The sequence below is a fragment of the Streptomyces sp. 2P-4 genome (genome assembly GCF_030167965.1).
Lineage (GTDB): Bacteria > Actinomycetota > Actinomycetes > Streptomycetales > Streptomycetaceae > Streptomyces > Streptomyces globosus_A.
The window spans coordinates 2,417,206-2,472,679 of record NZ_CP095011.1 but is presented as its reverse complement, the minus strand read 5'-3'; the positions used below and the strand labels follow the sequence as shown (position 1 = coordinate 2,472,679).

General features: G+C 73.2%; 53 protein-coding genes and 2 pseudogenes (2 of these 55 running past the window's edge). 28 read left to right on the top strand and 27 right to left on the bottom strand.

Translation table 11 applies throughout. The annotated features are described in order from the left end of the window. Positions 1–443, top strand: partial view of a Uma2 family endonuclease gene (locus MUK52_RS10305; protein WP_284575699.1) — the 3' portion only. It extends 142 nt beyond the left edge of the window; 443 of the gene's 585 nt are visible here — the last part of the coding sequence; its start codon lies off the left edge, out of view; its stop codon occupies positions 441–443. A 60-nt stretch (positions 444–503) separates the two neighbouring features. Here the strand turns inward: MUK52_RS10305 and MUK52_RS10300 are convergent, their stop codons facing one another. From MUK52_RS10300 to MUK52_RS10290, 3 genes are all read right to left on the bottom strand, one after another. Beyond that, positions 504–704 (bottom strand): YbdD/YjiX family protein, encoded by a 201-nt coding sequence (locus MUK52_RS10300; protein ID WP_114054094.1) that lies wholly within the window; start codon positions 702–704, stop codon positions 504–506. Next, positions 701–2,854: a carbon starvation CstA family protein gene (locus MUK52_RS10295; protein WP_114054095.1), complete on the bottom strand. Its 2,154-nt coding sequence runs from the start codon at positions 2,852–2,854 to the stop codon at positions 701–703. Before MUK52_RS10295 ends, MUK52_RS10300 begins: the two co-directional genes overlap by 4 nt. A 191-nt stretch (positions 2,855–3,045) precedes the next feature. Beyond that, the gene (locus tag MUK52_RS10290; RefSeq protein ID WP_114054096.1) at positions 3,046–3,810 is read right to left on the bottom strand and encodes a GntR family transcriptional regulator; all 765 of its coding nucleotides are present in this window, start codon (positions 3,808–3,810) and stop codon (positions 3,046–3,048) included. Between the two features lie 292 nt (positions 3,811–4,102). Here MUK52_RS10290 and MUK52_RS10285 point away from each other — a divergent pair, with 292 nt between their 5' ends. The 4 genes from MUK52_RS10285 to MUK52_RS10270 all read left to right on the top strand — a co-directional run bounded on the left by MUK52_RS10285 (position 4,103) and on the right by MUK52_RS10270 (position 9,033). Further along, the gene (locus MUK52_RS10285; protein WP_114054097.1) at positions 4,103–5,386 is read left to right on the top strand and encodes an extracellular solute-binding protein; all 1,284 of its coding nucleotides are present in this window, start codon (positions 4,103–4,105) and stop codon (positions 5,384–5,386) included. 211 nt (positions 5,387–5,597) lie between these two features. Next, the gene (locus MUK52_RS10280) at positions 5,598–6,626 is read left to right on the top strand and encodes a carbohydrate ABC transporter permease (protein WP_114054098.1); all 1,029 of its coding nucleotides are present in this window, start codon (positions 5,598–5,600) and stop codon (positions 6,624–6,626) included. A 68-nt stretch (positions 6,627–6,694) separates the two neighbouring features. Continuing rightward, positions 6,695–7,513, top strand: coding sequence for a carbohydrate ABC transporter permease (locus MUK52_RS10275; RefSeq protein WP_246042777.1), 819 nt, complete (start codon positions 6,695–6,697; stop codon positions 7,511–7,513). A gap of 5 nt (positions 7,514–7,518) precedes the next feature. Further along, positions 7,519–9,033, top strand: a complete 1,515-nt coding sequence (locus MUK52_RS10270) for a glycoside hydrolase family 3 protein (RefSeq protein WP_284575698.1) — start codon at positions 7,519–7,521, stop codon at positions 9,031–9,033. A 150-nt stretch (positions 9,034–9,183) separates the two neighbouring features. Here MUK52_RS10270 and nagB read toward each other — a convergent pair whose 3' ends face one another. Further along, positions 9,184–9,969 carry a glucosamine-6-phosphate deaminase gene (gene nagB, locus MUK52_RS10265; protein WP_114054100.1) on the bottom strand — a complete coding sequence of 262 codons (786 nt, stop codon included), beginning with the start codon at positions 9,967–9,969 and terminating at the stop codon, positions 9,184–9,186. Positions 9,970–10,585: 616 nt separating this feature from the next. Here nagB and MUK52_RS10260 point away from each other — a divergent pair. Further along, the gene (locus MUK52_RS10260; protein ID WP_114058464.1) at positions 10,586–12,055 is read left to right on the top strand and encodes a sensor histidine kinase; all 1,470 of its coding nucleotides are present in this window, start codon (positions 10,586–10,588) and stop codon (positions 12,053–12,055) included. 203 nt (positions 12,056–12,258) lie between these two features. Here the strand turns inward: MUK52_RS10260 and MUK52_RS10255 are convergent, their stop codons facing one another. Both MUK52_RS10255 and MUK52_RS10250 read right to left on the bottom strand, forming a co-directional pair. Next, positions 12,259–12,516 (bottom strand): WhiB family transcriptional regulator, encoded by a 258-nt coding sequence (locus MUK52_RS10255; protein WP_003953983.1) that lies wholly within the window; start codon positions 12,514–12,516, stop codon positions 12,259–12,261. A 322-nt stretch (positions 12,517–12,838) separates the two neighbouring features. Then, positions 12,839–13,804, bottom strand: a complete 966-nt coding sequence (locus MUK52_RS10250; RefSeq protein WP_114054101.1) for a diacylglycerol/lipid kinase family protein — start codon at positions 13,802–13,804, stop codon at positions 12,839–12,841. A gap of 84 nt (positions 13,805–13,888) precedes the next feature. Between MUK52_RS10250 and MUK52_RS10245 the strand changes: the two genes are divergently transcribed. Continuing rightward, positions 13,889–14,320: a hypothetical protein gene (locus tag MUK52_RS10245; protein WP_114054102.1), complete on the top strand. Its 432-nt coding sequence runs from the start codon at positions 13,889–13,891 to the stop codon at positions 14,318–14,320. A gap of 41 nt (positions 14,321–14,361) precedes the next feature. Here MUK52_RS10245 and MUK52_RS10240 read toward each other — a convergent pair whose 3' ends face one another. From MUK52_RS10240 to MUK52_RS10230, 3 genes are all read right to left on the bottom strand, one after another. Further along, positions 14,362–15,450, bottom strand: coding sequence for an RNA polymerase sigma factor SigF (locus MUK52_RS10240; RefSeq protein WP_284575689.1), 1,089 nt, complete (start codon positions 15,448–15,450; stop codon positions 14,362–14,364). Continuing rightward, positions 15,447–15,860, bottom strand: coding sequence for an ATP-binding protein (locus MUK52_RS10235; protein ID WP_114054104.1), 414 nt, complete (start codon positions 15,858–15,860; stop codon positions 15,447–15,449). The genes MUK52_RS10240 and MUK52_RS10235 overlap by 4 nt, the downstream gene beginning before the upstream one ends. Positions 15,861–16,065: 205 nt before the next feature. Next, the gene (locus MUK52_RS10230; RefSeq protein ID WP_284575688.1) at positions 16,066–16,326 is read right to left on the bottom strand and encodes a UBP-type zinc finger domain-containing protein; all 261 of its coding nucleotides are present in this window, start codon (positions 16,324–16,326) and stop codon (positions 16,066–16,068) included. Between the two features lie 78 nt (positions 16,327–16,404). On the opposite strand from MUK52_RS10230, the gene MUK52_RS10225 reads away from it, so the two are divergent. Continuing rightward, the gene (locus MUK52_RS10225) at positions 16,405–17,985 is read left to right on the top strand and encodes a Na+/H+ antiporter (RefSeq protein ID WP_284575687.1); all 1,581 of its coding nucleotides are present in this window, start codon (positions 16,405–16,407) and stop codon (positions 17,983–17,985) included. Positions 17,986–18,024: 39 nt separating this feature from the next. On the opposite strand, the gene MUK52_RS10220 is transcribed toward MUK52_RS10225, so the two are convergent. The 4 genes from MUK52_RS10220 to MUK52_RS10205 form a co-directional block, all read right to left on the bottom strand. Continuing rightward, positions 18,025–18,933, bottom strand: coding sequence for a 1-aminocyclopropane-1-carboxylate deaminase/D-cysteine desulfhydrase (locus MUK52_RS10220; protein WP_284575686.1), 909 nt, complete (start codon positions 18,931–18,933; stop codon positions 18,025–18,027). Between the two features lie 78 nt (positions 18,934–19,011). Next, positions 19,012–19,602 (bottom strand): peptidoglycan recognition protein family protein, encoded by a 591-nt coding sequence (locus MUK52_RS10215; RefSeq protein ID WP_114054115.1) that lies wholly within the window; start codon positions 19,600–19,602, stop codon positions 19,012–19,014. A 169-nt stretch (positions 19,603–19,771) separates the two neighbouring features. Beyond that, the gene (locus tag MUK52_RS10210) at positions 19,772–20,968 is read right to left on the bottom strand and encodes a globin domain-containing protein (RefSeq protein WP_284575685.1); all 1,197 of its coding nucleotides are present in this window, start codon (positions 20,966–20,968) and stop codon (positions 19,772–19,774) included. 114 nt (positions 20,969–21,082) lie between these two features. Beyond that, on the bottom strand, positions 21,083–21,562 hold the full coding sequence (locus MUK52_RS10205; RefSeq protein ID WP_114054117.1) for an RrF2 family transcriptional regulator: 480 nt from the start codon (positions 21,560–21,562) through the stop codon (positions 21,083–21,085). Positions 21,563–21,749: 187 nt separating this feature from the next. Here MUK52_RS10205 and MUK52_RS10200 point away from each other — a divergent pair, with 187 nt between their 5' ends. The 3 genes from MUK52_RS10200 to MUK52_RS10190 all read left to right on the top strand — a co-directional run bounded on the left by MUK52_RS10200 (position 21,750) and on the right by MUK52_RS10190 (position 24,996). Then, on the top strand, positions 21,750–23,156 hold the full coding sequence (locus tag MUK52_RS10200; RefSeq protein WP_114054118.1) for a family 2B encapsulin nanocompartment shell protein: 1,407 nt from the start codon (positions 21,750–21,752) through the stop codon (positions 23,154–23,156). 36 nt (positions 23,157–23,192) lie between these two features. Continuing rightward, positions 23,193–24,257 carry a family 2 encapsulin nanocompartment cargo protein polyprenyl transferase gene (locus MUK52_RS10195; protein ID WP_114054119.1) on the top strand — a complete coding sequence of 355 codons (1,065 nt, stop codon included), beginning with the start codon at positions 23,193–23,195 and terminating at the stop codon, positions 24,255–24,257. 118 nt (positions 24,258–24,375) lie between these two features. Continuing rightward, a complete protein-coding gene (locus MUK52_RS10190; protein WP_114054120.1) occupies positions 24,376–24,996 on the top strand; it encodes a GNAT family N-acetyltransferase in 621 nt (206 codons plus the stop codon). Between the two features lie 106 nt (positions 24,997–25,102). Here the strand turns inward: MUK52_RS10190 and snpA are convergent, their stop codons facing one another. Next, positions 25,103–25,768: a snapalysin gene (snpA, locus tag MUK52_RS10185; RefSeq protein WP_114054121.1), complete on the bottom strand. Its 666-nt coding sequence runs from the start codon at positions 25,766–25,768 to the stop codon at positions 25,103–25,105. A 207-nt stretch (positions 25,769–25,975) separates the two neighbouring features. Between snpA and MUK52_RS10180 the strand changes: the two genes are divergently transcribed. From MUK52_RS10180 to MUK52_RS10170, 3 genes are all read left to right on the top strand, one after another. Continuing rightward, positions 25,976–26,911, top strand: a complete 936-nt coding sequence (locus MUK52_RS10180; protein ID WP_114054122.1) for a LysR family transcriptional regulator — start codon at positions 25,976–25,978, stop codon at positions 26,909–26,911. A 214-nt stretch (positions 26,912–27,125) separates the two neighbouring features. Then, positions 27,126–28,028, top strand: coding sequence for a DUF4097 family beta strand repeat-containing protein (locus tag MUK52_RS10175; RefSeq protein ID WP_114054123.1), 903 nt, complete (start codon positions 27,126–27,128; stop codon positions 28,026–28,028). 1 nt (position 28,029) lies between these two features. Further along, the gene (locus MUK52_RS10170) at positions 28,030–28,980 is read left to right on the top strand and encodes a PadR family transcriptional regulator (protein ID WP_284575684.1); all 951 of its coding nucleotides are present in this window, start codon (positions 28,030–28,032) and stop codon (positions 28,978–28,980) included. Between the two features lie 233 nt (positions 28,981–29,213). Here the strand turns inward: MUK52_RS10170 and MUK52_RS10165 are convergent, their stop codons facing one another. Both MUK52_RS10165 and MUK52_RS10160 read right to left on the bottom strand, forming a co-directional pair. After that, the gene (locus MUK52_RS10165) at positions 29,214–30,176 is read right to left on the bottom strand and encodes a zinc-binding dehydrogenase (RefSeq protein WP_114054125.1); all 963 of its coding nucleotides are present in this window, start codon (positions 30,174–30,176) and stop codon (positions 29,214–29,216) included. A 510-nt stretch (positions 30,177–30,686) separates the two neighbouring features. Beyond that, positions 30,687–31,889, bottom strand: a complete 1,203-nt coding sequence (locus MUK52_RS10160; RefSeq protein WP_114054126.1) for an NAD(P)-dependent malic enzyme — start codon at positions 31,887–31,889, stop codon at positions 30,687–30,689. A gap of 529 nt (positions 31,890–32,418) precedes the next feature. Here MUK52_RS10160 and MUK52_RS10155 point away from each other — a divergent pair. Genes MUK52_RS10155 through MUK52_RS10145 form a run of 3 tightly spaced genes read left to right on the top strand, consistent with a single transcriptional unit; the run spans position 32,419 to position 35,149 of the window. Next, positions 32,419–33,381: an ABC transporter substrate-binding protein gene (locus MUK52_RS10155; RefSeq protein ID WP_114054127.1), complete on the top strand. Its 963-nt coding sequence runs from the start codon at positions 32,419–32,421 to the stop codon at positions 33,379–33,381. Between the two features lie 59 nt (positions 33,382–33,440). Beyond that, entirely contained in the window at positions 33,441–34,382 is a 942-nt protein-coding gene (locus MUK52_RS10150; RefSeq protein WP_114054128.1) for an amino acid ABC transporter permease, read from the top strand. Further along, entirely contained in the window at positions 34,382–35,149 is a 768-nt protein-coding gene (locus tag MUK52_RS10145; RefSeq protein ID WP_284575683.1) for an amino acid ABC transporter ATP-binding protein, read from the top strand. Before MUK52_RS10150 ends, MUK52_RS10145 begins: the two co-directional genes overlap by 1 nt. Before the next feature lie 116 nt (positions 35,150–35,265). Here the strand turns inward: MUK52_RS10145 and MUK52_RS10140 are convergent, their stop codons facing one another. Then, on the bottom strand, positions 35,266–36,027 hold the full coding sequence (locus tag MUK52_RS10140; protein WP_284575682.1) for a methyltransferase domain-containing protein: 762 nt from the start codon (positions 36,025–36,027) through the stop codon (positions 35,266–35,268). Positions 36,028–36,128: 101 nt separating this feature from the next. Between MUK52_RS10140 and MUK52_RS10135 the strand changes: the two genes are divergently transcribed. After that, positions 36,129–36,758, top strand: a complete 630-nt coding sequence (locus tag MUK52_RS10135; RefSeq protein ID WP_114054131.1) for a CGNR zinc finger domain-containing protein — start codon at positions 36,129–36,131, stop codon at positions 36,756–36,758. On the opposite strand, the gene sodX is transcribed toward MUK52_RS10135, so the two are convergent. Continuing rightward, a complete protein-coding gene (gene sodX, locus MUK52_RS10130) occupies positions 36,662–37,075 on the bottom strand; it encodes a nickel-type superoxide dismutase maturation protease (protein ID WP_114054132.1) in 414 nt (137 codons plus the stop codon). The genes MUK52_RS10135 and sodX overlap by 97 nt on opposite strands. A gap of 182 nt (positions 37,076–37,257) precedes the next feature. Here sodX and sodN point away from each other — a divergent pair, with 182 nt between their 5' ends. Next, complete coding sequence (gene sodN / locus MUK52_RS10125) at positions 37,258–37,653, top strand: superoxide dismutase, Ni (RefSeq protein ID WP_114054133.1); 396 nt, start codon at positions 37,258–37,260, stop codon at positions 37,651–37,653. Positions 37,654–37,660: 7 nt separating this feature from the next. On the opposite strand, the pseudogene MUK52_RS33155 reads toward sodN, so the two are convergent. The 5 genes and pseudogenes from MUK52_RS33155 to MUK52_RS10105 all read right to left on the bottom strand — a co-directional run. Then, a pseudogene (locus MUK52_RS33155) lies at positions 37,661–37,864 on the bottom strand (tyrosine-type recombinase/integrase); the annotation flags it as partial. 179 nt (positions 37,865–38,043) lie between these two features. Then, the gene (locus tag MUK52_RS10120; RefSeq protein ID WP_114054134.1) at positions 38,044–38,589 is read right to left on the bottom strand and encodes an HAD domain-containing protein; all 546 of its coding nucleotides are present in this window, start codon (positions 38,587–38,589) and stop codon (positions 38,044–38,046) included. Between the two features lie 30 nt (positions 38,590–38,619). Then, positions 38,620–39,312, bottom strand: coding sequence for a class I SAM-dependent methyltransferase (locus MUK52_RS10115; protein ID WP_114054135.1), 693 nt, complete (start codon positions 39,310–39,312; stop codon positions 38,620–38,622). Between the two features lies 1 nt (position 39,313). Beyond that, positions 39,314–40,225: a phosphotransferase family protein gene (locus tag MUK52_RS10110; RefSeq protein WP_284575681.1), complete on the bottom strand. Its 912-nt coding sequence runs from the start codon at positions 40,223–40,225 to the stop codon at positions 39,314–39,316. Between the two features lie 76 nt (positions 40,226–40,301). Continuing rightward, a complete protein-coding gene (locus MUK52_RS10105) occupies positions 40,302–41,051 on the bottom strand; it encodes a hypothetical protein (protein ID WP_284575680.1) in 750 nt (249 codons plus the stop codon). 223 nt (positions 41,052–41,274) lie between these two features. On the opposite strand from MUK52_RS10105, the gene MUK52_RS10100 reads away from it, so the two are divergent. The 3 genes and pseudogenes from MUK52_RS10100 to MUK52_RS10090 form a co-directional block, all read left to right on the top strand. Further along, positions 41,275–42,630, top strand: a complete 1,356-nt coding sequence (locus tag MUK52_RS10100) for an NsdA family TPR-like regulatory protein (protein WP_284575678.1) — start codon at positions 41,275–41,277, stop codon at positions 42,628–42,630. 33 nt (positions 42,631–42,663) lie between these two features. Then, a complete protein-coding gene (locus MUK52_RS10095; RefSeq protein ID WP_284575677.1) occupies positions 42,664–43,161 on the top strand; it encodes an NUDIX domain-containing protein in 498 nt (165 codons plus the stop codon). 461 nt (positions 43,162–43,622) lie between these two features. Next, a pseudogene (locus tag MUK52_RS10090) lies at positions 43,623–43,814 on the top strand (superoxide dismutase [Ni]); the annotation flags it as partial. Positions 43,815–43,868: 54 nt separating this feature from the next. Here MUK52_RS10090 and MUK52_RS10085 read toward each other — a convergent pair. From MUK52_RS10085 to MUK52_RS10075, 3 genes are read right to left on the bottom strand one after another with little or no spacing between them, the layout of a single operon-like run. Further along, on the bottom strand, positions 43,869–44,723 hold the full coding sequence (locus MUK52_RS10085) for a helix-turn-helix domain-containing protein (protein ID WP_114054140.1): 855 nt from the start codon (positions 44,721–44,723) through the stop codon (positions 43,869–43,871). A 4-nt stretch (positions 44,724–44,727) separates the two neighbouring features. Further along, positions 44,728–45,255, bottom strand: coding sequence for a DUF6879 family protein (locus tag MUK52_RS10080; protein ID WP_114054141.1), 528 nt, complete (start codon positions 45,253–45,255; stop codon positions 44,728–44,730). A gap of 43 nt (positions 45,256–45,298) precedes the next feature. Beyond that, positions 45,299–46,519: a helix-turn-helix domain-containing protein gene (locus tag MUK52_RS10075; protein ID WP_284575675.1), complete on the bottom strand. Its 1,221-nt coding sequence runs from the start codon at positions 46,517–46,519 to the stop codon at positions 45,299–45,301. Between the two features lie 160 nt (positions 46,520–46,679). Here MUK52_RS10075 and MUK52_RS10070 point away from each other — a divergent pair, with 160 nt between their 5' ends. After that, a complete protein-coding gene (locus MUK52_RS10070; RefSeq protein WP_162793116.1) occupies positions 46,680–46,895 on the top strand; it encodes a hypothetical protein in 216 nt (71 codons plus the stop codon). 335 nt (positions 46,896–47,230) lie between these two features. On the opposite strand, the gene MUK52_RS10065 is transcribed toward MUK52_RS10070, so the two are convergent. Then, positions 47,231–47,416 carry a DUF6104 family protein gene (locus MUK52_RS10065; protein WP_010061466.1) on the bottom strand — a complete coding sequence of 62 codons (186 nt, stop codon included), beginning with the start codon at positions 47,414–47,416 and terminating at the stop codon, positions 47,231–47,233. A 132-nt stretch (positions 47,417–47,548) separates the two neighbouring features. Here MUK52_RS10065 and MUK52_RS10060 point away from each other — a divergent pair, with 132 nt between their 5' ends. The 5 genes from MUK52_RS10060 to MUK52_RS10040 all read left to right on the top strand — a co-directional run. After that, on the top strand, positions 47,549–49,636 hold the full coding sequence (locus tag MUK52_RS10060; protein ID WP_114054144.1) for a VMAP-C domain-containing protein: 2,088 nt from the start codon (positions 47,549–47,551) through the stop codon (positions 49,634–49,636). A 19-nt stretch (positions 49,637–49,655) separates the two neighbouring features. After that, positions 49,656–50,666, top strand: coding sequence for an AAA family ATPase (locus MUK52_RS10055; RefSeq protein ID WP_114054145.1), 1,011 nt, complete (start codon positions 49,656–49,658; stop codon positions 50,664–50,666). A 4-nt stretch (positions 50,667–50,670) separates the two neighbouring features. Then, a complete protein-coding gene (locus MUK52_RS10050; protein ID WP_114054146.1) occupies positions 50,671–53,859 on the top strand; it encodes an SAV_2336 N-terminal domain-related protein in 3,189 nt (1,062 codons plus the stop codon). A gap of 107 nt (positions 53,860–53,966) precedes the next feature. Beyond that, a complete protein-coding gene (fxsA, locus tag MUK52_RS10045) occupies positions 53,967–54,356 on the top strand; it encodes an FxSxx-COOH cyclophane-containing RiPP peptide (RefSeq protein ID WP_284575660.1) in 390 nt (129 codons plus the stop codon). A gap of 146 nt (positions 54,357–54,502) precedes the next feature. After that, positions 54,503–55,474: the 5' portion of an FxsB family cyclophane-forming radical SAM/SPASM peptide maturase gene (locus tag MUK52_RS10040; protein ID WP_502963552.1), read on the top strand. 354 nt of this gene lie beyond the right edge of the window; the window shows 972 of its 1,326 coding nt (coding positions 1–972); it begins with the start codon at positions 54,503–54,505; its stop codon lies beyond the right edge, outside the window.

Sequence of the window (55,474 nt, the reverse complement as noted above, 5' to 3'; positions counted from 1 at the left end):
ACGACCGGATCGTCGTGTGGCTCGCCCGCATCTGCATGCAGCACCGGCCCGAGCAGTGGCTGCACGTCGAACGCGGACTGAAGGTCGACCAGTACCGGTCGGGTCGCGCGCGCCCCGACGCCTCGATGGCGCCGGATGGCGCTTTCGAGGGTCAGGGGGAGTGGGCCGATCCGGCCCCGGTCCTGATGGTCGTCGAAGTCACTTCGTACGATTCCGACACGGACGGGCGCGACCGCAAGGAGAAGCCCCGCGCGTACGCAGAGACGGGCATCCCCGTCTTCGTCCTGATCGACCGGGACAACTGCCTGGTGAGGGTCCACAGCGAGCCCGACGGGCAGTTGTACGAGACCGTGCGCACCGTCCCCTTCGGCAAGGACGTCGAGCTGCCCGACCCGGTCGGTTTCTCCTTCTCGACCGAGCCGCTCAAGGACTGGGTGCGCTGAGGCCACGCACAACGGAGGTGCCCGCCGGATGACCGGCGGGCACCTCGGTCACGGCAGCCCTCAGCAGCAGCGGAAGCCGCCCCGGGGGTCCCCCTCACGCGCGTCGGTGCGGGCGCGTTCGAAGGCGCGGCGGGTCATGACCTCGGCGTCCGGATCGTGGGAGCGGGCGTGCGCGACGTACCGGTCGTACGCCGCCTCGCCGGAGAACTCCCGTACGTAGTACCGCGCCTTCGCCAGGGCGCCGCGGACGCCGCCGCTCATGCCACCGGCTCCTTCACGCGGCCGCCGCCGGATTCCAGGCCGGCCGCGGCGAGTTCGGCCCGCTCCTCGCGCGTCGCGATGAGCCCGGCCGGTGCGATGATCTTCGACTCGGTCCACGGGACCTCCGAGAGCGTGGCCGACGCGGGGTCGCGGACGGCCTTGACGCAGGTCCGCAGCGCGTCCAGGAGCACGATCAGGATCAGCAGCGCGAACAGCGCCGACAGCACCCCGTCCACGGTGGCGTTGGTGACGATGGTGTGCATCTCGTCCATGTTCTTGGCGGGCTTCAGGACCTGCCCTGCCTCGATGCCCTCCTGGTACTTCTCGCGCTGGGCGAAGAAGCCGACCTTCACGTCGTCCGAGAAGATCTTCTGGTAGCTCGCGGTGAGGGTGACGGCCACGTCCCAGGCGAGCGGCACGCCGGTCACCCACGCCCACTTGAGCCGGCCGGACTTCACCAGCAGCGTCGTGCAGACGGCCAGGGCCACCGCGGCGAGCAGCTGGTTCGCGATGCCGAACAGCGGGAAGAGCTGGTTGATGCCGCCCAGCGGGTCCTTCACGCCGACCCACAGGAAGTACCCCCAGGCGCCGACGACGAGCGCACTGGCCAGCCACACGCCCGGCTTCCAGCTGACGTCCTTGAAGGACTTGTGCACGTTGCCGAGGGTGTCCTGGAGCATGAACCGGCCGACGCGGGTGCCGGCATCGAGCGTGGTCAGGATGAACAGCGCCTCGAACATGATGGCGAAGTGGTACCAGAACGCCTTCATGCCGACGCCGCCGACGACAGCCGAGAAGATCTCCGACATCCCGAGTGCGAACGTGGGCGCGCCGCCGGTGCGGGAGAGCAGGCTGCTCTCCTCGACGTCCTTCGCGGCCTGGGCGAGGTACTCGGGCGAGACGGCGAAGCCGAAGTCGGCGACGGCCTGGGAGGCGCTCTGGACGGTGGTGCCGACGACGCCGGCGGGGGAGTTGACCGCGAAGAACAGCCCGGGCTCGATGATCGTCGCGCAGATCATCGCCATGACGGCCACGAAGGACTCGGTCAGCATCGAGCCGTAGCCGATGACCCGGACCTGGGTCTCCTTCTGGATCATCTTCGGGGTGGTGCCGGAGGAGACCAGGGCGTGGAAGCCGGACAGGGCGCCGCAGGCGATCGTGATGAAGACGAACGGGAACATGGACCCCGCGAAGACGGGGCCGTCGCCGCGGGAGGCGAACTCCGTGACGGACGGCATCCGCAGGGTCGGCATGGCGATGACGACGCCCAGGGCGAGCATCGCGATCGTGCCGATCTTCATGAAGGTGGAGAGGTAGTCGCGGGGCGCGAGCAGCATCCACACCGGCAGGACGGAGGCGACGAAGCCGTACGCGACCATCCAGATGATCAGCGTCTCCTTCTCCAGGGTGAAGGTCGACGCCAGCGAGGACTCGGCGACCCAGCCGCCCGCGACGATCGCGAGCAGCAGCAGGGCGACGCCGATGACGGAGACCTCGGTGACCCGCCCGGGCCGCAGCACGCGCAGGTAGAAGCCCATGAAGAGGGCGATCGGGATGGTCATGCCGATGGAGAAGACGCCCCAGGGGGAGTGCGCGAGGGCGTTGACGATGACGAGCGCGAGCACCGCCAGCAGGATGATCATGATGGCGAACACGGCGACCAGGGCGGCGGCGCCGCCGACGGGGCCGATCTCGTCCCGGGCCATCTGCCCGAGCGAGCGCCCGTCGCGCCGGGTGGAGAAGAACAGCGTCACCATGTCCTGGACGGCGCCCGCGAAGATGACGCCGGCGACGATCCAGATGGTGCCGGGCAGGTATCCCATCTGCGCGGCGAGGACGGGGCCGACCAGCGGGCCGGCGCCGGCGACGGCGGCGAAGTGGTGGCCGAAGAGCACCCGGCGGTCGGTGGGGTGGAAGTCGACACCGTTGTCGAGGCGTTCGGCGGGGGTGGCCCGCGTCTTGTCGACCTTCAGCACGCGGTGCGCGATGAACCGCGCGTAGAAGCGGTAGCCGATCGCGTACGAGCCGAGCGCCGCGGCGAGCAGCCAGGCGGCGGAGACCTCCTCGCCGCGGGAGAGGGCGAGCACGGCCCAGCCGGCGGCCCCGGCGAGGGCCACGAGCACCCATACCGCGATCGACTTCGGGGTCATGCGGCCCGATGCGGAAGGCGAGCCCGGGCTCGCGCCCGGACCCGCCTCGGTGCGTGGTGTACCTGTTGCTTCCGGTTCCGGCATGATCCTCGTCCCCTCGTTGATCATCTGCGTGAGTGCAGGGAATCTACGGGGGCCGCCCGGTGTGCGTAAGCCCCCGTCCGCACAGCGGAACGAGAGTCAACTACGGATCAGACGGCGGGGCGCCGGAGTCGGGCGACGAACTTGTAACGATCTCCGCGGTAGACCGAGCGCACCCACTCCACGGGCTCGCCGTCGGCGTCCAGGGAGTGCCGGGAGAGCATCAGCATGGGCAGGCCGACGTCGGTGCCGAGCAGTCCGGCCTCGCGCGGGGTGGCCAGGGAGGTCTCGATGGTCTCCTCGGCCTCGGCGAGCCGGACCCCGTACACCTCGGCGAGGGCGGTGTAGAGGGAGCTGTACTTGGCCAGCGACCGGCGCAGGGCGGGGAAGCGCTTGGCGGACAGGTGGGTCGTCTCGATGGCCATGGGCTCGCCGCTGGCCAGGCGCAGCCGCTCGATGCGCAGCACGCGCCCGCCCGTGGTGATCTTCAGCAGGCCGGCGAGGGTGTCGTCGGCGGTGACGTAGCCGATGTCGAGGAGCTGGGAGGTGGGCTCCAGGCCCTGGGCGCGCATGTCCTCCGTGTAGGAGGAGAGTTGCAGGGGCTGGGAGACCTTGGGCTTGGCGACGAAGGTGCCCTTGCCCTGGATGCGCTCCAGCCGGCCCTCGACGACGAGTTCCTGGAGGGCCTGGCGGACGGTGGTCCGGGAGGTGTCGAACTCGGCGGCGAGCGTGCGCTCCGGGGGGACGGGCGTGCCGGGGGGCAGCGTTTCCGTCATGTCGAGCAAGTGCCTCTTGAGTCGGTAGTACTTGGGCACGCGCGCGGTGCGAGTGGCCGCCCCGCCCTCCGGCTCGGTGGTCGCCCCTTCGGTGGCCATCGCCGCCCGCCTTCCCGACTCCAGTTTCACTGCCGTCACCGGCTCCTCCGATATGTGCGGTCACATCGTGACACGGGTGGGAGGGCGGGCCTCCTCCCTCCCCCAGGTGTCGGTCCGGTAACGGGACCGGGCCCCCGATCATTAGACCCTTGACACCCCTAAAGGTCTAGGCCAAGCTCCGGTTACTGGTCTACACCAATATGGATCAGATCCCGGCCCAACGGGCAGTAATAGGTGCATGTCACCGCGGCGGGCAAGGGAAGTTGCAGGCAGCATCCCTGAGGAGGGTGGCGTGAAGCGCAAGCTCATCGCGGCGGTCGGTGTCGCGGGCATGATGGCCGGTGTCGCCGCGTGTGGCAACGGTGGCGACGACAAGGGCACGGCCGACGCGGGCGGCGCCAAGGAGATCACCGTCTGGGTGATGGACGGCTCCGCACCCAAGGCCTGGATCGACGAGGTCAACAAGGAGTTCTCGGCCAAGCACCCCGGTGTCACGGTCAAGGTCGAGGTCCAGGCGTGGAAGGGCATCCAGGAGAAGGTGACGACCGCCCTCTCCGAGAGCACCCCGCCGGACGTGCTGGAGCTCGGCAACACCCAGACCGCGGGCTACGCCGTCACCGGCGGCCTCGCGGACCTCACCAAGGACAAGGGCGGCCTCGGCGCCGACGCCTGGCCGAAGAGCATGCTGGAGTCCGCCGAGTACGAGGGCAAGCTGTACTCGGCCCCGTGGTACGCCGCCAACCGCGTCGTCGTCTACGACAAGAAGGCCTTCGAGAAGGCGGGCGTCACCCCGCCGAAGACCCGCGACGAGTGGATCGCCGGCCTGGACAAGCTGAAGGCCGCGGACCCGAACACGCAGCCCATCTACCTGCCCGGCCAGAGCTGGTACGTCCTGGCCGGCCTGATCTGGGACGAGGGCGGCGAGCTCGCCGTCAAGGACGGCGGCAAGTGGAAGGGCGGGCTCGGCACCCCGCAGGCCGCCTCCGCGATGGAGTTCTACAAGAAGCTGCAGTCCTACTCCACCGCCCCCAAGGACAAGGACGAGGCCACCCCGCAGCAGTCCACCGACGTCGTCCCCAAGGGCGGGGTCGCTTCTTGGATCGGCCTCGGCTGGGAGGCCGGCGGTGCCGAGAAGGCGCTGAAGGACGCGGGCAAGGAGGCCGACTTCGGCTACTTCCCGATCCCCGGCAAGACCGCCGACAAGCCCGGCACCGTCTTCCTGGGCGGCTCGAACCTCGCCGTCGCCGAGCGCTCCAAGAACAAGGAGCTCGCCAAGGAGTGGCTGGCCCTGGCCACCGGCAAGGACCAGATGACCAAGTACGCCGCCGAGGTCAAGGGCTCGCTGCTGCCGAACCAGGCCGCCGCCAACTTCACCCCGGCCCCGGGCTCCTTCGCCGAGGCCATGGGCAAGGCCGGCGTCAACGGCCGCATCACCCCGGTCACCCCGGGCTGGGCCAACGTCGAGACCGAGCCGAACCCGCTCAAGGAGTTCATGACGAAGGTCCTGAAGGGCGAGGACCCGGCCAAGGCGGGCGCCGAGGCCGACAAGGAGATCGCGAACCGCATCAACAAGTGACGCCCCGCAGCACCTGCTGCGGCGCCACACCCCGCCCGGGCCGCACGGCCCGCGCAGCACAGCAGTGAACGCACCCGGGGGTGCGGCAGGCGCCCCGGCGGCGCCCGCCGCGCCCCCGGGGCGCAGGGAGGGACGCAGGCGCGCCGCCCGCCCGCCGCCGACCGGGCGGGCCGCCCGCCGGTCGCCACGTCAACCGCGAGGAAAACAAGACATGACCGTGCACTCCCAGGGAGCGGCGACCGCTCCACAGGACGCACCCCGCGAGCCCGGAGGGCCGAAGGCGCCGCAGCCGCCGCAGCGGCCCGCGGGCGCCCCGGAGGCGGCCCCGGCTCCTCGCGGGCGCAGAGGGGCGCTCCCCTCGGGATGGCTGCCGTACCTCCTGGTCGCGCCGGCCGTGCTCAGCATGGCCGCCCTGCTCCTGTACCCGCTCGCCAAGAACGTGATCCTGTCGTTCCAGAAGGTCGACAAGATCGAGTTCATCCAGCGCAGGGCGCCGTTCCACGGCGTCGAGAACTACACCCAGCTGCTCGGCGACGCGCAGTTCTGGACCGTGGTCCTGCGCTCCTTCCTCTTCACCGCCGCCAACGTCGCCCTGATCATGGTGGTCGGCAGCCTCATCGGGCTGCTGCTGAACCGCCTCGGCACGTGGATGCGGCTCGTGCTGTCGATGGCCCTCGTCATGGCCTGGGCCATGCCGATCGTCGCCTCCGTGACCGTCTTCCAGTGGCTGTTCGACGAGCAGTTCGGCGTCATGAACTGGCTGATGCGCACGCTCGGCTTCTCCGGCTACGAGCAGCACAACTGGTTCGAGACCGGCCTGTCCACCCTGGTGATCGTCACCGTCCTGGTCGTCTGGGGCTCGGTCCCCTTCGTCGCGCTCAACATGTACGCGGGCCTGACCACGGTCGGCGGCGAGCTGTACGAGGCCGCCCGCATGGACGGCGCGAACGGCTGGCAGACCTTCTGGCAGGTCGTCTTCCCCAACCTCAAGCCGTTCTTCCTCGTCACCACCTTCCTTGAGGTCATCTGGGTCTTCAAGGCCTTCACCCAGGTGTACGCGATGAACCGCGGCGGCCCCGACCGCGCCTCCGAGACCCTGCCGGTCTTCGCGTTCGTCGAGGGCCAGAGCCAGGGCCACTACGCGCTCGCCGCGGCCATCTCCGTCCTGACGATCGTGATGCTCGTCGTCGTCATGTCCTTCTACTTCCGCCTGATCCTGAAGCAGGAGGAGGAGCAGTGAGCACCACCACCGCGCCGAAGTCCGCCCCCGCCGCCCCCCGGCGCCCGCGCCTGCGCACCCGGCGCCCGCTGCGCCCGGCGGCCGTCGTGAAGAACCTGGGCGCCCTGGCCCTGGCGGGGCTCTTCCTCTTCCCCGTCTACTGGATGTTCTCCTCGGCCTTCAAGCCGTCGGGGGAGATCCTCGCCAAGGACCCCGTCTTCTTCTTCACGCCGACGCTGGAGAACTTCACCAAGGCCACCGGGGTCGAGTTCTTCTGGACGTACGTCGGCAACAGCCTGCTCGTCACCGTCGGCGCCGTGCTGCTGGCCCTGCTCGTCGCGCTCGCCGCGAGCTTCGCCATCGCCCGCATGCGCTTCGCCGGCCGCAAGGGGCTCGTCCTCGGCGTGATGATGGCGCAGATGGCCCCCTGGGAGGTCATGGTCATCGCCATGTACATGATCGCCCGGGACGCCGAGATGCTGAACAGCCTCGGCCTGCTCACCGCGATCTACTTCGTCATGGTGCTGCCCTTCACCATCTGGACGCTCCGCGGCTTCATCGCCGCCGTCCCGGTGACCCTGGAGGAGGCCGCCCAGATCGACGGCTGCACCCGCGGCCAGGCCTTCCGCAAGGTGATCTTCCCGCTGCTCGCCCCCGGCCTGATGTCGACCTCGCTCTTCGGCTTCATCACCGCCTGGAACGAGTTCGCCATGGTCCTGATCCTCAACAAGGACAAGGCGGCACAGACCCTGCCGCTGTGGCTGACCCAGTTCCAGACGGCCTTCGGCAACGACTGGGGCGCCACCATGGCCGCGTCCTCGCTCTTCGCGGTCCCCGTCCTGGTCATCTTCGTCTTCCTCCAGCGCAAGGCCGTCGGCGGCATGACCGCCGGCGCCGTGAAGGGATAAACGCCATGACTGTCCTTGCGCACGGCACCGCGGCCCCCGGCGGGCAGGACGACGCCCTGGCCCGCGACGCGCTCGCCGTCCTCCAGCCCGGCTTCGAGGGCACCACCGCCCCCGCCTGGCTGCTGCGCCGCCTCTCCGAGGGCCTGGTCTCGGTCGGCCTCTTCGGCCGCAACATCGCCTCGCCCGGGCAGCTCGCGGCGCTCACCGCGCAGCTGCGCGCCGAGCGGGACGACATCCTCGTCGCCATCGACGAGGAGGGCGGCGACGTCACCCGGCTGGAGGTCCGCGGTGGCTCCTCCTTCCCCGGCAACCTGGCCCTCGGCGCCGTCGACGACACCGGCCTGACCCGGGAGGTCGCCCGCGAGCTGGGCCGCCGGCTCGCCGAGTGCGGCGTCAACTTCAACTGGGCCCCCTCGGCGGACGTCAACTCCAACCCCGACAACCCGGTCATCGGCGTCCGCTCCTTCGGCGCCGACACCGACCTCGCGGCCCGGCACACCGCCGCCTACGTCGAGGGCCTCCAGGCCACCGGCGTGGTCGCCTGCACCAAGCACTTCCCCGGCCACGGCGACACCAACGTCGACTCCCACCACGCGCTGCCGCGCATCGACGCCGACCTCGACACCCTTGCAGCCCGCGAGCTCGTCCCCTTCCGGGCCGCCATCGAGGCCGGCACCAAGGCCGTGATGAGCGCCCACATCCTCGTACCGGCCCTCGACCCGACCCGGCCGGCCACGCTCAGCCCGCAGATCCTGACCGGCCTGCTGCGCAAGGAGCTCGGCTACGAGGGCCTCATCGTCACCGACGGCATGGAGATGAACGCCATCGCCGGGACGTACGGCATCGAGCGCGGTTCCGTCCTCGCCCTCGCGGCCGGCGCGGACGCGATCTGCGTCGGCGGCGGGCTCGCCGACGAGGCCACCGTGCTGCGGCTGCGCGACACCCTCGTCGCCGCCGTGCGCGAGGGGACGCTGCCCGAGGAGCGGCTCGCGGACGCCGCCGCCCGGGTCCGGGCCCTGGCCGGGTGGACGGCCTCCGCCCGGGCCGGGGCCGGCGCGGTGCCGGGCGCGCCGCAGGGGGGCGCGCCCGGCATCGGCCTGGAGGCGGCCCGCCGCGCGGTCACCGTCTCCGGCACCCCCGCCCCGCTCACGGCCCCGTACGTGGCCACCCTCGCGCCCGTCGCGAACATCGCGGTGGGCCACGAGACGCCGTGGGGCCTGGCCGGCGAGCTGGCCGAGCTGCTCCCGGGCACCGCCTCGGGCGTCTTCCCCAAGGGGGCCTCGGCCGAGGACGTCCTCGCCGCGGCCGGAGGCCGCACGGTCGTCGCCGTGGTCCGCGACGCGCACCGCCACGCGTGGATGGCCGAGGTCCTGGACCGGCTCGTCGCGGTCCGGCCCGACACGGTCGTCGTCGAGATGGGCCTGCCCCGGGCCGAGCCCCGCGGGGCGCTGTACATCGCCACGCACGGCGCCGCGCGCGTGTGCGGGCGGGCCGCCGCGGAGGTCATCGCGGGCGGCTGAGCGCCCGTCCCCGGTCCGTCGGCGCGTGGGGTGCCGGCGGCCCGGGCGGCGGCACGGAGACACCGAAGGCCGGGCCCTGTGGAGGGGGCCCGGCCTTCGGCCTGCGGCGGGTTGCGGCGCCCCCGCCGCGAAGCGGGGCGCCGCAGACGGTTACAGGCCCTGCCAGGAGGGCTTGTTCGCGTACGTGTGGCGGAAGTAGTCCGCCAGCTTCAGCTTCGAGGCGGCGGCCTCGTCCACGACGACGGTGGCGTGCCGGTGCAGCTGCAGCGCGGAGGCCGGCACCAGTGCGGACAGCGGACCCTCGACGGTCTGCGCGACGGCCTCGGCCTTGCCCTCGCCGGTGGCGAGCAGCACCAGGTGGCGGGCGTCGAGGATGGTGCCGATGCCCTGGGTGATCACGTGGTGCGGGACCTGCTCCAGGTCGCCGTCGAAGAAGCGCGCGTTGTCGACGCGGGTCTGCTGGGTCAGCGTCTTGATGCGGGTGCGCGAGGCGAGCGAGGAGCACGGCTCGTTGAAGCCGATGTGACCGTCGGTGCCGATGCCCAGCAACTGGAGGTCCACGCCGCCGGCCTCGGCGAGGGCGCGGTCGTAGCCCTCGCAGGCGGCCGGGAGGTCCTCGGCGGAGCCGTCGGGGCCCATGAAGGAGGCCTCGGGCAGGCCGAGGGGTTCGACGACCTCGCGGAGCACGGTGGCGCGGTAGGACTCGGGGTGCCCGGCGGGCAGGCCGACGTACTCGTCGAGCTGGCAGACGCGGGCCCGGGACGCGTCCACCTCGCCGGCCCTCACCTTGCGTGCGAGGGCCTCGTACACGGGCAGCGGGGTGGAGCCGGTCGCCACGCCCAGCAGGGCGTCGGGCTTGCGGCGGAGCAGGGCGGCCATGGCCTCCGCGATGAGCTCGCCGCCTGCCTTGGCGTCCGGGACGATGACAACTTCCACGCGTGGCCTGCCGATCTGGAGTGATGGGTGGTATAGACCAATCTAACAGAGTCGGGACGGCGCGGGCCGGGAAATCCGGCCTTCTTCCATGGTCGTCCCGATCCGCGGACACGGCCTGCGGGCAGGGGCGGGTACGGGGGAGGCGCCGGCGCGGCGGCAGTGCGCGGAGGCGCGGCCGCGGAGCGGAACGGGAGTGCGCCTCGGGAGTGCGCCGGGAGCGGCCGAAGGGCCGGCAAGCCGTACGCGGAGAAGGAGAGAAGGGCCCCGGGATTCCTCTGGGCCACGGTGCCGGGGCGGGACCCTCAACCCGCCCGGCACCGTAGCCCGGAGTACTTACGGCCGACGGGTGTGCGGTTCCCGAAGGCCGTTGGGAGGCTGCCTGCGCGGTCAGGGCAGAGCGCGCGGCCCACCTCGATCCGTCCTCCTGTGCGGGGAGGGCGGAAGCTTACGTCAATTGTGGACTAGACCATTCTGTTCTGTCCATCCAATGTCGGGGTTGGGAAACCCGTCACTTCCTCCAACCCTACGCGGAGTACGCCCCTCCTGGATACTCCCCGGTAGTCGCCGTGGGGAAAGTCATGGCCCGAGGCCGGGGTACGCTCGCCACGTGCCCTCCATGAACGACCTCGTACGCCACCACACCGCGCTCGGCGAGACCGACCTGGAGTGGCTGCACCTCCTGGTCTCGGAGTGGCAGCTGCTCTCCGACCTCTCCTTCGCCGACCTGGTGCTGTGGGTGCCGACCCTGGACGGCACCCGGTACGTCTCCGTCGCGCAGATGCGCCCCAACACGGGCCCGACCTCCTACCAGGACGACATGGTCGGCCACCTGGTGCCGCGCGGCCGCAGGCCCCTGCTGGACGCCGCCCTCGACGAGGGCCGCATCGTGCGCGAGGGCGACCCGGAGTGGCGCGAGGAGGTCCCGGTCCGCGTCGAGTCGATCCCGGTGCGCCGCGAGGGCCGCGTACTCGGAGTGATCGCCCGCAACACCAACCTGCTCACCGTCCGTACACCGAGCCGGCTGGAGCTGACCTACCTCCAGTCCGCCTCGGACCTGGCGCAGATGATCGCGGCGGGCACCTTCCCGTTCCCCGGCCAGCAGGTCGACATGGACGCCTCGCCGCGCGTCGGGGACGGCCTGATGCGGCTCGACGCCGACGGCGTCGTGACGTACGCCTCGCCCAACGCCCTGTCCGCGTACCACCGGCTGGGCCTGGCCTCCGACCTGGTCGGCCAGCACCTCGGCACTACCACCGCCGAACTCGCCCCCTCCCGCGGCCCGGTGGACGAGGCGCTCGCCAAGCTCGCCAGCGGCTGGGCCCCCCGCGAGACCGAGGTCGAGGGCAACGGCGGGGTGATCCAGCTCCGCGCGATCCCGCTGAAGCCGAAGGGCACCCGGATCGGCTCCCTCGTCCTCTGCCGGGACGTGACCGAGCTGCGCCGTCGCGAACGCGAACTGATCACCAAGGACGCGACCATCCGGGAGATCCACCACCGGGTGAAGAACAACCTCCAGACCGTGGCCGCGCTCCTGCGGCTGCAGGCCCGGCGGATGGATTCGGAGAGCGGCCGCGAAGCCCTCAACGAGGCCGTGCGGCGCGTCGGCTCGATCGCGATCGTGCACGAGACGCTCTCGCAGAACCTGGACGAGCGCGTGGAGTTCGACGAGATCGCCGACCGGGTGATCGCGATGGTCGCGGAGATCTCGCCGGGCAAGGTGGACTGCCGGCGCGTGGGGCGGTTCGGGATCCTGGACGCCGAGGTCGCCACCCCGCTGTCGATGGTGCTGACCGAGGTCCTGCAGAACGCGCTGGAGCACGCCTTCACCCAGGGGGAGGGCGGCACCGTGGAGGTGACCGCGGCGCGCAGCGGCACCGGACGGGCGGACGGGCGGCTGCTGATCACGGTGCTGGACGACGGCTCCGGGCTCCCGCAGGGCTTCGACCCGAAGAGCGCCGGCAACCTCGGCCTGCAGATCGTCCGGACGCTGGTGGAGGGCGAGCTCGGCGGCACCTTCGACATGGTCCGGGCCGAGCCGCGCGGCACCAGGGTCGTCCTGGACGTGCCCGTCAGCCCCCAGAAGTGACGACGGCTCCGTCACCGGGGGTGACGGAGCCGTGGCGGCGGCCTCGGGGCGGAGGGTGACCGTACGTAGTGCCCGGACAGCACTGAGCCCCGGGCGGGACCGTCCAGCGGTGGCTGGGGGAGGTCCCGTTCCGGGGCTGAGAGCACGGTGCTGAGCGCTGTCGGTGGTGCTGCGCGCTGCAGCTCGAGGCTCGAAAGTCGATGTCAGGCGCTGGCGTTGCGCGCCCGGTTGCGAGCGGCGCGGCGCTTCATGGCGCGGCGCTCGTCCTCGCTGAGACCGCCCCAGACGCCGGAGTCCTGACCGGACTCGAGCGCCCACTGCAGGCACTGCTCCATGACGGGGCAGCGGCGGCAGACGGCCTTGGCTTCCTCGATCTGCAGCAGCGCAGGACCGGTGTTGCCGATGGGGAAGAAGAGTTCCGGGTCTTCCTCGCGGCAAACGGCGTTGTGACGCCAGTCCATGGCTGCTCCATCTCCTTGTATTGCGGGCACGTTGCTTGTGAATGTGAACGCTTTCACGAATCCCCCCGGAGGGAAGGGCGACCACCCGGCTTGCTCAGAGGTGGGCCGGAGACTCGTGGAAGGGGTTCTGGCGGTCTGTTGGAGTGCCGGGTCTTGCGGGCCGTCCCGATCGCCATGAAGAGATTCGCAAACCTCGGACGGGGATACAACCCCTTCCGGAAAGTTTTTTTTGATTCATCGGTGTCTACTAGGTCACAGCCCTACATCTTGAGGGTGGACTGGCGCGTAAACGTTCGAGTGAAAGGACTTTGGGGCCTTCCACTCACACAATCACACGCAGTGCACGGCGTACGCCTGTGAACTGAACGCTGGTGCGCAAGCCGAGGTGGTCTCCGTCCATCTGGAACGGAAGGGGAACCTTCGAATGCAAGGTGAACGCCGTCAGATCGTGCAGGGACACGGCGTGCTTGCCCTGCGGGCCGCGCTCAGGAGTCGAGGTCAGGAGCTGTGTGGCGTACCGCGCGACGGCCGAAGTTGACAAACGGCTGAGGGCCAGTACGTCAAGTGCGGTGTCGAACGACGCCTCCGGGGAGGCGTACAGGGGCCGGTTCCCCAGGTACGTCCAGGGGGAGGTGTTGCAGACTATCGACAGCACCAGGCCGTGCACGGGATCCGCGCCCGGACGCTCCAGCGTCACCGTCCCGCGCCGGCGGTTGGGCTCCTCCCAGAACTGCCGCAGGAGCTGCCGCACGTAGAGGGCGTGCGTCGACCGCTTGCCGCGCTCGCGCTGCTGTTCGACCCGCCCCACGACGCCCGCGTCGAAGCCGAAGCCCGCGCAGAAGGTGAACCAGCGCGCCGGGACCGACTCGTCCTCCGTGCCCGGGACGCCTGCCGCGAAACCCAGGCCGACCGTCCGCTCGCGGCGCTCGCGCAGCGCGTCCAGCAGGGCGCCCGTCGCCTCGACCGCGTCGTTCGGCAGCCCGAGCGCCCGGGCGAACACGTTCGTCGACCCGCCGGGAACCACCGCCAGCCGGGGCAGCGCGTCCGGGTCGGGCCCGTCGTGGAGGATCCCGTTGACCACCTCGTTGACGGTGCCGTCGCCGCCGAGGGCCACCACCAGGTCGACGCCGTTCTCCGCCGCCCGCCGCCCGAGGTCCCGGGCGTGCCCCCGGTACTCCGTCGTCACCGCCTCCAGCTTCATCTCGCTGGCCAGGGCGTGGATCAGGACGTCGCGCGTGCGCGCACTGGTGGTCGTCGCTGCTGGGTTGGCCACGAGGAGTGCACGCATGGACGCCAGCCTACCGACCCGTCCACACGCGGCCCATACGGCCCGTCCCCTCCCGGGGGCCGGGCGCGCGGCTACCCTGCTGGGGTGAGTACCAAGCCCACCCCCGCCACCGACCGGCCCGCCGCCCCGCTGCCCGGCCGGCTCACCGCCGCCGCCGCGCTCACCGCGCTCGAAGGCCTGGCGCTCGCCGGGCTCGGCGTCTACCTGCTCTTCGTCGGCGTCGCCGGCGACGTCGACTCCGCGCAGCAGGCGGAGACCGGCGGGCTCACCCTGATCGCCCTGGCGGCGCTGCCGCTGGCCGCCGCCCGCGGACTGCGCCTGGGCCGCCGCTGGAGCCGCGGACCCGCCCTGATCACCCAGCTGATGGCGCTGCCCGTCGCCTGGACCCTCCACACCACGGGCGGCGCGATGACAGCCGCCGCGGCGGCGCTGGCCGCGGCCGCCGTCGCGGTCGTCGCCCTGCTGGTGAACCCGACCGCCACCAGGGCGCTCGGCATCGGCGAAGCGCCGCAGTAGCCGCGGGCGCGCGGGGCGGGCCGGCCCTCCGGCCCGCCCGCCTACTCCTCGACCAGCAGCTTCTCCCGCAGCTGGGCCAGCGTGCGGGCCAGCAGGCGGGAGACGTGCATCTGGGAGATGCCGACCTCCTGCGCGATCTGCGACTGGGTCATGTTGCCGAAGAACCGCAGCAGCAGGATCCGCTTCTCCCGCGGCGGCAGCCCCTCCAGCAGCGGCTTGAGCGACTCGCGGTACTCGACGCCCTCCAGCGCCTCGTCCTCCGCGCCCAGGGTGTCCGCCACCGCCGGCGACTCGTCGTCGGTGTCGGGGACGTCCAACGACAGCGTGCTGTACGCATTGGCCGATTCCAGCCCCTCCAGCACCTCCTCCTCCGAGATCCCGAGCCGCTCGGCCAGCTCGTGGACGGTGGGGGAGCGGCCGTGCTGCTGCGACAGCTCGGCCGTGGCCGTCGTCAGCGACAGCCGCAGCTCCTGGAGCCGGCGCGGGACCCGGACCGCCCAGCCCTTGTCCCGGAAGTGCCGCTTGATCTCCCCGACCACGGTCGGCGTCGCGTACGTGGAGAACTCCACCCCGCGGTCCGGGTCGAACCGGTCCACCGACTTGATCAGGCCGATCGTCGCGACCTGGGTGAGGTCGTCCAGCGGCTCCCCGCGGTTGCGGAACCGCCGGGCCAGGTGCTCCACCAGCGGCAGGTGCATCCGTACGAGCCGGTTGCGCAGCTCGGCCTTCTCCGGCGAGCCGTCGGGCAGCGCCCGCAGCTCGACGAACAGGGCGCGGGCGCCGCTGCGGTCGCGGGAATCGGGCAGGGGCGGCGGGCTCACCGGGGTCACCGGGAGCTCCGCGGCCGCGCCCGCCGCGGCCTCCTCGCCGGCGTGCGCGCCGGGGAGGGCCGCGGGCTCCGGGCCGAGGTCCGGTTCACGGGCCGCGGGTGGCCGCGCCGCCTGTGGTTCTTGGTGCTGGTTCTCGCTCATGGGGCCCGCCCGTCGCTCCGCCGAGTCCAAAAAGCCGTGGTCCGCATCCGCGTCAGCCGGGTGCGGCCGGGCGTGCTGCTGTTCCGGGATGCCGCCGTCGACCTCGTGCCGTGCCCGGGGCCGATCCCCGCCCCGCACCGGGATCTCCCCGCCGCTCACGCCGGCCCTGGACCCGCGCCGCGCTGTTTGTAGAGGCTGATGCTCACCGTGTTGTCCTCCTCGACCGCGGACTCGACCTTGCCGGCGAGCGCCGACAGGACGGTCCACGCGAACGTGTCGCGCTCGGGCGCCCGGCCGTCGGTCGTCGGCGCCGCCACGGTCACCTCCAGCGAGTCGTCGACCAGCCGGAACACGCAGCTGAGGACGGAGCCGGGCACGGCCTGCTGGAGCAGGATCGCGCAGGCCTCGTCCACCGCGATGCGGAGGTCCTCGATCTCGTCGAGGGTGAAGTCCAAACGTGCCGCGAGGCCGGCCGTGGCCGTTCGGAGCACCGACAGGTAGGCACCCGCAGCGGGCAGCCGGACTTCCACGAAGTCCTGGGTCCCGGGCTCGCCTGCGATCTGGGACACCCTCACCTCCAAGGTGGTACGAGCTCTGTTCGCCGGTGACGCTACCGCGATCCGGTCGATCGTGTCGCGGCACCCCTCATCACACCCGTCCGCGACACCCGCGCCTACGTGCGGTGACTGATGGTATGCCCACGGGTACGCACAGTGGCTAGGGGTCTGCGAGCTCAAATCGGGGGAGCCGGCGGAGGGTTGACCTACCCGCTGCTCAGACGATCGAACCGTCCACGAAACACCACCGCCACGTCTCGCCCGGTTCGAAGCTCCGCACCACCGGATGGCCGGTGGCCCGGTAGTGCGCCGAGGCGTGCCGGTGCGGCGATGAGTCGCAGCAGGCGACGTACCCGCACGCCAGGCACATCCGCAGCTGCACCGGGTGGCTGCCCAGCGCCGCGCACTCGGGGCACGTCAGGGCGGCCGGGGCGGGCTCGGGGCGCGGCAGTCCGGGAACGTGGGTGCACTCGCTCATGATGGCCAGCGTACTGACGGGCGGGCGCCGCGGCAGGAGCCCGCGGCCGCGGGCGCGACGAGCGAGGTGGAGCTGCCGATGCAGGTATGGCCGCTGGTGGCACTGGTGGCGTGCAGCGCGGCGGTGGCCGGTGCGGCCCGCCGGACGCCGGTGCCGGCCCCGCTGCTGCTCGTCGCCGCCGGGCTGGCGGCCTCGTACGTGCCCGGGGTGCCCGCGTACGAGCTGGACCCGCACGTCGTGCTCCCGCTGCTGCTGCCCCCGCTGCTGCACACGGCCGCCGTGGACAGCTCGTACCTGGACCTGCGGGCGAACGCGCGGCCCGTCGCCCTGCTGTCCGTCGGCTACGTGCTCTTCGCGACGCTGGCCGTCGGGTACGCGGCGTACCTGCTCGTGCCGGGGCTGCCCCTGCCGGTGGCGCTGGTGCTGGGCGCGGTCGTCGCGCCGCCCGACGCGGTCGCGGCGACCGCGATCGCCCGGCGGCTCGGCCTGCCCCACCGCATCACGACCATCCTCCAGGGGGAATCCCTGGTCAACGACGCCACCGCCATCACCGCGTACCGGGTCGCGCTCGCGGCGGCCGTCGGCACGAGCGCCGGCTGGGCCGGCGGGATCGCGGAGTTCCTGCTCGCGTCGGTGGGCGGGGTCGGCGTCGGCCTGCTGCTGATGGTGCCGATCCACCACCTGCGGCTGCGGCTGCGGGACCCGCTGCTGAAGAACACCCTGGCGCTGCTGATCCCGTTCGTGGCGTACGCCGCCGCGGAGCGGGTGCACGCCTCGGGCGTCCTCGCCGTGGTCGTCGTCGCCCTGTACCTCGGGCACCGGAACTGGCAGGTGGACTTCGCGACGCGGCTCCAGGAGGAGGCGGTGTGGAAGGTCGTCGCCTTCGTCCTGGAGTCCGTGGTCTTCGCGCTGATCGGCCTCCAGCTGCCGGTGGTCCTGGAGGGGCTCGGGGAGTACGAGGGCGCGGCCGCGGCCTGGTACGCCCTGGCGGTGTTCGCCGCCGTGGCCGTCTCCCGGTTCGTGTGGGTGTTCCCGGCGACGTTCCTGCCGCTGCGGCTGTCGGCGCGGATCCGGGCGCGCGAGGCGGACACCACCTGGAAGGGTGCCTTCGTGGTGGCCTGGGCCGGCATGCGCGGGGTGGTGTCGCTGGCGATCGCCTTCTCCGTGCCGATGGACGTGCCGCACCGCAGCCTCATCCTGTTCCTCACCTTCACGACGGTCATCGCGACCCTGGTCGTGCAGGGCCTGACGCTGCCGCCGCTGATCCGGCTGCTGCGGCTGCCGGCCCCCGACGCCAAGGCGCAGACGCTGGCGGAGGCGCAGGCCCAGAGCGAGGCCTCGGCGGCGGCGGAGGAGCGGCTCGCCGAACTGCTCGCCGAACCGCGCAACGCACTGCCGCCGCCGCTCGCGGAGCGGCTGCGCACGGTGCTGGAACGGCGCCGCAACGCGGTGTGGGAGCGGCTCGGCGAGGTGAACCCGCTGACCGGGGAGTCCGCCGACGGCGTCTACCGGCGGCTCGCGCGGGAGATGATCGCCGCCGAGCGGGAGGTGTTCGTCGCGCTCCGGGACGAACGGCGCATCGACGACGAGATGCTGCGCGGCCTGCTGCGCCGCCTGGACCTGGAGGAGGCGGCGGCCTACCGCGAGGAGACGGGCTGACGCCGGGGCGGCGCGGCGGGGGCCGCGCGGCCCGGGCGCTCAGGGCCGGCCGGTGACGACGGCCGTGACGGCGCTGCCCCGCGGGAACCCGCCGCGCTCCGCCAGCTCGGCCAGCGCCCACAGCAGCTTGGCGACGTAGATCCGCTCGACGGGGACGCCGTGCCGCTCCTCGAAGCCGGAGGCGAACGCCTCCAGGGCGGCGGGCACGCGCGCGTAGCCGCCGTGGTCGAAGCCCTCGGCGAGGCTCCAGTCCCCGGCGGGGCCGCCGAAGGCCTGCTGCTGGAGGGAACGTATCCCGCCGCCGAGGAACCCGCCGGCCAGCACCGGCACCCCGAGGGCGCGCTGACCCGGCGCCAGTCCGGCCGCCAGCCCGGCGAGGGTGCCGCCGGTCCCGCAGGCGACGGCGACGGTTTCGGACACGCCCCGCAGCTCCCGGCCCAGCGCGGCGCAGCCTTCGAGGGCCAGGGCGTTGCTGCCGCCCTCGGGCACGGCGTACGCGGAGCCCGCCCCGGCGTCCTCCAGCAGCCGGGCGAGCACCGCGGGCTCGGCCTTGCGCCGGTAGTCGGACCGCGACACGAAGTGCAGGCGCATCCCGTCGGCCGCGCAGCGGGCGAGGGAGTCGTTGAGGGGCCGCCCGGCGAGCTCGTCGCCGCGGACGACGCCGACGGTGCCGAGCCCGAGCAGCCGCCCGGCGGCGGCAGTGGCCCGCAGGTGGTTGGAGTAGGCCCCGCCGAAGGTCGCCAGCTCCCGGTACCCGCCCGCCACGGCGGCCCGCAGGTTCGGCGCGAGCTTGCGCCACTTGTTCCCGGGCAGCTCGGGATGCACGAGGTCGTCCCGCTTGAGCAGCAGCCGCACCCCGCACCGCTCGAACCGCTCGTCACGGACCTCCTGCAACGGGGACGGCGGGCGGGGCTGCAAGAGCACGTCAAGGTTCGCGGGGCGGTTCACCCGTCCATTGTGGGGGCTGAGGTGCCTCGGGGTGGGCGGCCCGCGGGCCTTGTCGGGGGCCGCCCCGGTACGGGTGGGTCAGTTCAGGTGTGCGGCCACGCGGGTGCGGAACCAGTTCATCGTGAAGCCGCGGGGGTCCGGTTTGCCCGGCTGCCATTCCAGGTGGCCGATCACCGAGCGTTCCGTCCAGCCGTGGACGCGGCAGACCGCGGCCGCCGCGCGGGCCATCGCGTCGAGCTGGACGGCCGGCCAGGGATCCCGGCCGTCGCCGAGGTTCTCGCACTCGAAGCCGTAGAAGTGGCGGTTGCCGTCGGTGTCGCGCTCGTTGTCCGGCGGCAGCCGCCTCTCGGCGATCACCGCCGCGAGGACGTCCCGGTCGCCCGACCCGGCGTGGTTGGCGCGGCCGTAGCCGACGAGGTGGACGCGGCCGTCCTTGGTGATCACGCCGTGGCAGAGCGGCCCGGGGAGGGCCGCATGGCCGTCGCGGCAGAGTTGCACGGTGTACGCCGTGCCGCGCGTGACGGTGTGGTGGACCATCACTCCGTGTACGGGGCCCCACGGGCCCTTGTGGTTGCGGTTGTGGGTGCGCCAGGCGCCGACCTCGACGATGGTCAGGCCCTCGTTGCGCAGTGCGTCGATGAACCGGTCCGCGGACATGGGTGCGGCCATGGACCGCCTCCTTTGCGGTGCGTTGCGGTCACCATGCGTGGCGACCCCGTTCCCTACGGTGTAGGGGAGGGGGTCCTTGCGTGGCTAGGGCATTCGTACGGCGTGCGAGCCGATTCGGACAGGGCGGCCCCGTACCGGCCGGCCCGCACGCCCCACGCGTCGCGTGCCGTTACGCCGAGGCCAGCCACATGTCGGGGCCGAAGACCTCGTAGTGGATGTCCGCGGCCGGCACGCCCTTGGCCAGGAGCTGCTCCCGTACGGCCCGCATGAAGGGCAGCGGCCCGCACAGGTAGGCGGTCGTGCCCGGGGCGACCTCGACGTCCGCCAGGTCCATGCGGCCCTCGGCGTCGCCGGGTTCGGCGCCGGCCTCGTACCAGAAGCGGGCCGTGGCGTCGGTCAGCTTCAACGCGAGGGCGCGGTGGTCGGAGCGCAGTGCGTGGTCCGAGGGGGAGCGGTCGGCGTGCAGGACGGTGACGGGCGCCGTGCGGCCGCTCTCCGCGAGGTGCTCCAGCATCGACAGCATCGGGGTGCAGCCGATCCCGGCCGACGCGAGCAGCACGGGCGCGTCGGAGTCCTGCAGGACGAGGTCGCCGTACGGGGGCGAGACGCGCAGGACGTCGCCGACGGTGACCCGGTCGTGGAGGTGGTTGGAGACCTCGCCGTCGGGGCCGGCGGCGGCCGCGCCGCGGATCCGCTTCACGGTGATGGCGCGGGTCGGCGAGCCGGGGGCGCCCGTCAGGCTGTACTGGCGGATCTGGCGGGCCCCGTCGGGGAGTTCGACCTGCACGGAGACGTACTGGCCGGGCTTGGCGGCGGGGACGGGGGAACCGTCGGCGGGGGCGAGGTGGAAGGTGGCGCAGTCCGCGGTCTCCTCGATGCGGGCGGTGACCTGCCAGGGGCGCCAGACGTCGCCGGCGGCGACCTGCTGTTCGGCGTAGAGCCGCTCCTCGATGGCGCACAGGGCGTTCGCCATCAGCCAGTACACCTCGTCCCAGGCCTCGGCGACCTCCGGGGTGACGGCGTCGCCGAGGATCTCGGCGATCGCCTCGAAGAGGTGCTTGTGGACGACGGGGTACTGCTCGCGGGTGACGCCCAGCGAGGCGTGCTTGTGCGCGATGCGGCTCAGCATCGCGTCCGGGCGGGTGCCCGGGTGGGCGAGGAGGTGGCCCGCGAAGGCGGCTATGGAGCCGGCGAGGGCCTGCTTCTGCACGCCGGCGGCCTGGTTGCCGCGGTTGAACAGGTCGCGCAGCAGCTCGGGGTGGGCCGCGAAGAGCTTCGTGTAGAAGAGCTCCGCGATGTCGCCGACGGCCGCTCCCACGGCGGGCAGGGTGGCGCGGACGGTCTCGGCCGACTTCTCGGACAGCATCGGTACTCCTCGCGTGCGTGCGGTGGTGCGCCTGGTGGCTACGGGTAATGGGTATTTCGGATGCAAGTTTTACGGCGTGCGGGGCCGGTGCGAAGCGGCCGTCCGGCCCGGGGGTCAGGGACCTTCGGCCCGCCCTCCCGGGGGCCCGCCGTCCGCCGGTCCGCCGCGGCCCGAGATGCCGAGCAGCAGCGGGCCTGTCGGTGCCGCGACCATCTCCTCCACCGTCAGCGGGTCCAGGGCGGCGAAGAACGCCTCCTGCGCCCGGCGCAGGGCGCCCCGCAGGACGCACGCGCCGCGCAGCGGGCAGGGGGTCTCGCCGTCGCAGTCCACGACGTCGCCGGCGCCCTCCAGTTCGCGGACCACGCCGCCCACCGAGGCGGCCCGGCCGGCCGCGGTCAGCGCCAGGCCGCCGCCGCGGCCGCGGCGCGCCTCGACCAGGCCGAGGCGGCGCAGCCGTGCGACGACCTTGGCGGTGTGGGTGTACGGGACCTCCATCACCGCCGCGACGTCGCGCGTGGTGGGCAGGTCCCCCTCGGCGACGGCCAGGCGCATCAGGACGCGCAGGGCCAGGTCCGTGAATCGGGTCAGGCGCATGCCCGCACCCTAGGAAAACTGGCATCCGTCATGCAAATTTCACACCGGCCCGCGGGGCGCCGAGGTGAACCGGAGAGGGTGCCCGCCACTCCGACGGAGTAGTCCCACTCTTTTGTGTAATGGTCCCACCACCGTGTGTGCTGAAAGGCTTCTGCCGCAGATCCGTGGAGTGAGCGAGAGGAAGCACATGTCGGTGCAGGCGGGTTCCGGAACCGAGGCCGCGACTCCCCAGCGGAGTCTCGCCCCGTCGGCCGCGCGGAACTTGGCAACCACGACCAAGTCCGTGCCGCAGATGCAGGAGATCACCTCCCGGTGGCTCCTGAAGATGCTCCCCTGGGTGTCCGTGCAGGGCGGCACCTACCGGGTCAACCGCCGCCTGAGCTACTCGGTGGGCGACGGGCGCGTGGAGTTCGTCAAGACCGGGTCCCGGGTCGAGGTCATCCCCGCCGAGCTCGCCGAGCTCCCTCTGCTGCGCACGTACGAGGACGAGGACGTCCTGGCCGAGCTCGCCCAGCGGTGCCGCCAGGTCGACTTCGAGGCCGGGCAGGAGCTGACCTCCTTCGGCAGCGCCGCCGACCGGGTCTTCCTGCTCGCCCACGGCCGCGTCGAGCAGATCGGCCCCGGCCCGTACGGCGAGGACGCGGTCCTGCGGACCGTCGCCGACGGCGCCTACTTCGGCGACGACTGCCTCGTCGACGACGACGCGATCTGGGAGTACACGGCCCGCGCCGTCACCTCCGGCACCGCGCTCGTCCTGTCCGCCCAGGACTTCCGGATGCTCGCCGACCGCGCCGACTCCCTCCGCGCGCACGTGGACGCCGTACGCTCCGCGCCCGGCCGGCACACCAACGACTACGGCGAGGCCGCCATCGACCTCTCCGCCGGCCACCGCGGCGAGCCCACCCTGCCCGGCACGTTCGTCGACTACGAGGCCCGCCCCCGCGAGTACGAGCTGTCCCTCGCGCAGACGGTCCTGCGGGTCCACACCCGCGTCGCCGACCTCTACAACCACCCGATGAACCAGACCGAGCAGCAGCTGCGGCTGACGGTCGAGGCGCTGCGCGAGCGCCAGGAGCACGAGATGGTCAACAACCCGGAGTTCGGGCTGCTCCACAACGCCGAGTACGACCAGCGCATCCAGCCGTACGGCGGCGCGCCCACCCCCGACGACATGGACCGGCTGCTCAGCATGCGGCGCGGCTCCCGGCTCTTCCTCGCCCACCCCGAGGCCATCGCCGCCTTCGGCCGCGAGTGCAACAGGCGCGGCCTGTACCCGGACACGGTCGACGTCGAGGGGACCCGCGTGATGACCTGGCGCGGCGTGCCGATCTTCCCCTGCAACAAGATCCCGATCAGCGACGCCCGCACCACGTCCATCCTGTGCATGCGCACCGGCGAGGAGGAGTCCGGCGTCGTCGGCCTGCACCAGCCGGGCATCCCGGACGAGATCGAGCCGAGCACGTCCGTGCGCTTCATGGGCATCAGCGAGCAGGCGATCATCTCGTACCTGGTCACGGCCTACTTCTCCGCGGCGGTGCTCGTGCCGGACGCGCTCGGCGTCCTGGAGAACGTCGAGATCGCCCGCCGCGCCTGAGCGGCGTGGCGGCGAGTACCGGGGAGGGGGGCACCCATGGGCACCACTGAGGCGGTCGCGGCCGGCGAGGGGCAGGAGGCCGCGGCCCTGCTGGAGCAGGCGAGGGGCGCGGTCGACCCGCTGCTGCGCCGCGCGGTCGGGAGCCTGCCCGGCTCGATGCGGCGCGTGGCGATGTACCACTTCGGCTGGGAGGCCGCGGACGGCACCGCGGCGGCGGGCGGTGCGGGCAAGGCCATCCGGCCGGCCCTGGTGCTCGCCGCGGCGCGTGCCCTCGCCGGGCCGGACGGCGCGGCCGCGGCCGACGCGTCCGACGCGGCGGTCCGCGCGGCGGTCGCCGTCGAACTGGCCCACAACTTCACGCTGCTGCACGACGACGTCATCGACCGGGACGCCACGCGCCGCGGACGGCCGACGGCCTGGACGGTGTTCGGGACCGCGGACGCGATCATCACCGGCGACGCGATGATGGCGCTCGCCCTGCGGCTGCTCGCGGAGGACCCGCACCCCGCCTCCGCGGCGGCCGCTGCCCGCCTCGCGGCCTGCATCGTCGAGCTGTGCGCCGGGCAGCAGGCCGACTGCGCCTTCGAGCAGCGGCCGCAGGTCCCGCTGGAGGAGTGCCTGGTCATGGCGACGGCCAAGACCGGGGCCCTGCTCGGCTGCTCCTGCGCGCTCGGCGCCCTGTACGCGGGCGCCGGGGAGGACGAGGTCGAGGCGATGAACGCCTTCGGCCGCGAGGCCGGACTGGCCTTCCAGCTGATCGACGACCTGATCGGCATCTGGGGCGACCCCGGGCACACCGGCAAGCCCGCCGGCGCCGACCTGCTCGCCCGCAAGAAGTCCCTCCCCGTCGTGGCCGCCCTGACCTCGGGCACCGAGGCGGGCGAGGAGCTCGCCGCCCTGTACGCGGGCCCGATGGAGGGGGAGGACGTACGCCGCGCCGCCGACGCGGTGGAGCGGGCCGGCGGGCGGGACTGGGCGCAGGCCCATGCCGCCGACCGGATGGGCCGGGCGGTGCAGCAGCTGTCGCGGGCCGTTCCCGACCTGGGGGCGGCGGGAGGGCTGCTGGCGCTGGCGGAGTTCGTCACGCGCCGTACCCGCTGAGCGGGCGGGCGCAAGCCCTGTTCCGGCACTGCATGGTGCCGGAACAGGGCTTTCCGGCGTGGGGGCCCAACTCTAGGATCGCTTGCGTTTGTCGATACGCGGCTGAAGGGTGTGCCCAGTGGTTCTGGAGATACGGCAGGCGGACGGGACGGACCGCGACGCGGTGGCGCGGCTGCTCGACGAGGCCTTCCGCGACGACCCGGTGAGCTGCTGGGTCTTCCCCGACGCCGCGCACCGGGCCGCCGTGCACGGGAAGTTCCTCGGCGTCTTCGTGGACGTCGCCCTCGCCGAGGGGCGGATCGACTACGCGGCCGACGGGTCCGCCGCCGCACTGTGGCTGCGCGTCCCGGCGGGCGCCCCCGAGGACGGCGGGCCCGAAGGCGACGTGCCGGCCCTGATGCGCGCCGTCGCCGACCCGGACAACGAGCGGTGCGAGCTGGTCGGCCGGCTGACCGGCGCCGTGCACCCGACGTCCGAGGAGCACGAGTACCTGCTGATGATCGCGGTCTCCCCGGACCGGCAGGGCGAGGGCCTGGGCACCGCCCTGATGCGGCCGGTGCTGGAGCGGTGCGACCGGGAGGGCGTGCCCGCGTACCTGGAGGCGAGCAGCGAGCGCAGCCGGCGGCTGTACGAGCGGCTCGGCTGGGAGTTCACGGGCGAGGCGGTGAGCCTGCCGGACGGGCCACTGATGTGGCCGATGTGGCGCAAGCCCCACCCGGTCGCCGAGCCTGGCGCCTGACGCCGGGGCTGTACGCGGCGCACGCAGCACGGAGCGCGCGGGGCCCCGCCCCCGGACGATTCCGGGGGCGGGGCCCGTGTTCACCGCGCCCTGTGCAGGGGGAGGCTCAGCCCTTGGCGTCCAGGCCGGACGCCGCGAAGCCGTTGGCCCACAGCTGGTTCACCCGGGCCCGCTCGGCGCTGTTCGGGGTCGCGTTGGTGCAGGAGGTGCCGGGGCCGCCGCCCGACATCAGCTCGGAGCAGGGGCCCGAGTAGTGGTCGGGCAGCCCCAGCACGTGGCCCGTCTCGTGCGAGGTCACGCGCGTGGAGTTGTACTGCTGGTTCTGCCGGTAGTCGAGGAAGATGTAGCCGCGGCCGTGCCCGTCCGTGCTCGCGTACGAGCCGCGCGGGTCGTTGCCCTCGCGGTAGGAGAAGCTGCCGCCGGAGGAGACCTCTTGGAGGCGGACGTTCGTCACCGAGCTGTTCCAGATCTGCGTGGAGCGGGCGATCTGGGTGCGGAAGCTCGGCGCGTAGCGGGTGTTGTACGTGACCGTGACCACGGCGGCGCCGGGGTTCGCGGCCCGCTGCTCGGCCACCGAGCGCTGCACGGCCTCGAAGAAGGCCTTGGTGGCGGCCTGGTTCTCCTGCGAGCGCTCGTAGGCGGCGTACGTCGCGGCGCTGCCGGCGGGGACGGGGGCGGCGCCCGCGCTGGGGACGACGCCGAGCGCGGTGGCGAGGCCGAGGCCGGCGGCGGCTGCCAGCAGGGTCTTGCGGGATATGCGGGAGTGGCGCATGTGGGGTGCTCCTACTCGAAATCCGGTGGGGGGTGGGTTGTTCGGTACCGGAGTCTGCGGGAGCATGCGGGGCCCGCGGATGATGTCAGCCCCCGATAGCACCGTCCTATCGCAAGGTTTCGGCGAGTCGACTTCCGTGAGAATGGCGGGATTCGAGGGGGTATCAGTGGCTGGTGAAGTGCGCCGCGGCCGACCTACCCTCGGTCCATGGAGCTCGAGGTGAGGCACCTGCGCGCGCTCTGCGCCATCGCCGACGCCGGCAGCCTGCACAAGGCCGCCCGGCAGCTCGGTGTGAGCCAGCCCTCCCTGACCACCCAGCTGCGCCGCATCGAACGCGCCCTGGACGGCGAGCTGTTCCTGCGCGAGCGCACCGGCTGCCGGCCCACCCCCTTCGGGCGCAGCGTCCTCGGCCGCGCCCGCCCCCTGCTCGACGGGATGGCCGCCCTCGTCGCCGAGGCCCGCGCGATGGCGAGCGGCCCGCGGCTCCGCCTCGGCTCCACCGCCAGCCGCGCCCTGCCGGGGTGGCTGCGCCGGCTGCACCGCCGGTGGCCCGACACCGAGACCTCCCTGTTCGTCGACGTCTCGCCCAACGCCCTGCTGCGGATGGTCGCTTCGGGCCAGCTGGACGTCGCGTTCGTGCACGAGGTGGAGGGCAGCCCGCTGCGGGTCCCGCCGGGGCTGGAGTTACGGGTCCTCGTGGAGCGGGAGCCGCAGTTCGTCTCGATGTCCCCGGACCATCCCGCGGCCCGCCGGGGCGTGGTCGACCTGCAGGACCTGGCCGGCGACCGGTGGACCGTCGACCCCTCCGTCGACGGCGAATGGGACGGCCTGCGCCGGGTGTTCGCCGCCGCCGGCCTCGACCCGCCCGTGCTGCACGCCGACTACCACACCGCCTCCTCGCTGATCGTCTCCGGCGAGGCCGTCGCCCCCTGCCAGCCCACCTCCGGGCCCCGCGCCGACATGGCCATCCGCCCGCTGGCCGGGGACCCGCTCGCCGTGCGCCTGCTGCTGGCGACGCGGCCGGGCGAACACCCCGAGGCCTTCGAGGACCTCCGCGCCGCCTACCTGGAGGCGGCCCACACCTCACCCGCGTACCGGGCCTGGCTGCGCCGCCACGCGAGCCCGCTGCTCGCCGCCTCGTAGCCGCGGCCGCGCCCCCCCCCGCTTCTCCGCCGGTCCGCCGCCCGGCCCCCTGCCCGGCCGCCTCCCGGCCGCCTCCCGGGCCGTCCCTCGCCGCGCCCTCTCCATGCCCGCTCCCGCGCGGCCGCCCTTGACTTCGACAAGCCGCGATATATCGTGTTGGAAAGAAGACGCGATATGTTGCGTGCCGTCGTATGTGCCGAGGAGGGCCAGCACCATGGCAGAGCAGAAGACGTGGTCGGTGGGGGAGCCGCAGAAGATCGCCTTCGACGCCCCGGTGGCCGAGCTGCGGGTCCGCATCGCCGGCGGAACGGTCAACGTCGTCGCCGACGAGGGCCCGGCCCGCCTGGAAGTCGCCGCGGTCGACGGCCCGCCCCTGTACGTCGTCCAGGAGGACGGCATCCTCACCGTCTCCTACGAGGACCTGCCCTGGAACGGGGCCCAGGGCCTGCGCGAGTGGTTCGAGAGCAAGCCGTGGAAGGCCTGGTCCGGCCCCGCCGAGGGCCGCAAGGCCTGGGAGCGCAGCGCCACCGCCACGCTCACCGTCCCGGCCGGCACCCGGGTCCGCGTCGTCGCGCTCGGCGCGGGCGCCGTCGTCTCCGGCATCACCGGGGGCGTGGACGCCAACACCGTCTCCGGCGACCTGACGCTGGTCCGGCTCTCCGGCGCGGTCAAGGCGCACACCGTCTCCGGGAGCGTGGAGGCCCAGTCCGTCACCGGCGAGCTCGGCTTCCGCACCGTCTCCGGCGGCCTCACCGTGGTCGACGGCGCCGCCGGGCGCGTACGGGCCGACTCGGTCAGCGGCGACATGCTGATCGACCTGGACCCCGCCGGCAGCATCGACGTCGCGCTCAACTCCGTCTCCGGGCAGGTCGCGGTCCGCCTGCCGCACCCCGCGGACGCCCGCGTCGAGGCCAACACCGCCACCGGCGGCATCTCCAACGGCTTCGAGGAGCTCCACGTATCCGGCCAGATGGGCGCCAAGCGCATCACCGGGAAGCTGGGAGCGGGCAGCGGAAGCCTGCGCGCCACCACCGTCTCCGGCTCCATCGCCCTGCTGCGCCGCCCGGCCGGGGACGCGCCGGCCGCCCCCCTCGCGCTCGACAAGAAGGTGCTCTGACATGCCGCCCGTCTTCGCCCACGGCCGACTCCGCCTCTACCTGCTCAAGCTGCTGGACGAGGCGCCGCGCCACGGCTACGAGGTGATCCGCCTGCTGGAGGAGCGCTTCCAGGGCCTGTACGCCCCCTCCGCGGGCACCGTCTACCCGCGCCTGGCCAAGCTGGAGGCCGAGGGCCTCGTCACGCACGCCACCGAGGGCGGGCGGAAGGTGTACTCCATCACCGACGCCGGGCGCGCCGAGCTGGCCGGCCGGGGCGGCGAGCTCGCCGACCTGGAGCTGGAGATCCGCGAGTCGGTCTCCGAGCTGGCCGCGGAGATCCGCGACGACGTGCGCGGCGCGGCCGGCGCGCTGCGCCGGGAGATGCTGGCCGAGGCCTCCGCGACGCAGACCCGCGTCGAGGACGAGTCCTGGAAGGCCGCAAAGGAGGAGATGCGCCGGGCCCGCCAGGAGTGGAAGGAGCAGGCCCGCCGCGCCAAGGACGAGAGCCGCCGCGCCCGCGAGGAGGCGCAGCAGGCGCGCCGCCAGGCCAGGGAGGCGCAGGAGCGGGCCCGCGAGGAGGTCGCCCGGCTCGCGGCGCAGCTCCAGGAGCAGCTCGCGAAGTCCGGCGGGATGCTGGGCAGCCTGGCCGGCAGCTGGCTCGGCGGCGGCGCGGGCGGTGCCGCCGGGGCCGGTGGCTGGGGCGGGGCCGCCGCGGGGGCGGCCCGGGCGGGCGAGGCCCCCCGTACGGCCGCTGGGGGCGCACCCGCTCCGGAGGCCGCCGGCTGGGCGGCCGACGTGCCGCGCACCGGCGACCCGGCACGCGACCTGGACCGGCTGCTGGACCGCTTCCGCGACGGCGTCCGCGACGCCGCCCGCGACCACGGCGTCACCGCCGCCCAGCTGGAGGAGGCGCACGCCCACCTGGCGGCGGCGGCCGCCCGCATCGCGGCGGCGCTCAGGCCCGCCCGCTGACGCCGGCCTGCCCCCGCCCCCTCCGCCGCACCGGCGGGCGGGGCGGCGGGGAGCGCCGCCGTTCCGGGCCAGGGGGTGTTGCGAGGGTCCCGCACGGCGCCCACGGCGCCCGGCACGCACTCCCGCCGCACCGGCCGAAGCCCCGGGTACGCCCGGTACGAGAGGTTCCGCCCGGTACGCCGAGAGCACGCACCGGACACCGCGGGCACCGCACAGGACTTTCGCAAGACCCCCTAGACGGTCAGGACGACCTTGCCGAACAGGTCGCCGGCGGCCAGCTTCTCGAAGCCCTCGCGGGCCCGGTCCAGCGGCAGCACCTCGTCGATCACGGGCCGCAGCCCCGTCGCCGCGCAGAACGACAGCAGGTCCTCCAGCTCGTCCTTCGAGCCCATCGTCGAGCCGACCACCTTGAGCTCCAGGAAGAAGATCCGGGTGAGCTCCGCGTGTGCGGGGCGGTCCCCGCTCGTGGCGCCGGAGATGACGAGGGTGCCGCCGGGGCGCAGCGACTTGACCGAGTGGGACCAGGTGGCCGCGCCGACCGTCTCGATGACCGCGTCCACCCGGTGCGGCAGGCGGGCGCCCGGTTCGAACGCGTCCGCGGCGCCGAGCTCCACGGCCCGCTTGCGCTTGGCCTCGTCCCGGCTGGTCGCGTACACCCGGAGCCCGGCGGCCTTGCCCAGCGCGATGGCGGCGGTCGCGACGCCGCCGCCGGCCCCCTGCACCAGGACCGAGTCGCCCGGCCGGACGCCCGCGTTGGTGAAGAGCATCCGGTACGCCGTCAGCCAGGCCGTGGGCAGGCAGGCGGCCTCCTCGAAGGAGAGCTCGGCGGGCTTGCGCAGCACGTTCCAGGCGGGGACCGACACCTGCTCGGCGAACGTGCCCTGGTAGCGCTCCGTCAGGATCGAGCGGGGCTCGTCCGGGCCGACGCCGTGGCCGCTCTGGCCGATCACCGAGTGCAGGACGACCTCGTTGCCGTCCTGGTCGATGCCGGCGGCGTCGCAGCCGAGGATCATCGGGAGCTTGTCCTCGCCGAGGCCGACCCCGCGCAGCGACCAGAGGTCGTGGTGGTTGAGGGAGGCGGCCTTGACGTTCACGGTCACCCAGCCGGGGCGGGCCGCCGGAGCCGGGCGCTCGCCCAGTTCGAGGCCGCTCAGCGGCTGGTCACGGTCGATACGGGCGGCATAGGCAGCGAACATGCCGCGACGCTACCGCCCGGTAGGCGGCGGTGCCAGACCTGTCGGCACATCGCGGGTGAGGCCTTCGTCGCACCGGCGGCGGGTACGGGCCGGCGGCCGCCGCGGCCGCCGGGGGGACGCGTACGGCCGGGGCGGGAACCGTTCGGGGGAGTGGCGGCGTCCTTCGGACAGAGGGCGCCTGCGCCGGAACGGAACTGTCTGTCGCATGCCCAACTACGGTCTGTACCTGTGGTCTTGACGGATTCCGGACGCTAAGCGGAATGACAGGACCGCGTCATTTCGGCCGGTAGTATTCAGCCCGGCGCGGCCGGACTCGTCATGAGCCTGTCATTTCGGGCGTGCTTGCTCCGGGATGTCCGAGGCCCGCGCAGCGGTACCTCGAACGACTCGCCGACGCGGTGCGGCCCCTCCCCGTTCGGGGGCGGGGAGGGTGCGTGCCGCGGGCGGGCGCACACGTGGAGGGCCCGGCCGGAACGCATCCGGCCGGGCCCTCCACGCACGGTGCGGCGGTCAGCCCAGGCGGGCCACCCCGTCGGCCTTGGCGGCGGCGGCCACCGCGGCCGCGACGGCCTCGGCGACGCGCTCGTCGAACGGCGACGGGATCACGTAGTCGGCGGCGAGCTCGTCGCCCACGACGCCCGCGATGGCGTCGGCGGCGGCGATCTTCATGCCCTCGGTGATCCGTGCGGCGCGGACCTTGAGGGCGCCCGCGAAGATGCCGGGGAACGCCAGCACGTTGTTGATCTGGTTCGGGAAGTCCGAGCGGCCCGTCGCCACGACGGCCGCGTACTTGTGCGCGACCTCCGGGTGGACCTCGGGGTTCGGGTTGGCCATGGCGAAGACGAAGGAGTCCTTCGCCATCGAGGCGACGGCCTCCTCGGCCACGGTGCCGCCCGAGACTCCGATGAAGACGTCCGCGCCGGCGAGGGCCTGCTCCAGCGACCCGGTCAGGCCGGTCCTGTTCGTCAGGCCGGCGATCTCCGCCTTCACGTCCGTCAGGTCCGCGCGGTCCGCGGAGACCACGCCCTTGCGGTCGGTGACGCACACGTCGCCGATGCCGGCGTCCACGAGGATCTTGGCGATGGCGATGCCCGCCGCGCCGGAGCCCGAGATCACGGCGCGCAGGTCGCCGAGCGTGCGCCCGGTGAGCTTCGCGGCGTTGCGCAGGGCGGCCAGCGTCACGATGGCCGTGCCGTGCTGGTCGTCGTGGAAGATCGGGATGTCGAGGGCCTCCTGGAGGCGGCGCTCGATCTCGAAGCAGCGGGGCGCGGAGATGTCCTCCAGGTTCACCCCGCCGAAGGAGGGGGCGAGCCGGACCACGGTCTCGACGATCTCGTCCGTGTCCTTGGTGGCGAGCGCGATCGGGACCGCGTCGACACCGCCGAACTGCTTGAAGAGGATGGCCTTGCCTTCCATCACCGGAAGGGAGGCCTCGGGCCCGATGTCACCGAGTCCGAGCACGGCCGTGCCGTCGGTGACGACCGCGACCACGTTGGACTTCCAGGTGTACTCGTTCACCAGCTCGGGCTGCTCCGCGATCGCGGTGCAGACCTTCGCCACGCCGGGCGTGTAGGCGAGGGACAGGTCGTCCTTGTTCTGGACCGGCACCGTGGCCTGAACGGCCATCTTGCCGCCCCGGTGCAGTGCGAACACCGCGTCCGGGTTGTTGTCCGTAACGCTGTCGCTGCGAGGATTGACGATCTCCGCTGCCACTGTTCTAGACCCCTTAAGTCTTTGAATCATTGAGGGTTGGCCACTCCTGGTTAAGGGGTGGGCGGGCACCGCGTCCGTACTCCGCATCGGCGGTTGGCCCGCCTCCGCGGAGGGGAGGTTCGAACGCGCGGGGCGCGCCGCACGCGCGCCCTGAGCCCCGGATGAGGGGTGTAAGGATCCGTTGTACCCGAAGAACACTCACCCAGACGAGTCGATTCCGGCTGGACTGGATGCCTCTTGTCCGGTTTTCGGCGAAAGGTCCAAAGAGCTCGGTCCAACGGCCGAGACGCTCCGTAAATAATCCGTCAAAAAGGCCAGGTCACAGCGGTTCCTTCGGCGCATGGGCGCCCGCTCCGCAGTCATGGGGGGCACTTCGGGGCACCCGTTATCCGATTTTGACCTGACGAACTGCCTGAATGCGTCAGTCCGAATGGCAAGATGCCGTAACCGCACGAGGTCGCGACACTCGAAGGTGCGTGCCCGACCCGTCCTCGCTTGTTTTTCCCTGCTCAGCCGGAGGAACCTGCTCATGACCGCAAGCACCACCCGTCGTACGACCGCCGCCCGGTCCCGGATCGCCGCGGTCGCAGCGATCGCGGTCTCCGGCGCCCTGATCCTCACCGGTTGCGGCGACCAGACCGACAAGGGCTCGTCGACGCCGTCGGGCCAGGCGGCCAACAGCAGCGCGCCGCTGTTCTCCAAGCTGCCGAAGAAGATCCAGGACGCCGGCGTCATCAAGGTCGGCACCGACGCCACCTACGCCCCGATGGAGTTCACCGAGGGCGGCAAGATCGTCGGTGTGGACCCCGACATCGCCGCGGCCATGGCCAAGCAGCTCGGCGTGGAGTTCAAGTTCGAGTCCGGCACGTTCGACACCCTGATCGGCAGCATGCAGACCGGCCGCAGCGACGTGGTCATGTCCTCGCTGACCGACACCAAGGCCCGCCAGGAAGGCCTGGACGACAAGGGCAACAAGACCGGTGCGGGCGTCGACTTCGTCGACTACTTCCAGGCCTCCACCGGCATCCTGGTCAAGAAGGGCAACCCGGAGGGCATCAAGACCCTCGACGACCTGTGCGGCAAGAAGGTGGCCGTCCAGCGCGGCACCACCTACGAGCAGTCCGCCAAGGACCAGGCCGAGAAGTGCAAGAAGGACGGCAAGGGCGAGCTCTCCATCGAGTCCTTCCCGACCGACGCCGAGGCCCAGACCCGCGTCAAGGCCGGCGGCGCCGCCGCCGACCTGAACGACTCGCCGGTCGCCGCGTACATCGCGAAGACCGCGGGCGGCGGCAACGACTTCGAGGCCATCGCCAACCCGACGGACGCCGGCTTCTTCGGCATCGCCGTCGACAAGAAGAACACCGAGCTCCGCGACGCCCTCCAGCAGGCGCTGGACGCGATCATCAAGGACGGCACCTACAAGGCCGCCCTCGACAAGTGGAACGCCGGCTCCGGCGCCGTGACCGAAGCCAAGATCAACGCCGGCCAGTGACCTACGCGGAGTACTCCCCTCGTACTTCGTCTTCCTTGCACCACTGAAGGGCAGTCACTGTGACTGACAAGCTCGACAAGGCCTCCGGCCCGGCGGACACCCCGCCGGCCGGGGCCGTCCCCCCCGAGGCGATCCGCGCCATCCCGGTGCGCCACTACGGCCGGTGGATCAGCGCCGTGGTCGTCATCGCGCTCGCCGCGGCCCTCGCCTACGCCTTCTCCCAGGGCAACGTGCGCTGGGCCACCGTGCCCGAGAAGATGTTCGACCCCACGATCCTCAGGGGCCTGGGCAACACCATCTGGATCAGCATCGCCTCCATGGCGCTGGGCCTGGTCCTCGGTGTCCTCTTCGCCGTCATGCGGCTCTCGAAGAACCCCGTGACCAGCACCATCGCCTGGTTCTACATCTGGTTCTTCCGCGGCACCCCCGTGTACGTCCAGCTCCTCATCTGGTTCAACCTCGCCCTGATCTTCCCGATCCTGAACCTCGGGTTCTACAAGGACGAGATGACCCAGGTCATGACGCCGTTCCTGGCCGCCCTGCTGGGCCTCGGCCTGAACGAGGGCGCGTACATGGCGGAGATCGTCCGCGCGGGCATCCAGTCCGTCGACGAGGGCCAGACCGAGGCCTCGCACGCCCTCGGCATGACCCGGACGCAGACCATGCGCCGCGTCGTCCTCCCGCAGGCCATGCGCGTGATCGTCCCGCCGACGGGCAACGAGTTCATCAACATGCTCAAGACCTCGTCGCTGGTCGTCGCCGTGCAGTACTTCGACCTGCTGCGCGCGGCCCAGGACATCGCGTCCACGTCGTTCGCGGTCATGGAGATGTTCTTCGTCGCGTCGATCTGGTACCTGGCCCTGACCAGCATCTTCTCGGTCGGCCAGTACTACCTTGAGCGGCACTACGCCCGCGGTGCGCTGCGCTCCCTGCCGCCCACGCCGCTGCAGAAGATCAAGGCGAACCTCACCCGCCTCTCGAACCGGAAGGCGGTGGCCTGATGACGACGACTGCCATGGTCAAGGCCGAGGGCGTCCACAAGTCCTACGGCGCCGCGCACATCCTCAAGGGCATCGACCTGGAGGTCGCCCCGCGTGAGGTGTTCTGCCTGATCGGGCCCTCCGGCTCCGGCAAGTCGACCTTCCTGCGGTGCATCAACCACCTGGAGAAGGTCAACGGCGGCAAGCTGTACGTCGACGGCCAGCTCGTCGGCTACCGCCAGAAGGGCGACAAGCTCTACGAGCTGAAGGACAGCGAGGTCGCGGCCCAGCGCCGGGACATCGGCATGGTCTTCCAGCGCTTCAACCTCTTCCCGCACATGACGGCCATCGAGAACGTCATGGAAGCGCCGGTCATGGTCAAGCGCGAGTCCAAGGCGGTGGCCCGCGAGCGCGCCATCAAGCTGCTCGACCGCGTCGGCCTCGGCGACAAGGGCGGGAACTACCCCGCGCAGCTCTCCGGCGGCCAGCAGCAGCGCGTGGCCATCGCCCGCGCGCTGGCGATGGAGCCGAAGCTGATGCTGTTCGACGAGCCGACGTCGGCGCTCGACCCGGAGCTCGTCGGCGACGTCCTCGACGTCATGCGGGACCTGGCCGAGTCGGGCATGACCATGGTCGTGGTCACGCACGAGATGGGCTTCGCCCGCGAGGTCGGCGACAACCTCGTCTTCATGGACGGCGGCGTCGTGGTCGAGTCCGGCCACCCGCGCGACGTCCTCGGCAACCCGCAGCACGACCGGACGAAGGCGTTCCTGTCCAAGGTGCTCTGAGCGGTCGGCGCCGAGCGCAGGACGGTCATCCGTCATCCGGGAGGGGCGGCACGGTCACCGTGCCGCCCTCCCGCGTGCGCGCGCGGCGCCGGTCTTCCGATGTTCCGGCGAAGGTCCTACTTCAGTGCCAGGACCATCGCGTCGGACGGCGAGCACCACACCGTCCGCGCCTCCGCGAAGCCCGCCTCGCGCAGCGCCCGCGCGTGCCAGGCCGCGTCCGGGGTGTCGCCGTCGGCGTGGTCGCCGTAGATCTCGAAGCGGCGCCTCACCGGCTCGGCGAGTACCGGGTCGGCGGCCGCCAGCGCCCACCACTCGGCCCAGTCCGGTACGCCCGCCGCCTTGGCGCGGTCCATGCCGGCGTGCCGGTGGGCGCGCTCGGCCGCGTTGATCCGCGGGGTGGAGGGGTCGGGCATGTGGTCGGCGTTCATGAAGACGCCGCCCTCGGGCAGCAGCGGGGCCAGCTGCCGGTAGAGGACGGCCAGCTGCGGGCTGTGCAGCCAGTGCAGGGCCGTGGCCGTCAGGACGGCGTCGTAGCGGCCGTGGGGGAGCGCCGCGGTCCACTGCGGGTCCTTCAGGTCGGCGGTGACGAAGGAGACCCGGGAATCGCCCGCGAAGTGGCCCCGCGCGATCGTCAGCAGCGCCGGGTCCAGATCCACGCCGGTGCTCGCCGCTCCCGGGAACCGCTTGAGGACGCGGTCCGTAATACTTCCCGTACCGCACGCCAGATCCAGCACCCTGGGGGTGGGGCCCGCCACAGCCTCCAGCATGTCGAGCATCACCCGGAACCGCTCCTCGCGGTCGGGCATGTACCACTCCTGCTGCCGGTCCCAGCTGTCCTGCCAGGCCTGCCAGTCGGTGGTGGCCTCAGCCTCTGCCATCGCGAACCCCTCCGCCCCGTTCCGTAATACCCTCGAATTAGTACCAGCTGTTACCGCGAACTCTGATCCGCAACCCTAATCCGCATCCGTAAGGACTACAAGTGGAACTGGCCCATTACTCGGACTATGCCGTGCGCCTGGTCAACACCGAGGAGCCGGCCCGCAACAAGGACGCCCTGACCTCGGTCGAGGCCGTCCGCGCCCTCTTCGGCGAGAGCGTCCAGATGGCGCGCCGGGTCACCGACACCGACGTGACGCGCTTCCGCAACGTCCGGGGCCGGCTGCGCGCCGTCTTCGAGGCCGCGGACGGCGGCGACCACGTCCTCGCCGTCGACCTGCTGAACTCGCTGCTGATGGAGTTCCCCGTCAGCCCCCAGGTCTCCGGCCACCAGTACCTCGACGACGAGGGCCGCCCCGACTGGCACATCCACCTCGCCGACCACCCCTCGAACGCCTCCGCCGGCTACGCGGCCATCGCCTCCTTCGGCCTGGCCTTCCACCTCACCGAGCACGGCCCCGACCGGCTCGGCCTCTGCCAGGCCCCGCCCTGCCGCAACGCCTACCTCGACACCTCCACCAACCGGTCCCGGCGCTACTGCTCCGACCGCTGCGCCACCCGGGCGAACGTCGCCGCCTACCGGGCCCGCAAGCGCCTCGAAGCCGAGGCATCCGCCCGCAGCGGCCGCAGCGCCGACACCGCCCAGGACAGCCGGGCCCTCAGCGAGCTCTGATCCGCCGGGCGCGGCCGGAAGCGCAGCACGGCCGTCGCCAGCACCAGCTCCTCGGGCACCGTCCCGTAGTCGGTGCTGTCCCCGGTCTGGTTGTACGGGTTGTCCCCGAGCACCCACCAGCCGCCCCGGCGCCGCTCCACCGCCCGCTTCACCACCAGCAGGTCCTGCTGGAACGGGTGGCGCAGCACCACCACGTCCCCCGGCCGGACCGCGGCCCCGTACCGCACGACCAGCCGGTCCCCGTGCAGCAGCGTCGGCACCATCGACGGCCCCGCCACCTCCAGCACCTCGAACCGGGTGCCCCTTCCGCCCGCCATGCCCGACCTCCTCGCCCGCTGCGGCCCCCCACGGCATGGTGCCGCACGGGGCCGTACGTTCGCTCACCGCTGCCCGGCCGCCCTCGGACTTTTGTCCCAAGCCTCCGGGGCCACTCGCGAAATCCCCCTCCCCACGGAGTAACCTCGCCCTTGAGAAGACGATCACGAGGAGGAGTATCTCCATGCTTTCCCGCCTCTTCGCCGCCAAGGCGAAGGTCTCCGCCCACTGCGACCTGCCGTGCGGCGTCTACGACCCGGCCCAGGCCCGCATCGAGGCCGAGTCGGTCAAGGCCGTCCAGGAGAAGTACCAGGCCAACGAGGACGCCGACTTCCGCGCCCGGGCCATCACCATCAAGGAGCAGCGGGCCGAGCTCGCCAAGCACCACGTCTCCGTGCTGTGGAGCGACTACTTCAAGCCCCCGCACTTCGAGAAGTACCCGCAGCTGCACACCCTGGTCAACGACACCCTGAAGGCCCTCTCGGCCGCCAAGGCGTCGAACGACCCGGCGACCGGCCAGAAGGCCCTCGACCTGATCGCCGAGATCGACCGCATCTTCTGGGAGACCAAGCAGGCTTGATCTCAGCCTAGGTCGCCTGACCTGCACTTTCGCGGGTCTGGCTACCTACCTGTCCGCACCCGGTCCGCAGGCCGCCGAGCATGGCGTCCGTGCCGGCCCGGGTGCGGTTTTCTTCCCCGGGCCACAGGTGCGCGCAGATCCGCAGCGTGATGACGGCGGATGCGTGCCCGAGGACCAACTGCACCTGCTTGACGCTCCCGCCGCCATACACACAGCCAGCACCGTCCTCGACTCCGGTGACGATGCCGCCGCCCAGGGCCGCCTGGCCGCCTTCGGCGACGCCCTACACAACATCGCCAGCGCCACGACCTGCCCACACCGGGCGGAACTACGAGCTGCGGCAATGCACGCTGATGCCCTCGCTGCCCGTGGCAGCGAGGGCATCAGTCGTCAGGACGCACGGGCTGAGGGCAACCGCGCGACCCACCTCGTCACCTCGGTCAGGTGGCCGGACTGCAGCCCTCGGTGTGGGTCGGGCTGCACGAGAAGGGTCGCCGCTCCACGGGCGGTGCGCTCGGCCGCCCAGGCGTGGTCGTGGCCGGTGAAGTCGTCGTCGATCCAGACGGCGGGGGCGTCGCCGAGCCAGGCGTCGACGTGGTCTCGTTTCCACAGGTAGCCGTTGGGGTGGCTGGTGGTGATCTGCGGACGCGGGAGGTCGACGTGCGGCAGGGGCGGGAGGCCCAGGAGGGGGCCGATGAGGGTGGTGGCGTCCTGGCGCCAGCTGGTGCACCAGACGGGGGTGACCAGGCCGGTGCGGATGATGTCCATAAGCAGGTGGCCGTGGTCGGGATTGAGCCAGACGGTGACCGGGTTGTCGGCGCTGCGGTCGGCGGGCACGACGTCGTGGCGGGCGTGGGTGGCCGGGGTCGAGCCGTGCTCGTCGGGGAAGGGTATGAGGACGCCGTCGATGTCGAGGAGCAGGTAGGGCGGGCGCATCGGTCCTCCATAGTCCGGATGAAGCGGATGTCAGAGCTTGCGGGCGCGGATCAGCAGGGTGGTGGGCCAGTGGCCCATGCGGGGGTCGTGGAACTCCTGGGCTGAGGTGAGCCAGAAGCCCGCCTGGCTGAGGTGCTTCTCCCAGCGGTCCGTGGAGAACTCCCACCGGGCGATGGGGAGCCGGGTGCGGTCGGGCAGGGTGACGTAATCGCGGCGGGGCCGGTCGTCGCCCGAGGGGCTCCGGCCGCCGCGCTGCGGGTGGGGGATGGAGAAGGCGAGCACTCTTCCGGGCGTGAGGCGGTGGGCGATGGCCGGCAGCAGGAGTCCAGGGGCGACCAGGCCGACGGCGCCGAAGACGGAGTAGACCGCGTCGAACTGTTCGTCGGAGGCGTGCAGGTAGTGGAGGGCGTGGCCGGCGACGAAGGTGAGGTTGTTCAGCCGTCCGTAGTGGGAGCGGGCGCGGCGGACCTGGAGGCCGACCAGGTCGACGCCCGTGACGTGGGCGCCGTGACGGGTGGCGAGGTGGGCGGCGTTGTGGCCGGGGCCGCAGCCGAGTTCCAGGAGGCGCTTGCCGCGCAGGTCGGGGCCGAGGACGTCAGCTCCGGGCCCCTGGCCGGGTCTCGTGGTCCATTCCATCCGTGCGGGTACGGAAAGCGGTTCGGCGAGACCAGCGGCGGTGCGCTGGAGGGCGTGGGCGTGCCAGGGGGATGCCTGGGCGAGCACGTCAGATCTCCAGGAGGTGGAGAACGTCGGTGAGGTGGCGGCGGACAGCCTTGATGTAGGCGGGGTCGGTGGCCGGGTCGTTGATCCAGCGGATGGACTGCTCCATGAACCACTCGACGGCCCACATGCGGTGCCAGCCCAGGGCCCAGTTCTCGGCGGTGAGCCCGCCGCGCGGGGCGAGGGCGTCGGGGGTGCCGCCGGCCGTGACGTACTGCTCCAGGAAGACGCGCAGGCGGACGGGGTGCAGGGGCTCGATGGTGCCGTGCCAGCTGGCGAGGTCGAGCAGGCCGGGGCCGGTGAAGGCGCGGGCGAAGTCAAGCAGCCGCCAGCCGCGCTCGCCGATGTGGAGGCTGGTGGGGTGGAACTCGGAGTGCACCCAGCCGAACGGTTCCAGCGCCGCTCCGGCCGAGCGGGTCTCGGCGCCCTGGACGATCCTGTCGAGCGCGTCCTCGACGTCGTCGGCGTCCTGCCACCGGTCGGCCTTGCGCAGGCGTTCGAGGTGCTCCAGCGCCCGGGCCGGGAGCGTGCGCAGCCGGTCCTGGTCGAGGACGGGCAAGGGCGGAGCCGTACGGGTTCCGTGCAGGATCACGGCCGCGGCGACGCCGTCGAGGTCGTCGGCCTCGCGTACGGAGGGTCCGAGGTCCTCCATGAGCATGCCCAGCCAGCCGTCCAGGACGGCGGAGGCGTGGACCCGGGGGACGGGTACCCCGAGGGTGTGGGCCAGGCGGAGGGCCTGGTCCTCGCTGTCGAACGGCTTCTTGGCGTACTTGAAGATGGCCGTGGAGCCGTCGGGCGAGGTCACGCGCTCGACGCCGGACATGGACCACACGCGTACCTCCTCCCGTACGGCGGTGGTCTGGCCGGTAGCGGTGAGCAGGTTGTCGAGGAGTTCGGCGCTGGGGTTCGTGGTCACGGGAGGGCTCCGGGGAGATGGTGGCGTCCGGGGCGGGCGAGGGATGCCGGCCCGCCCCGGAGCCTGATCGGGTGGGTTACGCGGCGGGGTTCACGCGGTGGGCGTAGACCTGCTCGATCCAGCCCGCCTTGAACGCGGCGAGGTCGTCGCGGAAGTTCGCCATCGAGGCACCGTAGGGCGCGACCACGCCGCCGGACTGGTCCGGCACGGACTGGCAGCCGTGCACGAGCCGGCCACCGAGCGCGGCGTGGGCCTTGATGGACTCGATCCGGCGGTGCTCGTTGAACCAGCCGCCGTGGTAGACCTCGTCGAGCATCCCGCCCGTCTCGTCGTCCAGGTCGAAGACGACGGAGGTGGCGGCGGGGAAGAACCAGCACGGGCCGACGTTGGAGATGTGCCCATCCAGCTCGACCTTGTTGAGCGCCATGAGCGTGGCGGCCTCGCGGAGCATCCGCAGGTGGTCGGCGGTGATCTGCGGCAGGCCGAGGCCGGCCAGGTGCTCGTCGCGGAAGATGTAGGCGTACACCTCGTACGCGGTGGCCAGGACGCGGCCGGCATCGGAGGTGGACTCGCTGTGCTGCTTGACGAAGTCGAGCGCGAGCTGCTCGACCGCGCTCTCGGTCGTCTCGTCCACGTCGAGGAGCTGGGACTTGACCAGCTCCCAGTCGGCGACGAGCCACGTGCTCGACTCGAAGCGGAAGAAGTACTCGGCCGGGTCGATGGTGATGCGCCGGCCGTCGACCTGGATGCCCGGCAGGCGGCTCCAGCGCGGGTCGAACGCCTCGGGCAGCTCGACCGTGATGGCCGTGGTGTCGATGGTGGTCACCGTGTCTCCGTCTCTGATTGGCCAGGTTCGGGCACAGGAATGCCCGAGCCCGGTCTGGGCGTACGGAACTTCGGGGTGCCGCCCGGACCAAGGGGGAGCCTGGATCACGGTCGTGCCGTTCCGGGCGGCTGCTGATAAGTGAACCTGTGGTCACGCTCAGTGGGTACGGTGGAAGGCAGTTGAAGCGGTATACGCGGTTTACAGCTCCGGAGTGGAGGCGATCGTGGCGGCGCAGAGAGAACCCAACTCCTGTCTGCGCGACGTCATCGCGGCGGTCGGCTGCACCTACGAGGCTCTCGCCAGAGACGTGCGGCGCATCGCCGCCGAGAACGGCGAGATCCTCCAGACCAACAAGTCGGCCATCTCGCACTGGGTGAACGGCACCCGTGCCCCGTCCGGCCGGGTAGGTCATTACCTCGCCGAGGCGCTGTCCCGCCGAGCGGGGCGCACGATCACCCAGACCGAGATCGGCCTCCAGGCCAGCGATGACGAAGCGCCGGCGGAATCCGACCCTGTCCTCGCCGCCACCGACCTGGGCCGTGCCGACGTCGAGCGCCGCCGCTTCCTCGCCATCGCGGCCTTCACCACCGCCGGCGTCGCCATGCCGCTCGGATACGACCACGAAGCCACTGCCCGCATGCTCCGCGCCCGCACCGGCACGTCCGTGGTCGGGGCAGAGGAGGTGGACGTCGTACGGCAGATCACCGCGGCCTTCAGCGCTGCCGACGAGCGCCTCGGCGGCGGGCACGGCCTGACCACCGTCACCGCGTACCTTGCCGACACCGCCGCCCCCATGCTGCGAGGACGCTTCCCCAGCGAAGCCTTACGCCGGGCAGCCTTCGGCGCGGTCGCCGAACTCGCCTACCTCGCGGGGTGGAAGCACCACGACCTCGGCCAGGAAGGCGCCGCCCAGCGTTACTACCAGGTCGGCTACAAGCTCGCCTGCGAAGCCGACCCCCACGGCCACGCCGCCTGGATGATGCGCGCCCTCGCCCACCAGGCCCTGAGCCTCAAGCAGCCCCACCACTGCGTCGACCTCGTCGAAGGCGCCCTACGCACGGGTCTCGGCCACGTCGACGGCCAGACTGAGGCCCTCCTCCACATCACCCACGCCCGCGCCTACGCCGCCACCGACGAGAACTCGTCGGCCGCACGCGCCCTGCTCGCCGCCGAAGACGCCCTCCTCCGGGACGACGGCCCCCAGCCCAGCTACTCCTGCGTCAGCGGCCCCGCCGCCGGCACCGTGGCCAGCCACACCGCCCGCACCCTGACCGATCTCGCCGACCACATCGGTACCGAGCAGCAGCACCGCGACGCCCTCACCCGCTGGGACCCCGAGAAGTACAAGCGCGTCCACGCACTCACCCATGCCGACCTCGGCGACAGCCTCGCCGCCCAGGCCCGCGCCGACGAAGCCGTCGCCGCCTGGACCCAGGCCCTGGTCCTCATGGAGGGCATGACCTCCGACCGCACCCGCAAAGCGATCACCTCGATCCGCTCCACGCTCGCGGTCTACCAGCGGCGCAAGGTGCCCGGCGCAGCCGATCTTGCCCGCCGCGCCCGCGAGGCCCTCGCCTAACATGCCCAACAACCGCCCGACGAAGGGAACATCGTGGCCCAGCAGACCGACGACCAGCCGAAGGCCCTCAAGCCAGCCCTGGAATCCATGACCCTGCTGGTCGCCGCGGTGATCGTCCACGACAAGGCCACCAACCGCGTCGTCCTCCTCCAGCGCAGCGAGAACGCCAAGTTCGCCCAGGGCATGTGGGACCTTCCCGTCGGCAAGAGCGAACCGGGCGAACCGATCACCGAGACGGCCGTTCGCGAGCTGTACGAGGAGACCGGCCTGACGGTGAAGCCCGAGTCCCTCAAGGTCGCCCACGTCATCCACGGAGCCTGGGGCGTGGAGGCCCCCAACGGATTCCTCACCGTCGTCTTCGCTGCCCACGAATGGACCGGCGAACCCGAGAACCGCGAACCCCGCAAGCACGCCCAGGTCTGTTGGGTCGACGCCGACGCCATCCCCGACGAATTCGTGGACACCACAGCCAGCGCCCTCCACCGGTACCTCGCGGGAGGCCCGCAGGTCTCGCTCGACGGCTGGCGGTAGAGCGCCAAATGCGGCTTGGGTGAGCCCTTCGCCGTACCCACTCGGCACCCGAGCCGACCGCGTGATTACCAACAGTCCGAAACATCAACCCGCGTACTGGCATCGCACGGGAGGGTCAAAGGGGAATACACAGGGGTGTCGTCAATGCGTTCCACAACGTCAACTGCCGCCCTGCCTCCGAGGGCGGACATCGACGCGCGAACCGTGACGAGCCGGTCCCGCAGCCGACGGGACTCCATGCTCTCCATGGTGTCGAGCATGGCCATCACGGTTCCCGCTGCCAGTTCGGGGCTGCCGCCACGCAACTGGCAGCCCGAGAGGGTCGCCAGTGGACCCGGCCCCGCTCGTGTGTCTGCACCGCGACGGCCTCGGCCGCATACGTCTCAGCAGCCGCCGTGTCGCCGAGCCGCGTGAGCGCGTCGGCGAGGTTCGCCTCAAGCAGCCCCGCCTGAATGTAGCCGGTCTCGGCGCTGTGGAGCGACTACTTCAAGCCCCCGCACTTCGAGAAGTACCCGCAGCTGCACACCCTGGTCAACGACACCCTGAAGGCCCTCTCGGCCGCCAAGGCGTCGAACGCCCCGGCGACCGGCCAGAAGGCCCTCGACCTGATCGCCGAGATCGACCGCATCTTCTGGGAGACCAAGGCCGCCTGAGCCGCGTCTCTTACGGCCCCCTTCCGGCCCCGGGAGGGGGCTCTTGCGTCGGCCCTACCGCTGGAGGGCTGCAATGGCCTCGACGATCAACGCGCGAGCGTCCGGGCCGTATACCGCCATCCGCCGGAGCTCTGCGAATGCCCGCTCGTACAGCGCGATCTCGCCTGGTTGGGTCACTGTCACCCGGGCAGCGAGAAGCTCCACCGACACCAGGGTGTCGTCGTACATGTGGAACGTCTCCAACGGCCACTGTGTGCGCTGCTGCCGTGCCATGGGGATGATGCCTACCGAGACGGCGGGCATGGCCGCGGCCGTCAGGAGATACCCCAGCTGGGCCGCCATTGCCTCGGGGTCGGCGAGCTGGTAGCGGAGCGCGGATTCCTCGACGACGATGACGAATCGACGGCCCTGCTCGCGCAGGATGGCGTTGCGCTCCATGCGGGCCGCAACAGCATCGGCCACGTCGTCGGGGATCTCGCGAAACTTCGAGATCGCGCGGAGCAACCCGGTGGCGTAGCCCTCGGCCTGGAGCAGCCCTGGTACCAGGGTCGCGGAGTAGACGCGGAAGAGGCGGGTCGAGAGGAACAGGGGAACGTAGCTCTGCTGCAGTTGCCGCAGGCCAGTGCGGACTCGGCGCCGCCACTCGACGTAGAGGGATTCTGCCGTTTGTGACGAGGCGACGATGTCGGGGGCCTGCTCTGGCACCCCGCACGCTGCGCACCACCGGCGGATGTCGTCTGGCGACGGCGGAGTGACCGCGTTCTCGATGCGGCTGGACTTGGAGTGCGTCCAGCCGCACCGTCCGCCGAGTTCCAGCCCGGTGAGCCCCGCCTCCACGTGCAGGCCGCGCAGCCGCTGAGCCACTGCTCGGCGGGCGGCCTGCGCTGCTGAGGAGGGGGACGCAGGCACGGGCCTACCTGATCTCGTACCGGCCGTGCGGGATGGCGCGCTCCCACACCGCGCTGAACGCGTCGGCGCACAGCTTGGCGGCGGCCGGGTCGTCGCTCATCTCGCCGCCGGCGGATGAGCCTTCCCCGGTGAAGTGGTTCCAGCGGACGAGTCGGCCGTCGATGAGCCAGAAGTCGTTCCCCGGCAGGGCCAGGGTGCTGGCCTGCCGTCTCGGCAGCCAGCGCACTTCCTCCCCGGCCGCTACATTGGTGAACGTCCCGTCGTACAGGAAGCGCGTGTACTCGCTCACCGGCTCGGAGACGATGCGTGCGCGGCGCACGGCCACGCCGCGGCCCACGGTCGCGGCGACGAGGTCCAGCCAGGGCCGCCACCAGGAGGCCCGATCGGCGGGGTTGTGACGGTGGCCGGCCCTCCAGTCGGCGAACGGGCCGGTCTCGTAGTCGACGGCGTACGAGTCGCGCATCTCCAGATGGACGGCTGTCCGCTCGGCCGAGCCGAGCAGGTCAGGCCAGGTCGGCATGGTCAACGGCATCACATGCCTCCTTGATCGGCGTCGTCATGGCGACGGGTACCCGTCAGTCCAGTTCCGCAAGTGCGGCAACCAGCAGTCGGCCCTCCGGGGCGCCCTGCCGGAGCAGCAGGCCGCCCGCCTTGTGGAGTTCGCCCCAGGCGTGGGGCCGGCCGATCTCGGACGCGTCCGCCAGGACGCTCGTGGCTGTCGTCAGCGCCGCCTCGGGCTCTCCGGCACCGGCGTACGCGCGGGCCAGGCATGCCCCGTACCAGGCCCGGTCGCGCCGGAAGGCGGGTGTGAACCCGGCGAGTCCTGCCCTCAGGTTCTCGATCGCGCTCCGCCAGTCGCGCAGGTGCAGGTCCGCCATGCCGCGCTGTGCCGCGAACCAGGACTCGCCGTAGAAGTACAGCCACGGCGGCGCGTCGGTCGCGTTCGCGATGATCAGCTGCGCCTCGTCGAGCCGGCGGTACGCCGCGTCCGCGTCGCCGTCGAGGGCGTGACCGCGGCCGGCCATCTGCACGGCCAGGCCGCGGGTCGCGTCGCTCGCCCCCGGCGTCGATGCCGCGGCCTCCCCGAGGCGGATGGTGCGACGGGCCCGCCCGCGGGACCAGGCGACGTGGGCCTTCATGCTCATGGTCGTGGCGGCCATGTCGCCGTGGCCGGATTCGAGGGCCCAGTCGTAGGAGCGGTCGAACCAGGCGAGGGCCGGCGCCGTGTGGTCCTGGTCCTGCGCCATCCACGCGAGGAACTGCGCGTACTCCGCCATCACCCGCACGAGCCTGTCGGCGAGAGGGCCGCGCGCCTTGTCGTAGAGGCCGGCCACCGCCTCGAACTGCTTGGCCACGACGGCGGACATGACCCGGGACCCGAGCGTGTCCTCGGCCCGGCGGTGCTCGGCCAGCAGGCGCTCCACCGCGCCGAGCGAGGCCGCGTCCAGCCGCATCCCGGATGCGGTGATGTGCCGTAGGCGCTCCGTGTCCGGATCGGCCACCAGGCCCGGCAGGACGAGGGACGGCAAGGGCATCTCGGCGCCCGCGCCGCCGAGCAGTTCGGCGGGGATGCCGAGGCCCTCGATGATGCGCCGGCGGACCTCGACGGAGGTCACCGCGCGCCGCCGGTTCTCGATCGCAGAGATGTCCGGCTGTGCCAGCCCGACGAGGGCGCCGAGCCTGCTCTGGCTGCTGCGGGTCGCCTTCCGCCACTTCCTCAGCAGCGTCGGCCAGTCCTCGGCTGCGGCGGCTGCGCGCAGGTCGTGGTGCACCCAGACGTCCGACTCCGGCTCCATGGCCGGAATATAGGACGGCCCTATAGGGCCCGGTAGTGGATCGGGCCGGAAGTCAGCCGACATGGTGGTCGCACAGAAGGGCACGCGCGCGCCGGCCACCGAGGACGCGCGCCGCGCTGCTGCCCCGCCACCCGTTGACACCGCCCCAGGGAGCACCGCCATGGAGACCCGCACTCCCATCCCCTGCCACAGCGCGCCGCTTCCCGACGACTTCTGGGACCTGACCGCCGAGCAGGCGCTCGGTCGGGTGTGCGTCGCCTGCGGGAAGGTTCTCGTGGCGGGCGCCGTCTACCGGGGTGTCGTCACCGGCCGGGAGGGAGCCATGCTCCTCGACGCCGACGTCTGGTCCTGCCCCCGCCCGGCGGTCGGCCGATGAGTCCGGCGGGGCGGATCTGTGCCGTCTGCCAACGGCCGGTGCAGGGCGAGGGGATCCGGATCATCCGGCACTCGGCGTCCGGGGCCCGGCCGGACGGCTGGGTGCACCCCGCCTGCGACCGCGCCCCGCTGCGAGCGCTGAAGCCGCGCCCCCGCCGCGCCTGAGCCAGCCGCCCCGGGCAACCGGTGCGGCCCGGGGGGTTGATTTCGGTCATTTCCGGGGAGGCGGCGGCGGGAGCGGGCTGTGCCCCGCATGCGGGCGCCCGCCGGCCGGGGGTTCCGGGCGGCGGGCGGGGGCGGGTTCGGGGGTGCGGGGGCGGGCCGCGCCGGCGCGGGTTACTCGTCCTCGTCGTCCTCGTCGTCCAGGCGGGCCAGCCAGGTGGCCAGGCGTTCCACCGGGACCTCGAAGTCCGGGTTGAGGTCGACGAACGTGCGCAGCTGTTCGGCCAGCCACTCGAAGGTGACCTCCTCCTCGCCGCGCCGCTTCTCCAGCTCCTCGATGCCGCGATCGGTGAAGTACAAGTCGGGCTCCGTGCGTGATGAAGGTGTGCATGGGGACGTTTCCCGCCAGGATAATCCGCAGGCCGGGCAAGGCCTCCCCCCGTCGCGGCCCCGGCGCTAGCCTGGAATGCCGTCGAACGTGAGGGGGTGCGGATGCTGGACCGGCGCACCGGCGGCACCGCGCGCGCCTACGAACTCCTCGAACCCCTCGTCCAGGCAGCCACCGTACGCGTCCACCCCGCCCCCGGCGGGTATGGAGACCGGGGGAACCACCCGACCTGGGGCAGCGGCTTCTTCATCGCCCCCGGCTGGGTACTGACGTGTGCCCACGTCGTGGGCGAGGGGGGTGCTGCGGTGCGGCTGGTGGGACGAGAGATCGGCATCACCTTCTCCTCCGGCCCCCGCACCACCGGCACCGTCACCGGCCGCGTCGAGTGCGTCCTGCCCGAGCGGCTGGAGGAGCGCCGCCCCGCCCGGCGCGCCCTGTGGGATCTGCCCGACCTGGCCCTCGTACGGGTCCTCGCGCCGGTCTCCCACGCGTGCGTCCGGCTCACCGACCGCGCCCGGCCCCGCCTGGACGAGGTCGCCTACTTCGGCTGCACCGAGGACCTCGGCATCCCCGAGATCACCGGCCGCACCACGCGCCTGCGGGGCACCGCCGCCGGCGGCGCCGCCCTCCGCCTCGGCGACGACGACGAGATCGAGCCCGGCATGTCCGGCGGCCCCGTCGTCGACCTGGGCCGCGGCGAGGTCGTCGGCGTCGTCAAGGCCCGCCGGCACACCGGCGGCGGCGGGCTCGCCGTCTCCGTCGTCCAGCTGCGCACCCTGCCCCTGGACGCCGCCGGGCAGATCGGCCTGTACCGGCGGGTCATGCAGGCCCACGACCTGTACCACTACGACGAGCACCTCAGCGACCTCGACAGCCGCCGCACCTGGACCGACGTGCACGGCGAACTCCCCGCCGCCGACCCCTACGGCGGCCCCCGCCTCACCCCCGCCGAGATCACCACCCTGTGCGGGCTGCTCGCCGAATTACCCCCGCCCGGCTCCTCCGAGGCCGTACGCGCCCTCGTCGAGGCAGCTCGCGGCGAGGAACCCGACCCGGCCCTGCCGGCCCCGCTGAGCTGGCGCGACGGCCTCGGCATGCTCCACGACCCGCCCGGCGGCACCGGCGAGGCCGCCGCCATGCTCCGCTACGCCACCGACATCAGCGTCGCCGACCACCGCGAACCGCCCGCCCCCGGCTCCGACGAGGAGCTGTGGGACTGGGTGCGGGCCACCGCCGAGCGGCTGTGGCGGCCGCTGCGCCGCGAACTCGGCGAACGTCACGACCTGGGCCTCGCCGAGCGGGAGCGGCGCCGCCGCGCCCGCGCCGGCCGGCCCGCCCACGGCCCCGGCCGGCCCGCGCAGGCCATGCCGCAGGGCCCGTCCGTCCTGCTGGAGGCCTGGGCGCACGGCTGGGAGGACGTCTACGACTGGCGGGTCTCCGTCCTCGCCGGGCCCGCCCACCCCGGCCGCCTCACCCCCGTCGGCTCCGGCGTCCGCGTCACCCGGGCCGGCCTGCCCGAGGCGCTGCGCGACTCCCTCGCCGAGGCCTTCCGGCGCTGCGACACCCACGAGGCCCCCGCCGCCCTCGAAGTGGCCGTCGCCCCCGAGCTGTTCGGGCTGCCCGTCGACACGTGGACCGTCACCGGCCGCGTCCCCCTCGGCGTCCAGCGGCCCGTCGTCCTGCGCTACCCGGCCGGAAGCGGCGCACACGCCGCCGGCAGCCCGCCGCACGACCCGGAGGCCGCCCACCGCCGGGCCGACCGCTGGAGCCGCGTCCAGAGCGGGCCCCTGCTCGACGAGCGCGCCGACTGCGCGCACGGCCGGCCCCGCAGCCCCTCCCCGGCCTGGCTGGACGGCCTCGCCGACAACACCGTGCCGGTGCACTGCCGGGCCGCCGACCAGGAGCCCACCCTCGGGTCCCTGCACGCGGTCCGCGAGGCCGGCTACGGGGTCGCGGTCACCCGGCGGCCCCCGGCGGACCCGGGGGAGTCCTGCGCGCCGTTCCACCGCGGGCTGCGCGAGGAGCTGACCGAGGCGGGGCACGGGGCACCACTGCCGGTGCGGCTCCAGGCGCTGCGGGCCCGCTCCCACGGGGCGGACCCGGACGCGTACTGGTCGGACGGGACGGCCCTCGTCTGGGACGACCCGGCCCGCGCCCTGCCCGAGGACGAGCCGCTCCAGGGGGACCTGTGACGGGCGGGAGGGGACAGACGTGAACGAGGAATGGCTGATCTACCGGGGCGTCGGCGAACCGCACGACGGGATCGACGCCCTGCCCGAACCCCCGCCCTGGCGGGACTTCGACGGCGGGCCCCCCGTCGACCCGCCGCCGTCGGCCCGCTCCGCCGACGGCAACGTCGCCCGGCGCCTGGGCGCCCACCGGCAGGCCGCCGAGCTGCACCGGCCCGAACCGGAGGAGCTGGAGGCCATCAACGCGGCCCTCTACCTGCGCCGCCCGCTCCTCGTCACCGGCTACCCCGGCACCGGCAAGTCCACGCTCGCGCACGCCGTCGCCCACGAGCTGAAACTCGGCCGCGTCCTGCGCTGGCCCGTCGTCTCGCGGACCACCCTCCAGGAGGGCCTCTACCGCTACGACGCCATCGCCCGCCTCCAGGACGTCCAGATCGCCGCCGGCGGCGGCGACCCCGGCGGCGCCCCCGGCATCGGCAAGTACATCCGGCTCGGGCCGCTCGGCACCGCCCTGCTGCCCGCCCTCCGCCCCCGCGTCCTGCTCATCGACGAGCTCGACAAGAGCGACATCGACCTCCCCAACGACCTCCTCAACGTCCTGGAGGAGGGCGAGTTCACCCTGCCCGAACTCGAACGCGTCGCCGAGACCGAGCCGGAGGTGCACGTCCTCACCGACGACGGCGCCAAGGTCGCCGTCCGCGACGGCCGCATCCGCTGCCGGGCCTTCCCCTTCATCATCCTGACCAGCAACGGCGAACGGGACTTCCCCGCCGCCCTGCTGCGCCGCTGCATCCAGCTCAAACTCGGCCAGCCCGGCGAGAAGCGCCTCGCCACCATGGTCCGCGCCCACCTCGGCGAGGACGCCGCCCGCCTCGGAGCCGACCTCATCCGCGAGTTCCTCAGCCGCTCCCAGTCCGAACTCGTCGCCGCCGACCAGCTCCTGAACGCCATCTACCTCACCCACTACGCCGCCCCGCCGACCCGTGAAGACCTCGCCGACCTCCTCATCCAGCGCCTCGACCGCCCGAGGTGAGACCATGCCCACCGCCGAGCAACCGCTCCCGGCGCCGCCCGCCATCCGGGACCTGGCACGGCTGCTGCGGGCCGCCGGGCTCGACCCCTCCGCCGAGGAGCTGGCCGACGCCCTCTGGCTCGCCGGCCGGATCGGCCCGCCCGCGGCCCCCGCCGGCCCGCCCGCACCGCTCACCCTGCGCCGCCCCGGACCCCGCGAGGCCCCGCCGCCGCAGGAGGAGCCCCCGCCGCCGGACCCCGGCATCGAGGACCCGGTGCGGTTCTACGCCGCCCGCGTCAGCGGCGCCGCCGAGGAGGCCGCCGCCCTGCCCGCCGGCACCGGCGTGCCCGTACGCGTCCCCGGCGCGGCCGCCCTGCCCCGCATCCTCGACATCCAGCGCGCCCTGCGCTCCCTCCAGCGGCACCGCCCGCCCGGACCGCCGGCCCGGCTGGTCCTCGACGAGCCGGGCACCGCCGAGGCCAGCGCACGCGCCCTCGGCCTCGTCATCCCCGTCATGCAGCCCGAGAGCCGCCGCGAGGCCACCGTCCGCCTCGTCATGGACGCCTCACCGTCCATGGCCGTCTGGCACGACATGTTCGAGGAGCTCCGCACCGTCTGCGAACGCCTCGGCGCCTTCCGCGACGTCCAGGTCCACTACCTGCACCGGCTCGCCGACGGCCGGGCCGCCCTCGGCCGCGGGCCCGCCCCCGGCACCCGGCTGCGCTCCGGCGACCAGCTCCGCGACCCCAGCGGCCGCGCCCTGACCATGGTCGTCTCCGACTGCGCCGGCGCCCTGTGGCGGGAGGGCGAGGCGCAGCGGCTGCTGCACCGCTGGGCCGAGTGCACCCCCTGCGTCGTCGTCCAGCCGCTGCCGCAGCGGCTGTGGAACCGCAGCTGGCTGCCGACCGAGCGGGGCACCCTCGCCCGGATCGAGGGCGGCGCCGGCCGCCTCCGCTTCCGGCCCGACCGGCCGCCGCGCCACGGCCGGCCCGGCGGCGGGCTCGCCGTTCCCGTCCTGCCGCCGAACGCCACCGCCCTCGGCGCCTGGGCCCGCCTCGTCGCCGGGCTCGGGGCCGGGCCCGTCCCCGCCGAGGTGGGCCGCGTCCTCGCCGACCACCCTGCCGCGCCCGTCCCCCCGCCGCGGGCCGTGCGGCCGCCGGAGGAGCTGGTGCGCCGCTTCCGCTCCGCCGCCTCGCCGCGCGCCGTCCAGCTCGCCGTCTACCTGTCGGCCGCGCCGCTGACGCTGCCCGTCATGCGGCTCGTCCAGCGGACCATGCTGCCCGACTCCGAGCCCTCCGACCTCGCGGAAGTCCTGCTCAGCGGGCTGCTGCGGCGCGGCCCCGACCTCGGCCAGTGGTACGAGTTCACCCCCGGCGTGCAGGACGTGCTGCTCGGGCCGCTCGGCCGGGACGACGCCGCGCTCGTCCTCAAGCACTGCTCCGAGTACGTCCTCGCGCACTTCGGGCGCGGCGTGCGCAACTTCCCCGCCCTGGCCGTCGCCCAGCTGACCGGGGAGCCCGCCGTCGAGGACGACCCGGAGGGGCGCGTTCCCGCCGGGCGGCTGCCCCAGGCCTTCGCCGAGGTCTCCGCCCGCGTCGTACGCCGCTACCTGCCGGGCCCGGCTGTACCGGACGACGCCGCCGACCGGGAGCCGCCCGCCCCGCCGCCCCGGCGGTCCTGGGCCGTGCGCACCGCCCGCGACCGGCTCGCCGCACACGACGCGGACGGCGGCGCCGAGCGCGGCCTGTACGAGGCCGCCGCCGTCCTGCGGCGCGCCGTCGCGGCGCCCGCCGGGCCGGGGGACGCCGACGGGGAGGCGGAGTGCGAGCTGGCCGAGGTGCTGCTGCGGCTGTGGGCCCGGCAGCGGGACCCCGAGCTGCTCGCCGAGGCCGAACAGGCCGTGCGCGGGCTCGCCGCGGCGCCCGCCCGCGCCCTCCTCGGCCGGGTGCTGTACGAGCGGGCCCTCGCCGAACGCCCGGACGCCGAACTGCTGGACGCCGCCGAGCTGGAGTTCGCCGCCGCGGCCGCCCTCGCCGCCGACCCGCGGCTGCGGCTGGACTGCGTCCTGCGGCGGGTGCAGGCCCTCGTCCGGATCGCCGACCTGCGCGACGACCCCGGGGCGCTGCGGGAGGCGCGGGCCGCGCTGGAGGTCCTCGCCGGGCAGGCCCCCGACCGGGTGCTGCGCCCCGCTCTCGGGCGGGTCCTGCTGGCGCTGCTGCCCCGGCTGCGCGACACCGCCGAGCGCACCGCGCTGGCCGAGGAGGCCGCAGGGCACCTGGCCTCGGCGCTGCCCGGCACCGCCGCCGACGGCGGCCCGGACGGCGGCGCGGCAGAGGAGCCGGGTCCCGACGCGGCCGAGGCGGCGCGGCTGCGCGTCGACCTCGCCACCGCCCTGCGCCACCTGCCCGCCCGGCTCGAAGAGGCCGCCGGCCACCTCGACCTCGTCCTCGCCGAGCCCGGCGGCGACCCGGAGCTGCGCCTGGCCGCCCTCGTCTGCCGGGCCAGGGTGCACCGGGCCCGGTACGCGCGGGACGGCGACCCCGAGGCCCTGGAGCAGGCCGCCGACGCCTACGGCAGGGCCCGGCGGCTGATCCCCCGGGACGGCGAGGCGTACGGGGAGCTGCTGCCCGAATGGGGCGAGGCCCTGCTGGAGCGGGCCCGCGCCGCGGGCGGCCGGCGCTTCGCCTCGGCGGCCGTACGCGTGCTCCGCGACAGCCGGGCCGCGGTCCCGCAGTCCGACGGCCGGTCCGCGTACCGCCTGGTGCGGCTCGCCGAGGGGCTGCGGCTGCGGCACGGCTACGAGGGCGACGTGGTGGACCTGCGGGAGGCCGAGTACCTGCTGGAGCTGGCCGTCCGGCAGAGCCGGAGCCCCCTGGAGCAGGCGAGGGCCTGGCGGGAGCACGGCGACGTCCAGCAGGAGATCCACGCCCACACCCGGGCCCTGGACCGCCTCGACCGGGCGGCGGACTCCTACCGGCGGGCCTGGCGGGCGGCCCTGGACGGCGACCGCGCCGAGCGGCGCGAGGTGGCCGTCGAGCTGGCCGCCCGGGTCCAGGAGCTGCGGGGCGAGGTGCTGGAGCGGCTGGCCCGGCCCCGGGCCGCACTTGACGCCTACCGCTCTGCCCTGGAGCTGTGGCGGCGGCTCGGCGAGGAGGCCGCGGACCGGCGGGAGGCACTCGGCTCCCGCGTCCGCACCCTGGAGGCCGGGCTGTGACACCCGGCGAGGCACCGGACCCGGAGGCCGGGACGGCAGCGAACGGCGGCACGGAACGGACAGCGCACCCGACGGACACGGCGAACCAGCAGGGGGACGGGCAGCCCATGGCGATTCGGCAGCAGAGCGCACGGACGGAAGTGGCGGGACACCCCGGGACGGACCCGGCGGGCACGGGCGCCGCATCCCCCCGGGACCAGGCGTCGCACCCCGCCGGCGGGGCCCCGGCCCGCCGGCCCGCACCGGCCCCGCAGCCACCCCCGCCCCCGGCGCCGGCCCCGGGCCCCACGCCCGCCCCCGCACCCGTCCCCACCCCGGCCGCCGCCCAGGCCGCCGCGCGGCGCTGCCCGGCGGGGCTGCCGGACCTGTCCGGCTACGACCTCGCCGCCCTCCGCGGCATCGACCACCCCGTCCTCGCCCGCGTCATCGAGGGCCTCGTCGACCGCGTCACCCACCCCGCCGAGATCCTCAACGCCTTCGACTCGGGCGCCAGCTGAGCGCCCGCTCACGCACCGCATCCCCAATACCACGCACCGCACTCGGAGTTGTCCCGTTTCCGCCGTTAGCCCGCGCCGAACCCAGGGCAGGGATGCAACCGTCCGCCGGGGTGCCCGCACGGCGGCCGGGGAGGGAGGTGCCTGCGGTGAGCCATGCCGACGGGAGCCGGGCGGCGCCGTCCGCGCTGTCCGCGCACCGGGCCCGCGCCCCCTGGCCGTACGCCCGGCTCGACGTGCCGGCGCTGCGCGCCGCCGGCCACCGCCCGCACCCCATACGGCAGTTCGTGCTCAAGACCCGCAGCCGCTGCAACCTGGCCTGCACCTACTGCTACGTCTACGAGATGGCCGACCAGAGCTGGCGCGACCGGCCCGCCGCCATGTCCCGCGCGACCGCCGCCCGCGCCGCCGAGCGCATCGCCGAACATGCCGCCGCCCACGCCCTGACCCGCGTCGACCTCGTCCTGCACGGAGGCGAACCCCTGCTGACCGCCCCCGCCGAACTGGCCGCCCCCGTCGACGCCGTACGGGCCGCCGTGCGCGCCGCGTCCCCGCGGACCCGCGTCACCGCGACCGTCCAGACCAACGGCACCCTGCTCACCCGCGGCCGCCTCGCCGCCCTCGCCGCCGCCGGGATCCGCGTCGGCGTCAGCCTCGACGGCGGCCTGCCCGAGCACAACACCCGCCGCGTCGACCACGCCGGCCGGCCCGGGTTCGGCGCCGCCGCCCGCGGCCTGCGCCTGCTCGCCCGCCACCCCGAGCAGTACGCGGGCGTCCTGTGCGTCGTCGACCTCGCCCACGACCCGGTCGGCACGTACGAGTCCCTGCTCGCCTTCGACCCGCCCGGCATCGCGCTGCTGCTGCCGCTCGCCAACTGGAACACCCCGCCGCCCGGCAGCGCCCCGCACCGCACGCCGTACGCCGACTGGCTCACCGCCGTCTTCGACCGCTGGTGGCAGGCGGACTCCCTGCGCACCCGCATCCGCACCTTCGAGGAGATCATCGCCCTGCTGCTCGGCCTTCCCGCGGCCACCGAGACCCTCGGCCTGGCCCCCGCCGCGACCGCCGTGATCGAGACCGACGGCACCCTCGAACAGGCCGACTCCCTGAAGTCCGCCTAC

Bases quoted from the DNA above. Each gene is read 5' to 3' on its own strand.
- MUK52_RS10225 (WP_284575687.1), top strand. From the start codon at position 16,405: ATGCAGGTATGGCCGCTGGTGGCACTGGTGGCGTGCAGCGCGGCGGTG.
- MUK52_RS10300 (WP_114054094.1), bottom strand. From the start codon at position 704: ATGAGCGGCGGCGTCCGCGGCGCCCTGGCGAAGGCGCGGTACTACGTA.
- MUK52_RS10250 (WP_114054101.1), bottom strand. From the start codon at position 13,804: ATGCGTGCACTCCTCGTGGCCAACCCAGCAGCGACGACCACCAGTGCG.
- fxsA (WP_284575660.1), top strand. From the start codon at position 53,967: ATGGCGATTCGGCAGCAGAGCGCACGGACGGAAGTGGCGGGACACCCC.
- MUK52_RS10195 (WP_114054119.1), top strand. From the start codon at position 23,193: ATGGGCACCACTGAGGCGGTCGCGGCCGGCGAGGGGCAGGAGGCCGCG.
- MUK52_RS10050 (WP_114054146.1), top strand. From the start codon at position 50,671: ATGCCCACCGCCGAGCAACCGCTCCCGGCGCCGCCCGCCATCCGGGAC.
- MUK52_RS10205 (WP_114054117.1), bottom strand. From the start codon at position 21,562: ATGCGCCTGACCCGATTCACGGACCTGGCCCTGCGCGTCCTGATGCGC.
- MUK52_RS10145 (WP_284575683.1), top strand. From the start codon at position 34,382: ATGACGACGACTGCCATGGTCAAGGCCGAGGGCGTCCACAAGTCCTAC.
- MUK52_RS10155 (WP_114054127.1), top strand. From the start codon at position 32,419: ATGACCGCAAGCACCACCCGTCGTACGACCGCCGCCCGGTCCCGGATC.
- snpA (WP_114054121.1), bottom strand. From the start codon at position 25,768: ATGCGCCACTCCCGCATATCCCGCAAGACCCTGCTGGCAGCCGCCGCC.
- MUK52_RS10140 (WP_284575682.1), bottom strand. From the start codon at position 36,027: ATGGCAGAGGCTGAGGCCACCACCGACTGGCAGGCCTGGCAGGACAGC.
- MUK52_RS10080 (WP_114054141.1), bottom strand. From the start codon at position 45,255: ATGCCGTTGACCATGCCGACCTGGCCTGACCTGCTCGGCTCGGCCGAG.
- MUK52_RS10290 (WP_114054096.1), bottom strand. From the start codon at position 3,810: ATGGCCACCGAAGGGGCGACCACCGAGCCGGAGGGCGGGGCGGCCACT.
- MUK52_RS10260 (WP_114058464.1), top strand. From the start codon at position 10,586: ATGAACGACCTCGTACGCCACCACACCGCGCTCGGCGAGACCGACCTG.
- MUK52_RS10295 (WP_114054095.1), bottom strand. From the start codon at position 2,854: ATGACCCCGAAGTCGATCGCGGTATGGGTGCTCGTGGCCCTCGCCGGG.
- MUK52_RS10070 (WP_162793116.1), top strand. From the start codon at position 46,680: ATGGAGACCCGCACTCCCATCCCCTGCCACAGCGCGCCGCTTCCCGAC.
- MUK52_RS10230 (WP_284575688.1), bottom strand. From the start codon at position 16,326: ATGAGCGAGTGCACCCACGTTCCCGGACTGCCGCGCCCCGAGCCCGCC.
- MUK52_RS10120 (WP_114054134.1), bottom strand. From the start codon at position 38,589: ATGCGCCCGCCCTACCTGCTCCTCGACATCGACGGCGTCCTCATACCC.
- MUK52_RS10270 (WP_284575698.1), top strand. From the start codon at position 7,519: ATGACTGTCCTTGCGCACGGCACCGCGGCCCCCGGCGGGCAGGACGAC.
- MUK52_RS10280 (WP_114054098.1), top strand. From the start codon at position 5,598: ATGACCGTGCACTCCCAGGGAGCGGCGACCGCTCCACAGGACGCACCC.
- MUK52_RS10180 (WP_114054122.1), top strand. From the start codon at position 25,976: ATGGAGCTCGAGGTGAGGCACCTGCGCGCGCTCTGCGCCATCGCCGAC.
- MUK52_RS10210 (WP_284575685.1), bottom strand. From the start codon at position 20,968: ATGCTGTCCGAGAAGTCGGCCGAGACCGTCCGCGCCACCCTGCCCGCC.
- MUK52_RS10255 (WP_003953983.1), bottom strand. From the start codon at position 12,516: ATGGACTGGCGTCACAACGCCGTTTGCCGCGAGGAAGACCCGGAACTC.
- sodX (WP_114054132.1), bottom strand. From the start codon at position 37,075: ATGGCGGGCGGAAGGGGCACCCGGTTCGAGGTGCTGGAGGTGGCGGGG.
- sodN (WP_114054133.1), top strand. From the start codon at position 37,258: ATGCTTTCCCGCCTCTTCGCCGCCAAGGCGAAGGTCTCCGCCCACTGC.
- MUK52_RS10215 (WP_114054115.1), bottom strand. From the start codon at position 19,602: ATGGCCGCACCCATGTCCGCGGACCGGTTCATCGACGCACTGCGCAAC.
- MUK52_RS10200 (WP_114054118.1), top strand. From the start codon at position 21,750: ATGTCGGTGCAGGCGGGTTCCGGAACCGAGGCCGCGACTCCCCAGCGG.
- MUK52_RS10060 (WP_114054144.1), top strand. From the start codon at position 47,549: ATGCTGGACCGGCGCACCGGCGGCACCGCGCGCGCCTACGAACTCCTC.
- MUK52_RS10075 (WP_284575675.1), bottom strand. From the start codon at position 46,519: ATGGAGCCGGAGTCGGACGTCTGGGTGCACCACGACCTGCGCGCAGCC.
- MUK52_RS10170 (WP_284575684.1), top strand. From the start codon at position 28,030: ATGCCGCCCGTCTTCGCCCACGGCCGACTCCGCCTCTACCTGCTCAAG.
- MUK52_RS10165 (WP_114054125.1), bottom strand. From the start codon at position 30,176: ATGTTCGCTGCCTATGCCGCCCGTATCGACCGTGACCAGCCGCTGAGC.
- MUK52_RS10175 (WP_114054123.1), top strand. From the start codon at position 27,126: ATGGCAGAGCAGAAGACGTGGTCGGTGGGGGAGCCGCAGAAGATCGCC.